The sequence below is a fragment of the Shewanella sp. A22 genome, assembly GCF_053850585.1.
The window spans coordinates 1-56,982 of sequence record NZ_JBSQBN010000013.1 but is presented as its reverse complement, the minus strand read 5'-3'; the positions used below and the strand labels follow the sequence as shown (position 1 = coordinate 56,982).

The 56,982-nt window shown below is 40.6% G+C and carries 59 protein-coding genes (1 of these 59 only partly in view); 30 read left to right on the top strand and 29 right to left on the bottom strand.

Features of this window, described 5'->3' with window-relative positions:
* The 5 genes from ACWXWT_RS04445 to ACWXWT_RS04425 form a co-directional block, all read right to left on the bottom strand.
* Window positions 1–857: the 5' portion of a serine/threonine protein kinase gene (locus ACWXWT_RS04445; RefSeq protein ID WP_456040405.1), read on the bottom strand. The gene continues 277 nt to the left of window position 1, outside the view; 857 of the gene's 1,134 nt are visible here — the first part of the coding sequence; it begins with the start codon at window positions 855–857; its stop codon lies off the left edge, out of view.
* Window positions 854–1,462, bottom strand: coding sequence for a sigma-70 family RNA polymerase sigma factor (locus ACWXWT_RS04440; protein WP_456040404.1), 609 nt, complete (start codon window positions 1,460–1,462; stop codon window positions 854–856). The genes ACWXWT_RS04445 and ACWXWT_RS04440 overlap by 4 nt, the downstream gene beginning before the upstream one ends.
* A 57-nt stretch (window positions 1,463–1,519) precedes the next feature.
* Complete coding sequence (locus ACWXWT_RS04435; RefSeq protein WP_456040403.1) at window positions 1,520–2,197, bottom strand: metallophosphoesterase; 678 nt, start codon at window positions 2,195–2,197, stop codon at window positions 1,520–1,522.
* A gap of 107 nt (window positions 2,198–2,304) precedes the next feature.
* On the bottom strand, window positions 2,305–2,898 hold the full coding sequence (locus ACWXWT_RS04430) for a hypothetical protein (RefSeq protein ID WP_456040402.1): 594 nt from the start codon (window positions 2,896–2,898) through the stop codon (window positions 2,305–2,307).
* Between the two features lie 56 nt (window positions 2,899–2,954).
* Window positions 2,955–3,284, bottom strand: coding sequence for a hypothetical protein (locus ACWXWT_RS04425; RefSeq protein ID WP_456040401.1), 330 nt, complete (start codon window positions 3,282–3,284; stop codon window positions 2,955–2,957).
* 360 nt (window positions 3,285–3,644) lie between these two features.
* Between ACWXWT_RS04425 and ACWXWT_RS04420 the strand changes: the two genes are divergently transcribed.
* Together ACWXWT_RS04420 and ACWXWT_RS04415 are read left to right on the top strand one after the other, a co-directional pair.
* Window positions 3,645–5,192 (top strand): YjjI family glycine radical enzyme, encoded by a 1,548-nt coding sequence (locus tag ACWXWT_RS04420; RefSeq protein ID WP_456040400.1) that lies wholly within the window; start codon window positions 3,645–3,647, stop codon window positions 5,190–5,192.
* Entirely contained in the window at window positions 5,164–6,069 is a 906-nt protein-coding gene (locus ACWXWT_RS04415) for a YjjW family glycine radical enzyme activase (protein ID WP_456040399.1), read from the top strand. Before ACWXWT_RS04420 ends, ACWXWT_RS04415 begins: the two co-directional genes overlap by 29 nt.
* A gap of 12 nt (window positions 6,070–6,081) precedes the next feature.
* Here ACWXWT_RS04415 and ACWXWT_RS04410 read toward each other — a convergent pair whose 3' ends face one another.
* Complete coding sequence (locus tag ACWXWT_RS04410) at window positions 6,082–7,002, bottom strand: LysR family transcriptional regulator (RefSeq protein ID WP_456040398.1); 921 nt, start codon at window positions 7,000–7,002, stop codon at window positions 6,082–6,084.
* 529 nt (window positions 7,003–7,531) lie between these two features.
* Here ACWXWT_RS04410 and ACWXWT_RS04405 point away from each other — a divergent pair.
* The 4 genes from ACWXWT_RS04405 (at window position 7,532) to ACWXWT_RS04390 (ending at window position 10,296) form a co-directional block, all read left to right on the top strand.
* On the top strand, window positions 7,532–8,173 hold the full coding sequence (locus tag ACWXWT_RS04405; protein WP_456040397.1) for a peroxiredoxin: 642 nt from the start codon (window positions 7,532–7,534) through the stop codon (window positions 8,171–8,173).
* 67 nt (window positions 8,174–8,240) lie between these two features.
* Window positions 8,241–9,110: an MBL fold metallo-hydrolase gene (locus ACWXWT_RS04400; protein ID WP_456040396.1), complete on the top strand. Its 870-nt coding sequence runs from the start codon at window positions 8,241–8,243 to the stop codon at window positions 9,108–9,110.
* A 17-nt stretch (window positions 9,111–9,127) separates the two neighbouring features.
* Window positions 9,128–9,877, top strand: a complete 750-nt coding sequence (locus ACWXWT_RS04395; RefSeq protein WP_456040395.1) for a sulfite exporter TauE/SafE family protein — start codon at window positions 9,128–9,130, stop codon at window positions 9,875–9,877.
* A gap of 14 nt (window positions 9,878–9,891) precedes the next feature.
* The gene (locus tag ACWXWT_RS04390) at window positions 9,892–10,296 is read left to right on the top strand and encodes a rhodanese-like domain-containing protein (RefSeq protein WP_456040394.1); all 405 of its coding nucleotides are present in this window, start codon (window positions 9,892–9,894) and stop codon (window positions 10,294–10,296) included.
* Window positions 10,297–10,336: 40 nt separating this feature from the next.
* Here ACWXWT_RS04390 and ACWXWT_RS04385 read toward each other — a convergent pair whose 3' ends face one another.
* Window positions 10,337–11,203, bottom strand: a complete 867-nt coding sequence (locus ACWXWT_RS04385) for an MBL fold metallo-hydrolase (protein ID WP_456040393.1) — start codon at window positions 11,201–11,203, stop codon at window positions 10,337–10,339.
* A 787-nt stretch (window positions 11,204–11,990) separates the two neighbouring features.
* Window positions 11,991–12,452 (bottom strand): YhcH/YjgK/YiaL family protein, encoded by a 462-nt coding sequence (locus ACWXWT_RS04380; protein ID WP_456040392.1) that lies wholly within the window; start codon window positions 12,450–12,452, stop codon window positions 11,991–11,993.
* A 153-nt stretch (window positions 12,453–12,605) separates the two neighbouring features.
* On the opposite strand from ACWXWT_RS04380, the gene ACWXWT_RS04375 reads away from it, so the two are divergent.
* The 3 genes from ACWXWT_RS04375 (at window position 12,606) to ACWXWT_RS04365 (ending at window position 15,509) form a co-directional block, all read left to right on the top strand.
* The gene (locus ACWXWT_RS04375; protein WP_456040391.1) at window positions 12,606–13,661 is read left to right on the top strand and encodes an alpha/beta hydrolase; all 1,056 of its coding nucleotides are present in this window, start codon (window positions 12,606–12,608) and stop codon (window positions 13,659–13,661) included.
* Window positions 13,662–13,873: 212 nt separating this feature from the next.
* Complete coding sequence (locus tag ACWXWT_RS04370; protein ID WP_456040390.1) at window positions 13,874–14,452, top strand: LON peptidase substrate-binding domain-containing protein; 579 nt, start codon at window positions 13,874–13,876, stop codon at window positions 14,450–14,452.
* An 85-nt stretch (window positions 14,453–14,537) separates the two neighbouring features.
* Window positions 14,538–15,509, top strand: a complete 972-nt coding sequence (locus ACWXWT_RS04365) for a pseudouridine synthase (RefSeq protein WP_456040389.1) — start codon at window positions 14,538–14,540, stop codon at window positions 15,507–15,509.
* Window positions 15,510–15,797: 288 nt separating this feature from the next.
* Here ACWXWT_RS04365 and ACWXWT_RS04360 read toward each other — a convergent pair whose 3' ends face one another.
* The 5 genes from ACWXWT_RS04360 to metJ form a co-directional block, all read right to left on the bottom strand.
* Window positions 15,798–17,192, bottom strand: coding sequence for a tetrathionate reductase family octaheme c-type cytochrome (locus ACWXWT_RS04360; protein ID WP_456040388.1), 1,395 nt, complete (start codon window positions 17,190–17,192; stop codon window positions 15,798–15,800).
* A gap of 69 nt (window positions 17,193–17,261) precedes the next feature.
* The gene (locus ACWXWT_RS04355) at window positions 17,262–18,974 is read right to left on the bottom strand and encodes a DUF3373 domain-containing protein (protein ID WP_456040387.1); all 1,713 of its coding nucleotides are present in this window, start codon (window positions 18,972–18,974) and stop codon (window positions 17,262–17,264) included.
* Between the two features lie 147 nt (window positions 18,975–19,121).
* The gene (locus tag ACWXWT_RS04350; RefSeq protein ID WP_456040386.1) at window positions 19,122–19,451 is read right to left on the bottom strand and encodes a c-type cytochrome; all 330 of its coding nucleotides are present in this window, start codon (window positions 19,449–19,451) and stop codon (window positions 19,122–19,124) included.
* A gap of 292 nt (window positions 19,452–19,743) precedes the next feature.
* A complete protein-coding gene (locus ACWXWT_RS04345) occupies window positions 19,744–20,484 on the bottom strand; it encodes a sulfite exporter TauE/SafE family protein (protein WP_456040385.1) in 741 nt (246 codons plus the stop codon).
* 72 nt (window positions 20,485–20,556) lie between these two features.
* Window positions 20,557–20,871 (bottom strand): met regulon transcriptional regulator MetJ, encoded by a 315-nt coding sequence (gene metJ / locus ACWXWT_RS04340; protein ID WP_456040384.1) that lies wholly within the window; start codon window positions 20,869–20,871, stop codon window positions 20,557–20,559.
* Window positions 20,872–21,080: 209 nt separating this feature from the next.
* On the opposite strand from metJ, the gene metB reads away from it, so the two are divergent.
* The 3 genes from metB to ACWXWT_RS04325 all read left to right on the top strand — a co-directional run bounded on the left by metB (window position 21,081) and on the right by ACWXWT_RS04325 (window position 25,687).
* The gene (metB, locus tag ACWXWT_RS04335) at window positions 21,081–22,244 is read left to right on the top strand and encodes a cystathionine gamma-synthase (protein WP_456040383.1); all 1,164 of its coding nucleotides are present in this window, start codon (window positions 21,081–21,083) and stop codon (window positions 22,242–22,244) included.
* Between the two features lie 92 nt (window positions 22,245–22,336).
* Window positions 22,337–24,730 (top strand): bifunctional aspartate kinase/homoserine dehydrogenase II, encoded by a 2,394-nt coding sequence (locus ACWXWT_RS04330; protein ID WP_456040382.1) that lies wholly within the window; start codon window positions 22,337–22,339, stop codon window positions 24,728–24,730.
* Window positions 24,731–25,504: 774 nt separating this feature from the next.
* Window positions 25,505–25,687, top strand: a complete 183-nt coding sequence (locus ACWXWT_RS04325) for a hypothetical protein (protein WP_456040381.1) — start codon at window positions 25,505–25,507, stop codon at window positions 25,685–25,687.
* 222 nt (window positions 25,688–25,909) lie between these two features.
* On the opposite strand, the gene ACWXWT_RS04320 is transcribed toward ACWXWT_RS04325, so the two are convergent.
* Complete coding sequence (locus ACWXWT_RS04320; RefSeq protein WP_456040380.1) at window positions 25,910–26,401, bottom strand: DUF1097 domain-containing protein; 492 nt, start codon at window positions 26,399–26,401, stop codon at window positions 25,910–25,912.
* A 499-nt stretch (window positions 26,402–26,900) separates the two neighbouring features.
* Between ACWXWT_RS04320 and metF the strand changes: the two genes are divergently transcribed.
* The 5 genes from metF (at window position 26,901) to ACWXWT_RS04295 (ending at window position 31,865) form a co-directional block, all read left to right on the top strand.
* Window positions 26,901–27,785 carry a methylenetetrahydrofolate reductase gene (gene metF / locus ACWXWT_RS04315; protein ID WP_456040379.1) on the top strand — a complete coding sequence of 295 codons (885 nt, stop codon included), beginning with the start codon at window positions 26,901–26,903 and terminating at the stop codon, window positions 27,783–27,785.
* 145 nt (window positions 27,786–27,930) lie between these two features.
* The gene (locus tag ACWXWT_RS04310; protein WP_456040408.1) at window positions 27,931–28,569 is read left to right on the top strand and encodes a c-type cytochrome; all 639 of its coding nucleotides are present in this window, start codon (window positions 27,931–27,933) and stop codon (window positions 28,567–28,569) included.
* A gap of 10 nt (window positions 28,570–28,579) precedes the next feature.
* Window positions 28,580–29,683 (top strand): c-type cytochrome, encoded by a 1,104-nt coding sequence (locus tag ACWXWT_RS04305; RefSeq protein ID WP_456040378.1) that lies wholly within the window; start codon window positions 28,580–28,582, stop codon window positions 29,681–29,683.
* Window positions 29,684–29,779: 96 nt separating this feature from the next.
* Window positions 29,780–30,031, top strand: a complete 252-nt coding sequence (locus ACWXWT_RS04300) for a cysteine-rich CWC family protein (protein ID WP_456040377.1) — start codon at window positions 29,780–29,782, stop codon at window positions 30,029–30,031.
* A 469-nt stretch (window positions 30,032–30,500) separates the two neighbouring features.
* Window positions 30,501–31,865, top strand: coding sequence for an alanine/glycine:cation symporter family protein (locus ACWXWT_RS04295; protein ID WP_456040376.1), 1,365 nt, complete (start codon window positions 30,501–30,503; stop codon window positions 31,863–31,865).
* 177 nt (window positions 31,866–32,042) lie between these two features.
* On the opposite strand, the gene ACWXWT_RS04290 is transcribed toward ACWXWT_RS04295, so the two are convergent.
* Window positions 32,043–33,395 carry a flavohemoglobin expression-modulating QEGLA motif protein gene (locus tag ACWXWT_RS04290; protein ID WP_456040375.1) on the bottom strand — a complete coding sequence of 451 codons (1,353 nt, stop codon included), beginning with the start codon at window positions 33,393–33,395 and terminating at the stop codon, window positions 32,043–32,045.
* A 233-nt stretch (window positions 33,396–33,628) separates the two neighbouring features.
* On the opposite strand from ACWXWT_RS04290, the gene ACWXWT_RS04285 reads away from it, so the two are divergent.
* On the top strand, window positions 33,629–34,603 hold the full coding sequence (locus ACWXWT_RS04285) for a PDC sensor domain-containing protein (RefSeq protein WP_456040374.1): 975 nt from the start codon (window positions 33,629–33,631) through the stop codon (window positions 34,601–34,603).
* Window positions 34,604–34,680: 77 nt separating this feature from the next.
* Here ACWXWT_RS04285 and ACWXWT_RS04280 read toward each other — a convergent pair whose 3' ends face one another.
* The 5 genes from ACWXWT_RS04280 to ACWXWT_RS04260 form a co-directional block, all read right to left on the bottom strand.
* Window positions 34,681–34,857 (bottom strand): PA3496 family putative envelope integrity protein, encoded by a 177-nt coding sequence (locus ACWXWT_RS04280; protein WP_456040373.1) that lies wholly within the window; start codon window positions 34,855–34,857, stop codon window positions 34,681–34,683.
* A 305-nt stretch (window positions 34,858–35,162) separates the two neighbouring features.
* Window positions 35,163–35,849 carry a TorF family putative porin gene (locus ACWXWT_RS04275; protein ID WP_456040372.1) on the bottom strand — a complete coding sequence of 229 codons (687 nt, stop codon included), beginning with the start codon at window positions 35,847–35,849 and terminating at the stop codon, window positions 35,163–35,165.
* A 315-nt stretch (window positions 35,850–36,164) separates the two neighbouring features.
* Entirely contained in the window at window positions 36,165–36,437 is a 273-nt protein-coding gene (locus tag ACWXWT_RS04270) for an HU family DNA-binding protein (RefSeq protein ID WP_011638950.1), read from the bottom strand.
* Window positions 36,438–36,592: 155 nt separating this feature from the next.
* A complete protein-coding gene (locus ACWXWT_RS04265) occupies window positions 36,593–37,390 on the bottom strand; it encodes a response regulator (RefSeq protein WP_456040371.1) in 798 nt (265 codons plus the stop codon).
* Between the two features lie 109 nt (window positions 37,391–37,499).
* Window positions 37,500–37,904, bottom strand: a complete 405-nt coding sequence (locus tag ACWXWT_RS04260) for a hypothetical protein (protein ID WP_456040370.1) — start codon at window positions 37,902–37,904, stop codon at window positions 37,500–37,502.
* Window positions 37,905–37,970: 66 nt separating this feature from the next.
* Here ACWXWT_RS04260 and ACWXWT_RS04255 point away from each other — a divergent pair, with 66 nt between their 5' ends.
* Both ACWXWT_RS04255 and ACWXWT_RS04250 read left to right on the top strand, forming a co-directional pair.
* Window positions 37,971–38,480: a DUF4240 domain-containing protein gene (locus ACWXWT_RS04255; RefSeq protein ID WP_456040407.1), complete on the top strand. Its 510-nt coding sequence runs from the start codon at window positions 37,971–37,973 to the stop codon at window positions 38,478–38,480.
* A gap of 199 nt (window positions 38,481–38,679) precedes the next feature.
* Window positions 38,680–39,204: a DUF3016 domain-containing protein gene (locus tag ACWXWT_RS04250; RefSeq protein WP_456040369.1), complete on the top strand. Its 525-nt coding sequence runs from the start codon at window positions 38,680–38,682 to the stop codon at window positions 39,202–39,204.
* A 1-nt stretch (window position 39,205) separates the two neighbouring features.
* On the opposite strand, the gene ACWXWT_RS04245 is transcribed toward ACWXWT_RS04250, so the two are convergent.
* Window positions 39,206–40,948, bottom strand: a complete 1,743-nt coding sequence (locus tag ACWXWT_RS04245) for an EAL domain-containing protein (protein ID WP_456040368.1) — start codon at window positions 40,946–40,948, stop codon at window positions 39,206–39,208.
* A 137-nt stretch (window positions 40,949–41,085) separates the two neighbouring features.
* The gene (locus tag ACWXWT_RS04240) at window positions 41,086–41,394 is read right to left on the bottom strand and encodes a prephenate dehydrogenase (protein WP_456040367.1); all 309 of its coding nucleotides are present in this window, start codon (window positions 41,392–41,394) and stop codon (window positions 41,086–41,088) included.
* Between the two features lie 52 nt (window positions 41,395–41,446).
* Here ACWXWT_RS04240 and ACWXWT_RS04235 point away from each other — a divergent pair, with 52 nt between their 5' ends.
* Window positions 41,447–42,355, top strand: coding sequence for a TraB/GumN family protein (locus ACWXWT_RS04235; protein WP_456040366.1), 909 nt, complete (start codon window positions 41,447–41,449; stop codon window positions 42,353–42,355).
* 1 nt (window position 42,356) lies between these two features.
* Here ACWXWT_RS04235 and ACWXWT_RS04230 read toward each other — a convergent pair whose 3' ends face one another.
* The gene (locus tag ACWXWT_RS04230) at window positions 42,357–43,127 is read right to left on the bottom strand and encodes a methyltransferase domain-containing protein (protein ID WP_456040365.1); all 771 of its coding nucleotides are present in this window, start codon (window positions 43,125–43,127) and stop codon (window positions 42,357–42,359) included.
* A 326-nt stretch (window positions 43,128–43,453) separates the two neighbouring features.
* On the opposite strand from ACWXWT_RS04230, the gene ACWXWT_RS04225 reads away from it, so the two are divergent.
* Window positions 43,454–44,290 (top strand): MaoC family dehydratase, encoded by an 837-nt coding sequence (locus ACWXWT_RS04225; RefSeq protein WP_456040406.1) that lies wholly within the window; start codon window positions 43,454–43,456, stop codon window positions 44,288–44,290.
* A 182-nt stretch (window positions 44,291–44,472) separates the two neighbouring features.
* Here the strand turns inward: ACWXWT_RS04225 and ACWXWT_RS04220 are convergent, their stop codons facing one another.
* Complete coding sequence (locus ACWXWT_RS04220; protein WP_456040364.1) at window positions 44,473–45,363, bottom strand: aldo/keto reductase; 891 nt, start codon at window positions 45,361–45,363, stop codon at window positions 44,473–44,475.
* A 103-nt stretch (window positions 45,364–45,466) separates the two neighbouring features.
* Window positions 45,467–47,110, bottom strand: coding sequence for a mechanosensitive ion channel domain-containing protein (locus ACWXWT_RS04215; protein WP_456040363.1), 1,644 nt, complete (start codon window positions 47,108–47,110; stop codon window positions 45,467–45,469).
* Window positions 47,111–47,233: 123 nt separating this feature from the next.
* Between ACWXWT_RS04215 and ACWXWT_RS04210 the strand changes: the two genes are divergently transcribed.
* A complete protein-coding gene (locus ACWXWT_RS04210) occupies window positions 47,234–47,563 on the top strand; it encodes a hypothetical protein (RefSeq protein ID WP_456040362.1) in 330 nt (109 codons plus the stop codon).
* A gap of 3 nt (window positions 47,564–47,566) precedes the next feature.
* Here the strand turns inward: ACWXWT_RS04210 and ACWXWT_RS04205 are convergent, their stop codons facing one another.
* Window positions 47,567–47,692, bottom strand: a complete 126-nt coding sequence (locus tag ACWXWT_RS04205; RefSeq protein WP_456040361.1) for a hypothetical protein — start codon at window positions 47,690–47,692, stop codon at window positions 47,567–47,569.
* Window positions 47,693–47,910: 218 nt separating this feature from the next.
* Here ACWXWT_RS04205 and ACWXWT_RS04200 point away from each other — a divergent pair, with 218 nt between their 5' ends.
* The 6 genes from ACWXWT_RS04200 (at window position 47,911) to rraB (ending at window position 52,550) form a co-directional block, all read left to right on the top strand.
* Complete coding sequence (locus ACWXWT_RS04200; protein ID WP_456040360.1) at window positions 47,911–48,201, top strand: ABC-type zinc uptake system zinc chaperone; 291 nt, start codon at window positions 47,911–47,913, stop codon at window positions 48,199–48,201.
* An 87-nt stretch (window positions 48,202–48,288) separates the two neighbouring features.
* The gene (locus tag ACWXWT_RS04195; protein WP_456040359.1) at window positions 48,289–49,491 is read left to right on the top strand and encodes a hypothetical protein; all 1,203 of its coding nucleotides are present in this window, start codon (window positions 48,289–48,291) and stop codon (window positions 49,489–49,491) included.
* The gene (locus ACWXWT_RS04190; protein WP_456040358.1) at window positions 49,475–50,380 is read left to right on the top strand and encodes a metal ABC transporter solute-binding protein, Zn/Mn family; all 906 of its coding nucleotides are present in this window, start codon (window positions 49,475–49,477) and stop codon (window positions 50,378–50,380) included. The genes ACWXWT_RS04195 and ACWXWT_RS04190 overlap by 17 nt, the downstream gene beginning before the upstream one ends.
* 4 nt (window positions 50,381–50,384) lie before the next feature.
* Complete coding sequence (locus tag ACWXWT_RS04185) at window positions 50,385–51,170, top strand: metal ABC transporter permease (protein WP_456040357.1); 786 nt, start codon at window positions 50,385–50,387, stop codon at window positions 51,168–51,170.
* A gap of 137 nt (window positions 51,171–51,307) precedes the next feature.
* Window positions 51,308–52,042 carry a 1-acylglycerol-3-phosphate O-acyltransferase gene (locus tag ACWXWT_RS04180; protein ID WP_456040356.1) on the top strand — a complete coding sequence of 245 codons (735 nt, stop codon included), beginning with the start codon at window positions 51,308–51,310 and terminating at the stop codon, window positions 52,040–52,042.
* 100 nt (window positions 52,043–52,142) lie between these two features.
* Window positions 52,143–52,550, top strand: coding sequence for a ribonuclease E inhibitor RraB (gene rraB, locus ACWXWT_RS04175; protein ID WP_456040355.1), 408 nt, complete (start codon window positions 52,143–52,145; stop codon window positions 52,548–52,550).
* 132 nt (window positions 52,551–52,682) lie between these two features.
* Here the strand turns inward: rraB and ACWXWT_RS04170 are convergent, their stop codons facing one another.
* Together ACWXWT_RS04170 and ACWXWT_RS04165 are read right to left on the bottom strand one after the other, a co-directional pair.
* The gene (locus ACWXWT_RS04170) at window positions 52,683–53,639 is read right to left on the bottom strand and encodes a diguanylate cyclase (protein WP_456040354.1); all 957 of its coding nucleotides are present in this window, start codon (window positions 53,637–53,639) and stop codon (window positions 52,683–52,685) included.
* Window positions 53,640–53,655: 16 nt separating this feature from the next.
* Window positions 53,656–54,651: a response regulator gene (locus tag ACWXWT_RS04165; protein ID WP_456040353.1), complete on the bottom strand. Its 996-nt coding sequence runs from the start codon at window positions 54,649–54,651 to the stop codon at window positions 53,656–53,658.
* Window positions 54,652–55,078: 427 nt separating this feature from the next.
* Here ACWXWT_RS04165 and ACWXWT_RS04160 point away from each other — a divergent pair, with 427 nt between their 5' ends.
* Window positions 55,079–55,885 (top strand): crotonase/enoyl-CoA hydratase family protein, encoded by an 807-nt coding sequence (locus ACWXWT_RS04160; protein WP_456040352.1) that lies wholly within the window; start codon window positions 55,079–55,081, stop codon window positions 55,883–55,885.
* A 30-nt stretch (window positions 55,886–55,915) separates the two neighbouring features.
* Here ACWXWT_RS04160 and ACWXWT_RS04155 read toward each other — a convergent pair whose 3' ends face one another.
* Window positions 55,916–56,788 carry a DUF3530 family protein gene (locus ACWXWT_RS04155; protein WP_456040351.1) on the bottom strand — a complete coding sequence of 291 codons (873 nt, stop codon included), beginning with the start codon at window positions 56,786–56,788 and terminating at the stop codon, window positions 55,916–55,918.
* Window positions 56,789–56,982: the final 194 nt, after the last annotated feature.

Below are 56,982 nucleotides of genomic sequence, written 5' to 3'. Positions count from 1 at the left end.
ACACCTGAGAGTAAATAGTGCAGTATTACTCCAAGAGAATAAACATCGGTTTGGGCTGTACACGTATGGCCAGCTATTTGCTCTGGCGCACTCCAATGGCGAGTAAATGCCGGCACAAAATGTTCGCTATTGTCATTGTTATCACAAATTTGTTGCTTGTACTTTCTTGCTAGGCCAAGGTCAATTAATACTAAGTGTCCTTGGTCATTGATAATAATATTTTGTGGCTTAAGGTCACCATGAAAAAAGTGTTGTTGATGAAGGTAGTTCACTGCACCTAGTAATTGTTCGAAAACATTAAGCTTTTGTTTTATATTTATTTTATTGTTGGCGAGCCAAACATCTAACCCTTGCCCATCGATGTAATCCATCACAATACAAGCATGGCCTAACACTTCAGACACGCCGTAAATATTGCACACATTTGGGTGATCCAGTGTCATTAGAATTGAGGCTTCATTATAAAAAATAGCCTTTTGCTGGTGAGACGATAATTTATTGGTTCGCAAAATTTTAATGGCGGCTTTGTGTATTTTTGTATGGCCCTTATCGTAGCTTTCTATACGTTGTTCACCTTGGAAGACTAACCCCATCCCGCCGGATTCAGACACAAGTTGAGTAATGGTAAACCCCATAACTTGCTGACCAATCAATTCATCTTGAGAAATAGGCGCCTGATTTGAATACTGTTGTGATATTAACTGGCTACTTGATAAAGGGGTGTCATCAATGATCAGCATTTTTTCAAGTGCTAATACTTGTTCGGGATAATCTTGCTTTAAAGGCAATAACCGCTGCTGTTGTTCTGTTGTCGTTAAACTCGCCAACTCACTGTATAAGGCAACAATATCTATCATTCAGTTAACTTTGCTCTAAGCCACACAGTGGCAAACTTTAAGTCGTTATCGACTGTTCTTGATGATAACCCCAACATGTCTGCGATTTGTTGATGCGACACCATCGCAAAGTTCTTTAATTCAAATACATCTGCTTGCCTTGGGTGTGACAATTGGAGTAGCTCTAAAGCTGAAGATAGCGCAAGGTTTTCGGTCCAATTTGGTAACATCATCTCTGCATCATTTAATTGCGAATGCAAAAATTTGTGTTTAGCTTGCTGGTGATTCACCACCGATTGATGGGGCTTTCCAAATAACAAATGCCATACCGACACGCGGACATAATCAAAAAAATGTTGCCTGTTTTCAAATGGTTGTTCATCGTTACGCCAACGGTGCAATTTGACCACTGATTCATTGGCTAATTCTGTAACTGAGGCATCGTGTAAAATGGTTTCATTAGGTCGATGTTGGCTGAGATATTTTTCAACAATCGCGCGAATATCTTGGTAAGCATAGGTGAGAAATTCCTCACTTTGGTGCTTATCTCTATTTTGCCAACCCACTAATAATTCAGTGGCATTGGTTAACTCTCTAATTGACACGACAGTCCCTATTTTTGACATCGATTACCCCCTAATTATCATCTACTTCGGTTGCCATTACTAGCTATTAAGTTCGCACTATTGTAAATCATTGAGGCTAATAATGGTCAGTTGTTGCTGTAAAGTAAAAGTGTCTATCCAGTAACGATTGTGATGACAAATAATGCCATCAACCGGGCTGTGTCCGTGAATGACAAAGTCGACATCATTAATGCCTGTACAGCTATCAATACTATGTAAAGGTCTGCTCCATAATACTTGCCATATATCGTCTTCAGTCAACACTCCTTTTTGCATTTTTTGCCAGCTAGATGCGGCAGAGGCATGACTAATACCAATAGACTTACCATTAACGTCTATGGTTCGCGTTAATGGCACTGTAATATCAATGATGGTTTTCCAACGGATTAACAAGTCAAATCGATGCATATGCTGTGTCAACCAGACGCCACCTTTTTGACGTAAAAAGTCCCAATAACGCGAACATTGAAAGCCTAATAAAAATAGTTGTTCATGATTGCCCAACACAGAAAAAAACCATTTTTTTGTGAGCAAGTCTAAGCAATCAATACTTTCGTCACCTTTATTGATCAAATCGCCGGTACAAAAGAGGCGGTCAGTTTGAAAGTTAAATTTAAGTGCCAATAATTGCGCATAAAGTGCGTGTATCTGGCCATGGATATCGCCCACGATATAGTCTTTACCCACTAAATTGGCATTATTGTAAATGTGCTGCTTTCGAGGTTTAAATTGCATATATAACGCCTTATACCAATCCTATTAAATATGTGAACTGACCAGATATTTAATGAGATTGGTATTAAAAGTCGCCAGTTGTTAACTGACGACTTGAACCGAACAAGCTATTTTTGCACTAATTGAGCCCATAATGCATGGTTAGTTTTGTACCCAGGTTTAATGGTTGCCATTACCACCAATACAATGCTTATCAAAAATAGATAAAAACCAACATCGGCGTACTTCAAACCTTCTGCGACGGTTCGCATAATGTGTTTGGTGCTAACACCACCAAACATTTGTGCTGCTTGAAATATATCTGCAAGTTGTTGATATACGGTATAAGCAATCGACAATAATAGCAGCAGTAATAACCCCCTAGAGATGGTTTGTTTTACCCCAAGCAAGTGACTACATAAAGCGATAATGGTTAGTAAATATAGCCAAGTAGGCGTCATATCACTCAGTGGTACACTGCTTCCCATTATGTTGATAACAGGAAAAAATGTGCTCAACAGCATAAACGCTAAACTAAATACGGCAAAAAAGTTCATCAATTTTATGCCTGCTGGGTCTATCGCTAATGCCCGGTCCTTAGTATTCAAAAGGGTCGATTTAGCTTGCTCAAATGCTTGTGTTTGTTGTAAATCGTGAGTTAATTGGCTGGCAGTATTTTTGGCCTCACTGACTGCATCTAAGGCTTTATCTTTTAATGACATTGTTTATCCTTGTTAAGTTTATGCTTATCAAGCGCTTTTATGGTTTTATGTGTACCTTAAAGTTGCAGTATATGGTTAGCTAAAAGTTCTCTATCTAATCCAATGTCATCTTTTTCTGCCAACTCAATAATGTAATCAAGCTCGCACTCATTCAGCATTTCAATTTGTGAATCTGTCATCTGTTTAGTCTTACTTTTTACCCCTGCGACGTTAAAGCACGTGTTTAGCATTTTCATTTTGACTTTATAGTTAATCGAGGTGTTCCAATTTTGGATCCAAGCCAACTGTTCATCTTCTGATGAACTACCACATCCGACTAACATCAAACTACTTAACCCCAAGATTACACCGGCTTTAATGTTGTTTTTAATATTCGATTTCATCATTTTTCCCTTTATTGTGTTTAGATACTCAAGCAATACTCGATTTGGGTTAGCTTAATGAAACGAAATAAAATGATGAGTGACGTAAAAAGTAATTATTTACGCAAAAAAATACAGATAGAAAAATCAATCACTCTTAACAATGTTCAATTACACGTTAATAACCTTAAAATCAGTATCTTAGTGTTTTTGCACGTCTGTGGATTTTTGGGTTTTGTGAATATTTTAAGGTGAGCATTGCTGGATTATGTGATCTTCATTATCGGATTTCGATTATATCAAATGCGACTTCTGTTATTTTCACTGTTGAAACACTTCACCGCTGAGTAGATTAGTTATTAGTCTTAAAAAATGAGTTTCATCATGACATTACAAGAAAAAGTTACGCACATAGTCACGCACCCTTACCTGTCTCCTAAGCAAAAATCAAATTACTTATCTTTAGAGGCCGAAAATAGCCTGCCTTATTTGGTGTTGTCTGAGCAGGTTAATAATGCGCTGGCGCAAGGTGTTATTTGCGATATGTTTGAAGGCCATGCTCCATTTAAGCCACGATACGTGTTACCTGACTATGCTAAATACCTTAAGCAAGGTTCTGAATATTTGGAATTATCACCGGCTGAAGATTTTGATGATGCAATAAATGCGTTACTGATTCTTTATCATCATGTGCCGTCGGTCACAAATCTTCCTGTGTATTTAGGTCAATTAGACGTGCTATTAATGCCATTTGTACAGGAGCTTGAGCCTGATGCCATTTATCGTAAATTAAAGCGCTTTTGGATTTTGCTCGACAGAACCCTACCCGATGCCTTTATGCATGTGAATATTGGCCCAACCGATAACATTATTTGCCGGACCCTATTGCGAATTGATGCCGAGCTACAACAGATTGCACCCAATTTAACCTTTATGCACGACCCAGACATAACCCCTGATGATTTATTGCTAATGGCCACGACCAATATTTGCCAGTGCAGCAAGCCTCACGTTGCCAATTATCCATTACATGCGCAAACTTTTGATGAGCAAGGTTTTGGGATTGTTAGTTGTTATAACGCATTGCCTTTAGCTGGCGGTGCAAATACCTTAGTGCGGCTTAACCTTAAAGAAGTTGCTCAACAAGCCACTAATATCGATCACTTTTTTGACAAAATATTGCCTTACTATTGCCAATTAATGTTTGAGTTAATTGAAGTTCGCTCGGAATTTTTGCACCAAAAGTCACATTTTTTCGACAGCTTTTTGGTTAAAGAACAACTCATTGATGAAAACCGGTTTGCGCCTATGTTTGGCATTTACGGCATGGCTGAAGCGGTTAACATTTTACAAGCGCGTACATTTAGTACTGATATTGCTAGCCCAAACCATGGTTATGGTCATAACCATGATGCCAACCAACTTGGCCTAAAAATATCGGCTACATTAGCCCAAATAGTCACCTCGACGCCTGTTAGTTACGGTTTTAAAGGTCGAGCGTTATTGCATTCTCAAAGTGGTATTAGCGTGGATATAAATGTCACTCCAGGTGTGCGTATCCCTTATGGAACAGAACCCGATCCGATTAGCCATATTCAAGCACTAGCACAGCATCATCAGTACTATACGGCTGGAATTAGCGATATTCTCACTATAGATGAAACCGTTAAGTCTAATCCACAAGCCATGTTTCAACTGTGTAAAGGGGCACTGAGCTTAGGTTTTAGAGAGTTTAGTGCCAATGTTGCCAATAACGATTTAGTTCGCGTTACCGGTTATATGGTGAAACGTTCTGACATAACAGCATTTGCACAATGTGGCTCGCGCAGTAACACCACAGGGTTAGCGGCTGAAGCCGCCGTCAATACCGGCATATTACAGCGCCAAGCTCGGGTTATTGCACATGAACAGGCCCCTTTTGTTTATGCGTAGGCAAGCTGTTATTAGCCAAATTTTACCGTTTTCATGTGTTGATGGACCTGGCAGCAGATTGGTTATTTTCCTTCAAGGCTGCAATTATCAATGCAAGAATTGTCATAACCCACAAACAATCAGTCTGTGTGATGCTTGTGGTGATTGTATAGATCATTGCCCCCAACAAGCATTAACGCTGGTGCAGTCAAGCGCTCGAATAAAAGACAAAGCAAGTATTGTGTGGAACAGCAGCTTGTGCAGCGAATGTGATACTTGCCTAACGGTGTGCTCAACACAATCAACACCCAAAACACGGCATTATACGGTCGAGAAAATGCTTGAGATTATTAACAAACAAAGGCATTTCATTAATGGTATAACCATTAGTGGCGGCGAAGCGAGTTTACAACTGCCCTTTGTTATTGAGCTGTTTGACGCCATAAAATCATCTGAGCATTTATCGCAACTTCATTGCATGATCGACACTAATGGCAGCTTACCGTCATCGGGTTGGCATAAGTTACTGCCCTATTTAGATGGCGCGATGGTCGATTTAAAAGCATGGAACCAACAAACTCACCGGGACATTACCGGCCGCAATAATGATGCGGTATTTCGTTCAATAGCGTTACTTTCCCAGCACAATAAACTGCATGAAGTGAGATTGTTACACATTCCTGGTATCACAGATTATGATGCAGAGATTGACGCCTTAGCGGCTTATTTATTACGACTACCACACGAGACTCGAATTAAGTTAAACGCATTTCACCATCATGGGGTTAACGGCATTGCCTTAACGTGGCCACAATGCACACAAGCTGATATTGAAGGGTTAGCCGCACAACTTGCTAAACGAGGTGTCTGTAATATCATTCTGCCGACGTTATATTAAATGCAAATGCACTTATTGACTGCATTGTAATATTTGTTCATACAGCCAGCGGTGCGCAGGGTCGTTCATACTCTGGCGATGCCAAACAAGGCTGTAAGCAACTTTGCCATAATCAATCGGTAATGATTTAACGACGAGTCCTTGTGCTTGTTTGGCAATGGACGCCCAGCGACGTGAGCAAGTAAACAGTAATTCACTGTGATGACACATTAATGCTGCACTGCCAAAATCAGGAACTGAAATAGGAATGGCACGTTTTTGTGATTGTTGTGCCAGTAAAATATCAAAAAATGGTGTGTTTAAATCAGTGTCGGTGATGCCGATATGGCTGAAGTGTAAATAGTCATCAAGGCTGATCTTTTGCTGCAATGCTAATGGGTGTGATGGGCTCATTAAGCACACCATTTCATCATTGATTAAGGTTTCCCACGTTAATTCATCATCTATATTGGTCGGTTGGCTAAGATCATGGGGTAAGATAATAAAGTCTAATGAGCCCTTAATTAATCCTTCGAAACCAATATTGTCTTTACTGTAAATATCTAAATGGATGTTGGGCGCTAAGCTAAGAATATGGGCACTTAATTTAGCGGCTAATAACTCAAATGTACTTTCACGCATGGCGAGCGAAAAATGCCCTTGATATTCTGTAGGATTAAACACATTTTGGCTCATGATATGGTTCATATCTTTGATCATTTGCTGCACACTTGGGCCAAGTCTTCTTGCTAAAGGTGTGGCAACGAGAGAGTTACCATGTCGATAAAATAACTCATCATTAAGGCTCCCTCTTAACTGACTTAAGGTTTTACTTACCGACGATGGGCTTAAACATAATCGCTCTGCACTGACTGTGACACTAAGAGTCTCTAGCATCACATGTAGAGTGATTAAGTGTTTCATGCTGATACGGGATAGTTTTGCCAAATCCATTAGCGAATAAGCCTTGATTAGTCATATGTTTAATTATCAAAATATAAACTCAAACACCGTTGAGGTATAGGCGACTATGCCGTAATCAAGACCCGCTTCACATCCTCATGCGATAAGTTCAAGTTGCCGAATACGTTACATTGATTTTAGTTTTTCTGGCCACCAACCCCTGACTCCATTTACTGAATTTATTGAACATTTAACGCGCTAACCTCCAACGTTTCACAATATCATTTGTTGAGGTAAATTATCTATAACGCCATTAATGACATTTTAAACTGTCATATTTGTCTTTAGTGATAAATATGGCGCTTATGTTTGATTGTTAAAAATCTATTTTAATCTATGCCGCATTACTCCTCCTCTATCAAAATATATTTAGCTAAATAGAATCATAGCCTTATAGTTATTTTAAACTTTTTTAATATTTATAATGGACATTGGCCTAGCAATTGCTATTACCAAGTAAGTTTGCAATCTGTTTTGCAGATTAAAATTAAATAAGTATGACTATTCTAGGAGCTATAACATGACTGATTCTATTGTTTCGTTTCCACAATTAAATCGCCCCGCACCTGCATTTAATACCAAGACCACGCATGGGATGCGCTCACTCTCAGATTATAAAGGTAAGTGGTTAGTTTTGTTTTCGCATCCTGCTGACTTTACTCCGGTTTGTACAACTGAATTTATGGGGTTTGCTCAGCGTGCAGAAGACTTTGCCCATCTCAACACTGAGTTATTGGGGTTATCCATTGACAGTATTCACTCTCATATTGCTTGGGTTCGTAATATTGAAGAGAACTTTGGTGTTGAAATTACCTTCCCTATTATTTCGGATCTCTCAATGGAAGTGGCAAAAGCTTATGGAATGATCCAACCCGGAGCGAGTGATACAGCCGCTGTTCGTGCCACGTTTATTATTGACCCTGAAGGGATATTGCGTGCAATGGTGTATTACCCAATGAGTAATGGTCGCTCTATTGATGAATTTGTTCGTTTGGTTAAAGCATTACAAACCAGTGATGCAAATGGTGTTGCTACGCCCGAAAACTGGCAACCTGGTGATGACGTGATTGTACCGCCACCAGGGACGACAGCAGATGCCAAAGCTCGTTCAGAACAAGGGTACCAATATACTGATTGGTATTTCAGTAAAAAATCGCTTTAAACCATTATGGCGCAGAGACGCAAATCTCTGTGCCTTATTGTGACAAGGTTAAAATAGGAGGTATGTGATGCATTCAACGTTTAGTGTCCATGAGTTTTTAGATGAAGACAGTGAAACCTTTACTTATGTTGTTGTCGATGATGCAACCTCATATGCAGTGATTATTGATCCTGTACTCGATTTTGATTACAAATCGGGCCGCACTGATACTCAAAGTGCACAACGTGTTTTACATTGGATTGAGCGTCAAAAATTAACGGTTAAATGGATATTAGAAACCCATGCACATGCAGATCATTTATCTGCTGCGAGTTTTATCCGCGAACAAGTGGGGGGGCAAATTGGCATTGGTGAACACATTACTCAGGTGCAACAAACCTTTAAAACGATTTTTAATTTAGAGTCTAATTTTTTGCCCAACGGCAGCCAATTTGATCGGCTGTTTAAACATAACGAACTGCTGCATGTGGGCGACATGACCATTAAGATCATGCATACACCAGGGCATACTCCTGCCGATTTAGCTTATATCGTTAATGATCAAGCAGCCTTTGTTGGCGACACCATTTTTATGCCTGATGTTGGAACCGCTAGATGTGATTTCCCTGGTGGCGATGCCAATACTTTATATGACTCCATTCAGACATTATTTGATCTGCCAGAAACAACTGACATTTACGTGTGTCACGACTATCCGACAGAGGGGCGTGATCATCAATTTAAAACCCAAGTCAGTCAACAGAAGCAACACAATATCCATGTCAATGACAGAATGACAAAGGAAGCCTTTGTGGAGCTTAGGCAACAGCGAGATGCCACCTTACCTATGCCAAGGCTAATATTGCCATCAATACAAATCAATATTCGTGCAGGACAAATGCCAGAAGCTGAAAGTAACGGCACTGTGTATTTAAAAATTCCCATTAATTTACTTTAACGTTAAGAGTTTTCAAGATGATACAAGCCGTTGTTGGTGCATTACTCATTGGTTTAGTACTCAGTGTTTTGGGCTCTGGAGGCTCAATTCTTACGGTTCCTGTGTTGTTATATCTTATTGGGATGCCACCCGAATTAGCGATTGCGTCGTCATTATGCATTGTAGGTGTTATTAGCCTAATCAGTAGCCTTGGCTTTATTAAACAAAAAAAAGTGTCTTGGCCGCATGTGTTCCTGTTTGGTTTACCCGGTATGGCGGGGACATATTTAGGCGCACGCATCAGCACTTTTTTCACCAGCGACACGCAACTCACAGTGTTTGTCATTTTAATGCTAATCGGTGCCGTCATGATGTGGCGTAATCAATCTAGCAAGTGTAAAGCGGGCAAACTCAATATTGTAAAAATACTTATACAAGGGTTAGCGGTGGGTGTTGTTACTGGTTTTGTTGGCGTCGGTGGCGGTTTTCTTATCGTTCCTGCGCTTGTATTACTTGGTGGTATTGAAATGTGGCTGGCCATTGGTACCAGTTTATTAATTATTACCATGAACTCACTGGTTGGGTTTATTAAATATTATTCATTGCTTTCTGATAAGGGGTTTGAATTTGATTGGTCGGTTATTGGCATCATGATTGCCGGCGGTCTTGTGGGCAGCATTGCTGGCCAATGGATAACCCAATACTTACCCAAAGCCCTTTTACAAAAAATCTTTGCCATCTTTTTAGTGTTGATGGCGGTATTTATTTTAATTAAATCGATTATTTAACTCACGAGGTCAACATGAAAACAGCACGACAATATATTAGTGACATCAAAACGAATATTTCAGAAGTGACTACCCATGAGTTACTCACTGCAATGCTTAACCCTGAAATCGTTATTATTGACGTCCGTGAACATGAAGAGTTTATTACGGGGCATGTAGAAGGGGCGGTAAATTTTCCTCGTGGTGTATTAGAGATGAAAATACATGAACATCCTTTAGTGAGTCATCACTGTGAATCGTTAATGGCTCTGGAAGAGTTGGCCACAAAGGAAATATATCTTATTTGCCGTTCTGGCGGACGTTCAGCGCTTGCTGCGGCATCATTACAGAATATGGGATTTACTAAGCCTCTTTCTGTTGCCGGTGGTATGGCACAGTGGCAGCGAGATGGTTTTCCGATAGTGAGTTATAAGCCGTAAAGCGATACAACACGAACTTGTTTATTGTGGTTCGTGTTGCTTATAGCTGATTAAGCGGTATTTTAAGGAAATACTTACCATTACCGTTTATTGGTGGAATGTTGCCTGCTCTAATATTAATTTGTATTGCAGGTAATAATAATTGCGGTATGTCTGAATCAATATGGCGTTGTTGGTGCCGTTTTACAAATTCTGCTAGGCTTACTTTGCCCCCGACAACACGGTTATTACGTTTTTGTGCAATAATTGATGTTTCGACAATATCATTTTTTCGTTTGTGTGTGAGTGGATCGTGCCCGACAAAGACTCGAGTACAATTAGGCAGAGTTAATATGCGTTGAATTGAATGATATAAGGTTGTTGTGCTGCTATTAGGAAAGTCAGCATTAACCGTACCTAATTCTGGCGTAGACAATGCGTCTCCCACAAATACGGCATCTTCAATAAGATAACTGACACAAGCTGGAGTATGCCCTGGCGTATGCATAATGTGCAAATCTAAATGGCCCAGTTTTATCAGTTCTTCGTCGGTGAATAATTGATCAAACTGTTCGCCGTTACATTTAAAACTCTCATCAAGATTAAGTAATCGTTTAAAGGTATGCTGCACCTTCACAATGTGTTCACCAATACCCGTCATCCCGCCGCATTTTTTCTTGATATAACAGGCGGCTGAAACATGGTCATAATGGGCATGAGTTTCTAAAATCCATTCTATTTCATATCCCTGCTTATCGATATGGTCAATGATACTGTCGGCAAAGCAAGTACTTATGGTGCCAGAGGCTATGTCGAAATCTAAAACAGGATCAATGATCGCACTTTGACGAGTCGCAATATCAGTCACCACATAGGTCACTGCATGGCTAGCAGGATGATGAAAAGGATCAATGCGGATTTTACTCATGACAAATTAACTCCCAACAAAATACCCAATGTATTTGTTAGATAAAACCTCAGTTCAAAATAGCAATCTTTACAATATTTTGTTGATACAACTGAGGAGGGTTAATAACTACAACATGATTTTATAATAAAGCATTGCAATAAACTGCGTATTAAGTCGCAACAAACACCGAATTAATACACAGTAGAGCCATTTTCTGTTGTGACATTAGCGAGTAAAAACCTTGATATGCGAATACTAATGACGAGTCGCTTATCAATAATACCAATCCCATTAAATATCTGGTCAGTTCAGCGTCTCTCAGGTTTTTCAATTCAAGGCACATTGATGAAGAAATGGTTGTTGCCTTTTAAATCGATGTAACACAGAAGTGGAATACCTGAGAGACTCCATTCTGGCGGGTTTCAAAGTCCTTTATGCTTCGTTAGATGCTTTCAAAATACGACTGCATGGTCTATTTTTTTCCATAAAAAATAACACATTCCCACCATCCATGGCGGTCAGATACTGGAGGTAGAGTAACGCAGGAGCTTGTTACCGAGGATCACTATTCGCTTCAATCATCTGCCTTGCCTACAGCACGTTGAGCTCCCACTGAAAGATCACATATTTAATAGGATTGGTATGATACATTTAATTGCACTCTTCAATTAACGTATTCAACTAGCCTGAATCGCGTGCTTGAATTAACCCTAGCAGACTTCTACTAAATAGCGATTTTTTACTCATAATAGCCATAAAAGGCAGCGTATCGGCTATTAACAATCGCTATAATGATTATAAGCTGTTATACCCGTACTTTTATTACTACTTTACGAACCTGCTGAGGCTTAGCGCTGGTGCCTGGCATATGAATGTCACCAGGAAAAAACAGGGCAAACATGCCCGCTTTGAGTGGAATAAACGCCGCATCATCTTTATTAGATTCATAGTCGTATTCAGCATAGTCATGCTTGTCAAAATAAGGCTTAGAAGGCGTTTGATTGGCTAATGGTAAATAGCCAAATTCTTCTTCACCGCTGACCACATACTGCACATCAATATATTGTTGATGCACTTCAAACGGCTCTATTTCTTTGGGTTTTGTTTCATAATCGTTGACGATAACAAAAATATCTTTGCCTTCGAGTGGGTAATTTCCCACTTCGAGCTGACTAAAATCTGTGTCTGCAAGATGGGCTAATGCCTTGGCTAATCTCGGACTAAGTTGAGTGTAAAGGTGACGATTTGCTAAAGTATCAACAATCATAAAAATTCCGTAAGATAAAAACGCATAAAACATGATAGCTTGTTAGGGGCTGTGGATATCCCTCAATATCATTTTGAAAGATAAACAGGCCGTTAAACCGATCATACCGTTTTACTGAAATAACAGCATTACAAATATAAGAAGGATTGTACATTGCCTGCATTACGTTTACTTGCTGGACCAACGGCTTACGAACAAATCGAAGCGAATGGCTTAGAACAATCATTATTTACTCAACTTTTTGCCGCATCAGGTGGACCTAAATGGTTGGCGATAGCAGGCCTAGATAAATATTTATTTAGTGAGTTTTTTCAGGGGCGAGAAGATCCCCTTTATACCATGGGAGCATCATCTGGAGCTTGGCGTTTAGCCTGCATGGCGCAACAAGATCCGTTAGCGGCTTATGAAAGATTAACGCATTTTTATATTCATCAGCGCTACGAAAAGAAGCCGACTCGTGAACAAGTGAGCGCTCAAGTTTTACAAATTGTTGATGGTATTTTAGGTGATCAGCAAGGCGAAGATATTATTACTAATCCATTAATTCGCCATCATATGGTGGTTTGTCGTGCTCGTCATTTAAATCGTATTCATGCCAAATTTGGTTTATTAATGGGCTTGTCGGTGGCAGCCGTAAGCAATGTGGTTAACCGTAAAAGCTTAGGTTGGCACTTTGAACGGGTGATATTAAGCCATAAAGATGATGCGTCACCTTTTAGGCGTTTGAAAGATTTGCCGACTAAGCATGTTAAGTTAACTCAAGACAATATCCGACATGGTTTATTAGCCACTGGATCAATTCCGTTACTGCTTGATCCAGTAAAAGATCTGCAAGGATCGCCGCAAGGCCATTATTACGATGGAGGCATTACTGATTATCATTTTGATATGCCATTACCTGCAGCAACAGGTTTGAGTTTGTACCCACATTTTTATCCGTACATGAGCCCAGGTTGGTTTGATAAATCCTTGTTGTGGCGCAAGGCAAAAGCGAATTATCACAATGGATTAATTTTAGCGCCGAGTAAGCAATTTATTGCCAGCTTCCCTTTTGGGAAAATTCCTGACCGTGAAGATGTTAAAAATTTGGATATAGAGAGCCGTATCGCGTATTGGCAACAAAGCGTGCAAAAAAGCCAAGTGCTGGCTGATGAATTTGCCGAAATCGTCGCCTCTGGAACAATTATGGATCGTATTGAGCGTTTATAGCGTGGCGCAATAATGATGTTTTTTGTTCTTTCTGGGGAATACAGTCGTATTGAACAAAGTCTATTGAAATAGCACTTTGTGTAAATAGTGGTGATGTCGTTAGTTTGTATTAATTATACAGACTCAAGTTGTTGAATTATTAACCACTGCTACACTTGTTCTATTGATTTCACTTTGAGTCAGTAACTTCACCTATGCTATAGGGGGCTGTTATGAAAACACAAGAAATGGCGTTATTAATTCAAGATGCCGTGCTATTGCCAGATGGCAGACTGGAAGTTCGTGTCGCGTCACCGTGCGATTTACGTATGATCGCGCAGGTGTTAAAGGGGCATTATAAGCTTGCGTTAGCAGCGTTGAAATCTCATAGCGACCTCCCTTGTTATATAACAGCAACTCACTGTAATATAATTGATTTTCATCTTTTAGAAGACGGCACATTAAGTATCGTTATTGAAGGCGTGCAACGGGTTAGAATTTTGTCTGCAGCACAACAACGCGATGGAAGCTGGATTGCTCGTGCTTTACCTTGCCCAAATTGGAGCCACGAACCTATTGCGGGTGAATTTGAGATTATCAGTGCCGCGCTTGAGCAATTTTATCAAGTGAATCCAAACCTACTTGAGCTTTACTCACAAGTGCATTTAGAAGATGCCACTTGGGTGAGCCAACGTTGGTTAGAGGTTTTACCTATGTATAATCGCGATAAGCTGGTGTTGGTTGAACAACCAAATTGCCATAAAACCATGGACTTTGTATTGCAGTTACTTAAATCACACGTGGATGTATAGGGGAGTATAAAGATACATTTATGGGCCAGCCTGATAAGATAATAAACAATGTCTTTGTTTATTATCTTTTTATAAAACTATTTTTATGCCAAATCTATTTGCAAGCATTCCAAATGACCTCAATTTATCTTCAACTTCTGCTATAGCAGCCCAACCTTCGTATATTGTGTTGCCTCGGGCCAGTGAGCTTGCGGGTAAGCAATATCAAACCGTGGTTGAGTTTATGATCGATCATTTTAAGCAAATCGATCCCAATGTGTGGCTGCAACGCATTGAAGAAGGCAAAGTGCATTGGCAAAATGGTGAGTTAATAACAACAGACAGTGCATACCAAGCTACCGCGCGCGTGTATTATTACCGCGAAGTAGTGGCTGAAACCAAGGTGCCATTTAATGAGAAGATACTGTATCAAGACAGTAATACCATTGTTATTTATAAGCCGCATTTTTTACCCGTAACCCCTGGTGGAAATTATGTTAACGAGTGCTTAGTACATCGATTACGTATTGCGACTCAAATTGATACGGTCGCACCAGCGCACAGGCTGGATAAAGACACCGCAGGGGTGATGTTAATGACGTTGGATCCGCAAACGCGGCATGCATATCATCAGTTGTTTTTAGATGACAAGATCACTAAAGATTATCAAGCTATCGCTAAGTTAACGCCACAATTGATTACAGATTTAGCCGCTAAAACGTGCACATTACCAATACATTGGACTGTTAAAAATCGTATTGTGGCGGCGAACCCAAGCTTTACCATGCAGGTGGTAGAAGGGGAGGCGAATAGTCATTCTGAGATTAGCTTGGTGGCAGTAAAAGATGGCTTCGGTTTATTTGAACTCAGTCCTATCACTGGTAAAACTCACCAATTACGCGTACACATGCAAAGTTTAGGCATGCCAATTTTACATGACCGCTTTTATCCTGTGCTTCAGCCTAAAGGGCCTGAAAAATTTGACAAGCCATTGCAATTGTTAGCTAAACGGTTACGCTTTACCGATCCAATTAGCGGTATTGAACAAGATTTTCAGTGTCAAGGATTAAACTTTTAGACTTTGATTTAACTAGGACCTGTTGATCTTAGCTGGTTAAGTTTTGTTCGAGATAAAAACGTTTTTAGTCGAACCCTTCGGGCAGCGTTTGTTGTCATTTTTACTGCATTATCGACTTTTTATGTAGAATAACTACACCACAAAGTCTCTTCCTTGTACAAATTACCAACAATTCGCTGCAAAAAAACCTTGAAAGATCAACAGGCCCTAATAAAAACCGCCATCCTTAAAGTCGATGGCGGTTTTTTTATTGTTAACTAGCTTTTTATACTAGTTGCTTACAGTCTTTTATTTTGCTTTAGTGTGTTTAACACCTTTGCGGTTTTTCATTGGGTCGCCATCATAACCTAAGGCTTTCCAGTCTAAACGTTGGCCTTTGTTATGACAGTCATTACATTGTAATGCCTTGTCTTTTGGTGACACCATGTGGTTGATGCGCCACCACATTTCGGTTTCAATAAAACCATGCTTACCGCTGTATTTAAGGCCTTTTTCGAGCATGGTTGGATTAGCTTCCATTCCCAATTTTGCAGCTAAGTCCCAGTCAAATTTATCCCAGTAGCCACCTTTACCGTACGTTTTAGCTGTCAGTAATATGTTGAGTTCTGTGTCGTAAATTTGCTTACCCGTATGCACTTTGAAAGGGTAGATTTTGGCTTTAGGATCGTTAATGTCACCGAGTGGGTAGGCAAGCTTAACCACTTTCGTTGGGTCAACTTTATCGCCAGCCATGTAGGCATCTGCGCGACCATTAAACCAAGCATATTGTGGTGGTACGTCTTTTTGCCAAATAAAGCTGCCTTTCTTTTTCAAGAATGTGTGCTTGCCGTATTGGTCTGTGGTTTCAGGAAGATCTTGGCCTGCTTTTGACCAATCCCAACGCATTTTTGTGGGTTCATTTTTTGCAAATGACGGGATATGGCACGTTTGACAGGCCACGGTTGCCGTATGTGTATTGAGTTTTTTATTTTGGTGTGGTGCCGAATCATGGCAGTTTTCACAACCAATTTTGTCTTCGCCCCCGGGAGATACCCCCATTGCATTACCGGTAATTTGATGATTCTCAGTAGTATGGCAAGCTTGGCACTGGAAATCATTACCATCGGTATCCATATGGACATCGGTAGCTTTGTCTGGATAAGACATAGATGAATCTAAGTCACCGTGTTTAACGGCATCACCACCACCGCCGTAGAAATGACAACTACCGCAATTATCACGAACTGGCGCGCCAACATTTTGTGCCACACGGGCTAAATTGACTTTTGCTAATGCTTCGCCTGCACCCGCAGGATCTTTAATATAAGTCCCTGTTGTGTCGTGACACACTAAGCAATCCACTTTGGTCATGTCTTTAAAATCAAAGCTAGAGTCTTTCCAACCATAACCAGCATGGCAACTGGTACAGCGTGGTTCATTGCCGGCTATTGAGACACAAAAATTATTGATACTGTTTTTTTTACCACGCATAACCGTGCGGCCTGGTAATTTTTGCTCTAGTTCCCAAGTCCAGTGGGAAGATTTCATAAAATCTTCTGCGTGTTGTTTATGGCATGTTAAGCATTGAGTCGTCACTTCAGAGCCATTAGCAAAGGGCCCTGTTAGCACCTCTTTGTGATTAAAGGCAGCTTGTGCGCTACTGCTTAATATCAGTAATACAGCCAATGCTGATGATATTTTCATTATATTTGTCCTTACCCCTGAGCTTTCGCTCAGGGGGGCCAAGTTAGTTGTTCAAGTTAAAGGGACTGGTTAGAAGTTAACGGTCAGTGAGGCATTGACGTCATAGGCTGTGTCAACTACTGGCAACATTGAATAGGCGTTACCGGCAATGATATCGTCAATTTTTTGAGGTGCACCCACTGGTGAGCCACTTCCGGTATATTCATAGTCGTAATATAGACCAGCTAACTTGATGAACATTTTTGGATTAATATCAAAGATATAATATGCTTCTGCAACATGACCACGAGTTGCTAACTTACTGCCGATAGGGTCATCTTGTGCTTGGGTGAATGGACTCCAGTATTTAGAACCATAGTTATATTCCAAACCAAACTTTCCGTATGGTGCAGGTATTTGCAAGCCTACATAAACGCCGTAGCCATCTTTAGTGTCGCTATCAACTGTTTCTTTTGGCACCATAATGATTTCGGTGCCCGTGCTATTTAACTCCGCTTCAAATACTGCATCGCTTAACATACCGCCGAATAAACCTGCATTGCCGTTGGGTTCTGCACGAGTCCACCCTAATGAGGCAAACATTTTTAAATCATCATCGGTTTCATAGGCATAACCGAGTCCACCCAAGAACATATCACCAATAACACCACTTGGTTGTACACGAGTGACAAAGTTAAAGTTTTCAAACTTTTGCATATCTTGATACATGGTTGGTGCAAAGATACCCGCTAGTTGAGTTGGGAATGCCATGGTGCCAGTAAAGCCGTCATTAACATCTTTTGCGCCAAATAAGGTGAACTGTAAGAAGTGGTTGCCATCATTGACTACGTCAATATTAAAGCCACCTAAGTGAGTATCTTTGGTGATGATGTCACCAAATAATTCGCCATTGCCGTACTGTGACTCAAAACCTTGTCCATAACAAAAGCGCACTGTTTGACCTTCAATACCAGTGATGTCACTCAAATTATAACCAAGGGTTAGGCCGTCGAAGTTGAAATTGACTAAGTGACCTGATGGAGTGCCGCCTCTGAGTTCATTTTCACGGTAATGACTTGGTGGGCCGTAGGTAGAAGGACGACGGCCGATAGAAAGATAAGTGCCGCTACCGTTGATGTCTTTCCAGTTAAAATAGGCGCGTTCTACTTTGAGCTCATCGCCACTGGTGCTGCCGCTACTGGTGCCGTCCATGGTGAATGAATTCCATGAGTCAAACACTTTAACTCCTGCTGAGTCGCCCCAGCTCTTAAACATGGTTAAACGGCCTGCAAAGCTGACGTTGTCCCAGACTTTTGCATCAATATTTAGGCGTAATCGTGTGGTGTAAAAGATATCGTTATCAATATCTTGTTGGGTTTTTTGGCCTAGCATCATAGGCATAACCCCTTGTAGCATACCGCTTTGAAATGCGCTGGCTAAATCAGGATTTGCCATCATCATTTGGCCTAATGGTGAGCTGGCACTATTAGGGTCGCCAAACGCGCCTGACATGGCCTTTGCGCCAAAATCAGAAAAGTTGACGTTCATGGCTGGGTTCCAAGTAACATTTTGATAATGTAATGAATGTGCCTTGGTTCTAAAGTCACCTGTAATGGATATTCTGTCTAATGCGGTGTGACGTTCGGTTTTATCAACCCGTGAATTTAAGTCGTCTAGCTCGTCGGTAATGCTGGCAAGCTGCTGTTTAAGATCGGCAATTTTTTGTGCATCTGTGTCTGCCGCTAGGCTAGCGCCACTCATAAAGAGCGCGTTAGCAACAAGTATTGATATAAGAGTTCTCATGGCCTTTCTCCCCCGATTCACCAAAAAAGTAGGTTTATTTGGCAAATTTTTACTGTAAGAATCCCTGAGGCTAAGCCCCACTATTTTTCGGTTTGTTGACTGGCTGATGTTTTCGCTTAAGACGAAAAGCGACTCAGCATTGATGATTTAGCCGCAGGTTGCTGGTTGGTCAGAGTCGGCGGCGTGGTCATACAAGAACTGTTGAATGTCTTTCAGATCTTTTTCTGATAAGGCTTCAAAAACGGCAGGTTTTGCTTTGTGTTTATCGCGAGTAAAAAATCGATCCCATTGGCTCATGGTTTTGGTCATTGGGGTAAGTTCAGGGCCTTCACTGCCAGCACTGTGGCAGGCTTTACATTCTTTTTTGTACAAGTGTTTGCCTTTTTTAGGGTTACCACCATCGGCAGCCATAGCTTGGCTTCCGAATGATAATGCTATGGCGACTGCGATACCAACTTTTACGTATGTGTTCATCATTTTATCCTCATAGAGCTTTTATAGGTGGAGCGTTAGCAACTTGTTTTATTCTTTGCTGTGAATAATGTTACCTAAAAGTAGATAGTGTTAATTTGAAGTAGATCATATCCATGAGAAAAATCTAATTGAAAAAAAGTTAATTGAAAAAAATCTAATGAACTAGTGTGATATTGATCGGTTGCATAGCGGTATTTTGTTTGCTAGGGGAGTGAAAGTGCGGCAATCGCTCTATGTTGTGTTGATATCGTGGGAAACAGATAGCAGAATAATAAATGAGTGCCTAGGCGCGATATTAGTTCATCAATGCGTTGGTTGATTTAATGACTAATACCGTGGCACTGATGCTACACAATATTAGGGTGGCGGTGCGGGTTTTGTTTTTATCGACATGGTTAATTAACTGGCCTGATACCAAGTAACCAGCAACGACCGAGGGTAATAGCATTAACGATAACCACAAGTGTTTTACTTCAACTAAGCCGACGATGGCTAGAATGGCTAAAGCAATTAATGAACTAAATACAAAAAAGGCTGACAATGCAGCTCTAAATTGGTTGGCATCTTGTCCGGCAAGTAAAATGGCCATTGGTGGGCCACCAATGGCAGCTATGTTGCCAAAAATACCTGAAAAAATACCCGCGATGAATAAACTAATGCGATTAATTGGCGCCGTGATTCGATAAACACTCAGGATAACGGCAATAAATACAATAGCGGCAATGATGAGTCCTAAAATAGCTTGAGGGGCAAACATTAATAACCCTGCGCCTAAAAAACCACCTGGCACCCGCCCAAGTAAGGCATATTGCAAGCCATTAAATTGCAGGTGGCCGCGCTCTCTAAATAAGGTCATTGCTGAGATGGAAAACCCCATTACAATAATAGGAACAGGTACAAGTTGGGGGTTAACGATATACAATAGAGGGCTTGCAACAACGGCCAACCCAAAACCAATTAAACTTTGGGTTAGCGCGCCAAAAAAAACGATAACTGATGCCAGTATCAACGTTGTTGGATCGATAAATGACAGCATAAGTTCTCTATAAAAACATCACTGCTTCTTAGGGCAGCTTCTATGTCGGTGAGGTAGAAACTAAATTGTGAGTTATTCGAGTTCTTCCCACTCGATACCCATATCATCCATTAGTTTCTTTGCTTCACTCGGAATACTATCAGGTTCATCTTTTGATAAATCACCGTCGTGAGGTAATGGTTGTCCCGTATATGCATGTAAAAAAGCTTCGCATAGCAGTTCACTATTGGTAGCATGGCGCAGATTATTTATCTGGCGACGCGTACGCTCATCTGTGAGTACTTTTAATACTTTTAAAGGGATAGAAACCGTAATTTTTTTTACTTGTTCATTCTTTTTGCCATGTTCGGCATATGGGCTGATATATTCGCCATTCCATTCAGTCATTAACTTACCCTTAACGATAAATACGCTGCAGATTTTAAACCGTTACAATCTCTAGTCAAATTATTGCTGTTATTTTGTCGTGATTGCAAATAGATTTCTTGATGTTTAGACGTCTAAATGGCTATTCTTGTTGACGGATGAAGAACTCTTCGGTAAATTTGGACGTCTAGACATCTCTTTGTGTGTTTGTGACATTTTAGGAATCCATTATGACTAAGCTTCAAAGCGCCACATTGGCCGTTCGCCAAGGTATTGAAACAGACACACAACATGGTGCTGTAGTACCACCGATTTATTTATCGACCAACTATTCTTTTAATGGTCATCAACACCCTAGGGAATTTGACTACAGTCGGTCGGGTAATCCTACACGCTGCATTTTAGGGGAAGCTCTCGCCAAACTTGAGCAAGGTGCTACCGGTGTGGTGACATGCACTGGCATGGCCGCGATTACATTGGTGACTAGCTTGCTTGGCCCAGATGATTTATTGGTTGTGCCGCACGATTGTTATGGTGGCAGTTATCGTTTATTTACTAATTTGGCCAAAAAAGGCCAATTTAAGCTGTTAGTCGTTGACCAAACCGATGTACAAGCATTGAATCAAGCTATTGCGCAAAAACCTAAAATGGTGTGGTTAGAAACACCATCTAACCCTTTACTGCGTGTGGTCGACATTGTTGAAATTAGTCAAGCTTGCCATGCTGTTGGCGCATTAGTCACGGTAGATAACACCTTTTTGTCTCCAATATTACAGCAACCATTGTTGCTGGGTGCCGACATTGTGATCCATTCAACCACTAAATACATAAATGGTCACAGTGATGTAGTGGGTGGTGCTGTTGTGGCTAAAGATCCTGAATTAGGCGAGTTACTGCATTGGTGGTCTAATACTCTGGGTTTAACAGGTTCAGCATTTGACAGCTACTTAACTTTGCGCGGCTTGCGTACGCTTTCGGTACGCATTCGAGAGCATCAACGCAATGCACAAAAAATAGTTGAGTTGCTTAATAGCAGTCATGTTGTTGCCAAGGTTTACTACCCAGGATTAAAAGACCATCCAGGTCACGAAATTGCGGTAAAACAACAACAAGGCTTTGGCGCTATGTTAAGTTTTGAATTAATTGGCGGCGAGGCTGAAGTCGTGGCCTTTTTACAGGGCTTGTCTTTGTTTAGTATTGCTGAAAGTTTAGGCGGAGTGGAAAGTTTAGTAGCCGTTCCGGCCACAATGACCCATAGAGCAATGGCTCCAGAAGCAAGGCAAGAGGCTGGTATTAAAGAGACTTTATTGAGATTATCTGTAGGTATAGAAGATGCAGATGATCTCCTTGCCGATCTCAATGCAGGGTTAGCCGCCGTCGCGGCAATTAAATAAGCTTAATTTCAGTTTATGTTCGCTGTAGTTTAAGCGAAATAAAGTAAAATAGCAGTCGCACAAAAAAGTCGTAGTTGTTTAAGGAGTTAGTAATGGCGCGAGGTCATTTACATAAGTTTGGTGGTTCTAGTTTAGCGGATGCTGATTGTTATCGCCGTGTTGCTCATATTTTACTTACCCATGGCCATAGTGATGATCTTGTTGTGGTGTCTGCTGCAGGTAAAACCACTAACTTCTTATACAAATTACTGAGTCTGCGTGAAAGTGGTCAATTATGGCAAGAAGAGTTGCAGGTACTTGTGAGCTACCAGCAAACCTTAATTGAACAATTATTGTCAAACGAGCAAGCGCGAGATTTGCGTGAACGTTTATCGACCGATAAATCTCAATTAGTTAGTTTGCTGTCTTTAGAGCAACATAACGATTACCAGCTGAACCAAGTTGTGAGTTTTGGTGAGCGTTGGTCTGCACGTTTAATGGCGGCTTTGTTACGAGAAATGGGGGTGGCAGCGACCCATGTCGATGCGTGTTCTATTTTGGTTGCAGACGAAGGCGCAGTGCCAAATATTTTAGTGCAAGAGTCACGCGATAAAGTACAAGCCTTGCTTGCACAGCATCCACAAGAGCGATTAGTGATCACTGGATTTATCTGTGCGAACCGTCATGGGGATACTTTATTACTTGGCCGCAATGGTTCTGATTTTAGTGCCACCTTGATCGCTAGTTTAGCAGACATTGAGCGGGTAACGATTTGGACCGATGTGGAAGGGGTGTTTAACGCCGACCCCAATAAAATCAATGATGCCAAACTCTTAAAGAGCATGTCGTTAGCAGAAGCAGATCGCCTAGCGCGATTAGGTTCCCCTGTATTACATTCACGGACTTTACAACCTTTATTTAATACTGACGTTAGCCTTGCTGTGCGTTCAAGTTACGCCTCGCATACTGACTTTACCCTTATTGCTCCACTTAGCTCATCTGCCAGCGCACCTGTAGTGACTAACTTAAATGAAGTGGTGTTGTTTAGTTTTAAAACGGACATAGCACTCCAGTCATTACTGGACATATTACATAATGCAGGGTTAACGCCATTAGCATACTGGGAGTTAACACAACATAAATTTGAGCTGGCGTTTACTTTAGAAAGTCAAAAGCAATTGCAGGCGTTATTGGTTAAGCATGGCGCAGAAATGTCGATAGACGAGCTGACCATTCAAACTGATTTAGGCTTGGTAGCACTAGTGAGTGCCGATGCGCATCATTTTAGACGCAGCTTCGCGCGTTTATTAAGCCGTGATGCCAAACCTGTTTATCAAGACTCGCTCAGTTTAGTGACTCTAGTGCCACAGGCTCAAGTGAGCTTGTTAACCCAAAAAGTTCATCGCCGTTGTGCAGGCCCAAGGATGCGTATTGGAGTGTTATTGCTGGGTGTCGGTAATATTGGTGAGGCGTGGATAGACTTATTTAAACGTGCAAGGCCATCGTTAGACCGTGAGTTAGAGGCCTCTGTAGAGTTGATTGGTGTCGTTGGATCGCAAAAAGCATTGATTTCAAATAACGGTATTAATCTCGATAACTGGCAACAAGATTATCAAGCCAATGCTACTAAGTGGGATTATAACAAGCTGTTTGAACAACTAGAACAATTGGCTTGTGATGAAATTGTTGCGTTAGATATTAGTGCTAGCGCGACGTTAACCCTACAGTATCCAGCATTGTTTGCTCGGGGGATTCATGTTGTAAGTGCCAATAAACTTGCGGGTTCCGGGCCGTTACCTTTTTACCGTGAGTTAAAGCAGCAACTGAGTAATCGCCGTTTATTTTGGCGTTATAATGCCAGCTGTGGTGCTGGGTTGCCAATTCAGCATGCTTTGAATGACTTACGAAATAGTGGTGACACTATTGAAGCTGTAGGGGGGATTTTTTCTGGCACCTTATGTTGGCTGTTTGAACATTATGATGGAACTAAACCCTTTTCTGAATTAGTACTACAAGCGCGAAGTTTAGGTATTACCGAACCCGATCCTCGTGACGATTTGTCGGGCCGTGATATGCAACGCAAACTACTTATTTTGGCCCGCGAGATAGGCTTGGCTGTTGAATTAGACGATATTAACCTTAATTCGTTAGTGCCTAAAGATTTGGCAGAGTTATCGCTTGATGACTTTTTAAAGCGTATCAATGAGTTAGATGATGATTTATTACAGCAGTATGTTGCTGCAGCCGAACAAGACAAAGTGCTGCGTTATGTCGCTTCTCTTGAAAAGGTAGAAGGTAAGTTACAAGCTGAAGTGAGTTTGCAGTGGGTTGATAATAATCATCCTTATGCCAATTTAACCCCAGGCGATAATGTGTTTGTTATTCGCAGTGCGTTTTACCAAGGTAATCCATTGATTATTCGTGGACCAGGGGCTGGGCGAGAGGTGACGGCAGCGGCTGTACAGTCAGATTTAGTGCAAATTTGTAAAGACCTGTTACAAGAGTAGTTTTGTTGAAAAAGACCATTATTAATGGTCTTTTTTGTAATCTCGGGAATGTTTGTAAGCCGAGCTCGCGTTTTATTGCATTATGGTCTGCGCCACTAACGTTGTGCCGCTTTGCTCACATCAGAGTAAAGGGGTAAAGCGCTTGTCCCCCTTTGTAAACCCTCAGCGTTCTGCATATATGGACCCATCCGGTTTGCAAGATATTTAATATCGACTTTGAGAAGAGTTCATTGCACCCATATATTCGGCCTGTTATTGAGGTGCTCCTTTGGCCCTGATGGATATTTACTTCTACTTTCCTTATCATCCTTAGGGCTTCTTTAGAGCCAATGCAGGGCGAAGGTTTTAAGTAGAACAGTCTGACTGTCTCATCATCAATTCAATTATCTTGGCAACTTGGTGGTTGTAAAACTCATTGTTAGCGCGTTAATGATTACTTTTATGCAGCGATACGATATTCATCTCTCTTGCTGCTATAACCCACGCTATTCGTGCAAGCTTGTTAGCGACGGCAACGCAAGCTCTATTAAAAACATTCTGATTTTAAGGGAGGGTTACATTGAGCCTGAAAGTTGCAATTAGAACAACTGATTAACTAAAGTACGGTATAAAAAAACTACCATAAAAAAACAAATTGCTATAGCATGTTATGGTTAAGAAAATGTTACCAAATAACAGGATGTTGCATTAACCAAATCTAATAAATGATTTATGCTTTCCAAGAGTGCAATGCATAAAGACTAAAGCGTTAGATTGACACAGGAGTATTAATTTATGAATATAATTTCCGTATTGTTTGCGGTCAGTTTGCCCCTTATAGGCATTATTTTAGCTATTATCTTTGTCGCTTCTCTCAAGCGGATTGCTGTGGCTCAAGAAGAAATGGCAAGTGCACATAAAGATATCGCCAAAAAACTTGGAAGTATTTTAATCGAATTAAGACATAACAATACGTAACAATCTAACAGATATTTAACACACTCATTGTTTTGAAGGGCGATTTGGCTGTTTTGCAGTCTATTTAAATTCAATTAACACCTTCATTTATATGCGTCAATCGATTAGCGATAAATCTTTTTGTTATTGCAAAAAAGATCATGCAGACTCATGTCGCATTATACGCTGACGTTAAGCCATGAATAAATTAACCTTAAAATGGCATTATTTACTTGCTAAGGTTTAGATTTCTTTTACCGCGTCATCTTTTAATGATTCAGTGGTTTTATCCGTTAACGTTATTAATAGGCTGGTGAGTAGGCTCATGCTGTAGCCTAGTGCTGCGCCGATAATAAGGGGGGGAATGATGGCTACGAGATCGGCACTTAATGCAAATGTAATACAGCAGCCGATAAAAGTGCCGGGAATAAAGGCAAAGTTTTTATTACTGGCTTGTAAACACATAAATGCGGTGACAATGCCTGTTAATGCATAGCTGATCATTGGCGAACCAAAAACACCGCTGCCTGCAATGATTAACCATCCCCAGAATACGCCTGAAAGATTCGTCATCATCGCCATTAACATGCCTTTAGCGCCCGTTTCTGTTTGAGCGAAAAAAGTACTGCAACCGAGAAAGCCGACCCATGTCACGAGTTGAAATACATCAGCAAGACCAGCCCAAACAGCAGCTAATAAACCTGCAGAAATTGCAATTTGCCAACGATGCGCCATAGTTGCCTCTCAAAAAGATAGAAAATCAGAACGGTGAGTTTTAAATTTAGCACAATAAATGGAGCTTAGGCAGTCGGATTTCGTAAAAGGGGATCCAGTTCGCAAATAATAGCAACTGCTAATAAAACTAAACATCATGGAGCTCAATAAGTGGAGGAGAGAGCCATTGTGGTCTTCAGCATACCCAATTGGACTACGTTCAATAGCCTAAATCCCTCGCTTAGAGCCTTAGTGCTAACATTTCCCCAAACGAGTTACAATATTTGAACAATACCATCTGCATTAATACTTTAACTGACTGATTATAATTGTTTTTATTTATTTTAGTTTAGCGCTTGAGTTAATGTGACTGGTATAAGTTAGCCAATTGATGGTTTTTAGCTTGACTTAGAATACAGTTAAACTAGTATATAGACATATAGACGTCCAAACGGCTAAATAATTAAATTGGTTGCTTGGTATAGACTCCTAAGTTTTACAGAAATTAAAGGAATACATTATGGCTTTTCATCATGCACAACATGCCCAATCGTTAAATCAGAGCTTGTCTGAGCTGAATGATATTAATGTCTCTTTTGAATTTTTCCCGCCATCAACCCCTCAGATGGAAGACATCCTGTGGAATTCTATTCGTCGTCTAGAGCCACTAAACCCTAAATTTGTATCTGTAACCTATGGTGCTAATTCAGGTGTACGTGATCGTACTCATAGCGTGATTGAACGTATCCAAAAAGAAACTAACTTACTTGCTGCGCCACATTTAACCCTCGTTGATGCCAGTGACGAAGAATTAGTTGAACTTGCAAAGCATTATTGGAATTCTGGTATTAGAGATATAGTAGCATTACGTGGCGACTTACCAGACGGCAGCCCTAAGCCCACTCGTTTTGCCAATGACTTAGTGCGTTTACTGCGCTCGGTTGCCGATTTTGATATTTCGGTGGCGGCATACCCTGAAGTGCATCCAGATGCTCGTAATGCTCAGGCCGATTTAATCAATTTAAAGAAAAAGATTGATGCAGGTGCAAATCGTGCCATTACTCAATTCTTTTATGATGTTGAGTCATATTTACGCTTTCGTGATCGTTGTGTTACGGCTGGCATTGATGTTGAAATTATTCCAGGCATCTTACCCGTAACCAATTTTAAGCAAACCAAGCGTTTTGCTGATATGACTAATGTGGCAATTCCACAGTGGCTTCATCGTCAGTTTGATGGTTTGGATGATGACCCTGCAACACGTCAGTTAGTAGGCGCTAACGTTGCTATTGATATGGTGAAAGTATTAGCCCGTGAAGGCGTTAAAGATTTCCATTTTTACACCCTTAACCGTGCAGAGTTAACCTATGCGATTTGCCATACTTTGGGTGTGCGCCCAAAATAAACAAAATTGTTTTTAACACCAAAACCCCGTTAATGGTTTCATTAGCGGGGTTATTGTTTAAATGTTCGACGTTTGCCGTATTCTTTTTTGTATCTTTTAAGCCTATGGTGGTATGACAACATTAAATGATTAAAGAGGTGTAATGATGAAAACATCCTTTCATATGATTAGTGTGTTTCTTGGAATGATAATGTGCCATGTTATTCCTGCCACTGCCGCAGAAAATTCCTCCCAACAATCGTCAAACCCATTGCCGGCCGCTGCGCAATTATGTGTGTCTTGTCATGGGGCTCAAGGCCAAGGCATCGGTATTCTCGGCCCTCGTTTGGCGGGGTTGTCAGCCGAATATATTGCCAAGCAACTTACATTGTTTCACGCTGGTAAACGTCAAAATCCCACTATGTTAGCGATGGCTGCAACGGTACAGGGAGACAATATTGCTGTGGTTTCACAATATTTTAGTCAACAGTCCGTTGCAGATATTCCACTACAATTTCGTGGTGACAAGGTGACCATTAGCGATCCCTTCGAAGCAATAGCACTTCAGGGGGATTGGTCACGAACGATTCCTGCTTGTACTAGCTGTCATGGGCCATCTGGTGTTGGTGGAGGTCAATTTCCTCGTTTAGCTGGTCAAGAAGTCAGTTACCTTAAAACCCAATTATTATCATGGCAAAATGGGACTCGAACCGGTGATGCCGATAACATGATGGGCAATATTGCGGTGAAACTTACCGCTGCCGAAATCGATGGATTATCACTGTTTTTTGCCAATATAAAATAAGGACATGACGATGAAACTATTATCGCTATTGAGCATGGGTGTCCTGTGTTGCTTTTCATTACAGGCCAATGAATTATTAACTGAAATTCCTTCTAATTCCGCTACGGTAAACACGTCTGAATCTTTAACGACATTGCCTGATCGCCAAACAGCATTACCTTCGGTAGAGAAAAAAATAACTGACGAATATTTACAACCTGCACCATTAACCGACATTCCAGCAGGTGCTTTTGGTGATAAAATTCGTTTAGGCTATCAATTGTTTGTTAATACTCAACAACTTCGCAATAAGAACGTTGGCAATGAACTCAATTGTGTCAACTGCCATATGAATGCTGGCATTAAAGCGAATGCCTCGCCTTTGTGGGCGGCATATTTTGCTTATCCAGCTTATCGTAAAAAAAATGACAAAGTTAATTCTTTTCAAGAACGTATTCAGGGGTGTTTCACTTATTCGATGAACGGGAAACCGCCCGCGTCTGATTCAGCAGAGCTAGTAGCAATATCAGCCTATTCATACTGGTTAGGAATGAGTGGGTTAATGGCAAAATATCACGTTACGGGGCCAGTGCCTGAATTATCAGACACGGAGTTAGTTAAAGGGGCTAAGCGGGATGATTTTCCTATGCCAGCCGCAATCACCAAGCATTTGGATATAGCAGCGTTAAGCAAGCTGCCGGGGCGTGGTTATCCAAAAATTAAGCAATCTGAAGTAGCGTATTCAACTGAACGAGGCATGACTGTTTATCAAGCACATTGCCAAGTATGTCATAGCGAGGATGGCCAAGGGCAAGTTATTGCGGGCATTTCGGCTCTGCCACCATTGTGGGGGCCTCAAAGTTACAATTGGGGCGCGGGAATGCACAGGGTGAACACCGCCGCATATTTTATTTATGAAAATATGCCATTAGGGAAAAGTGTGCAGTTAACAACTCAACAAGCTTGGGATGTCGCCGCATACATTAACTCGCAAGATCGCCCTCAAGATCCGCGTTTTAAAGGTAAGGTGGCTGAAACTCAACGTCTTTACCATCAGCATGATGGCTTTTATGGCAAGAAAGTATTAGGCAAAATATTGGGCGCTGATTCGTCTGCTAATTTCCCGATAAAATAAGGTGTTTACATCGACCTATTTGTCATCGTAGGTCGATGTGTGTACTGCTTATGTTAATGTACAATATAGAAATTATTTATTCAGATAGAGGCTAATTTGTCAGTTTCTTCTCAACGTTGCCCTATTTGTCATCAAGGTAATGCTTGTTCAATGGCAAGTGGGCAAGCTATTTCAAGCTGCTGGTGTGTTGAATCAAGGCATAACGCAATTGATCTAATCAAGATGTATTTATCTCAGCATCCTAGTTTGACGATCCGTTCAGATCAATGTGTATGCGAATCATGTTTAGCTAAAATGGATCAGATGGTCGCTACACCGTTTCCTGCAGTGCAGTTATTCAAACCATAATCTGATGGTATGTTAATTATTTGTTGTTAACAACAACTTGATGCGTATACTAAAACGTCAATTAGACTTGGGAATGATTAAAAACTTTTTCGTTGTTGTAGCGGCTATATTTGCACTCACCCTTTGTTATGGTCTTGTTTATTCAAAGGACTATTCAGTTAGCCAAACAATTATGACAGGTAAACCCGTAATTGAGCTTTTTATGATGTTGAACATATAACATTATAACCATTTAGCTGTTTTTCGGGGTGAGTCCGACATAAGACAGATTTGTCATGGTACAACAGTAGGCTTTGTGTCTGCTTGGAACAGTGAAATCTCTGAGTTACGTCTTGCCTTGCCATGGTTAACGTAATCGGGGTAACCTAAAAACAATCATGGCAACGGAGTTGGGCCGTTGAACCATAATAAAAAATATATCTAATAATAATAACTTTCGACATAGTCATTACTCATTATGAGGTTTTACATGGAAGCAGTCACAAATATTATCAGCATGATCAACGGTATTGTATGGGGTGTCCCGATGTTGGTTATGATTTTAGGGGTAGGATTATTCCTGTCAATCGGGCTAAAACTCATGCCTATTTTAAAGTTAGGCAGAGGCTTTAAATTATTATGGTCTGGTCGCCAAGTGACTGACGAAAGTGAAAAAGGCGATGTAAGCCCATTCAATGCATTAATGACCTCATTATCTGCCACGATTGGTACTGGTAATATTGCTGGTGTGGCTACCGCAATTTTTATTGGGGGACCAGGAGCCTTATTTTGGATGTGGTGTACCGCCTTGGTAGGAATGGCGACCAAGTTTTCGGAAGCGGTTCTTGCGGTTAAATTTCGTGAAACTGATGCCAATGGCAACCATGTTGGTGGCCCAATGTACTACATCAAGAATGGTTTAGGCAGTAAGTGGGCATGGTTAGGCACAGCATTTGCTATTTTTGGTTCAATTGCTGGTTTTGGTATTGGCAATACTGTACAAGCTAATTCGGTTGCCGATGCCATGAGCAGTAACTTTGGCGTCCCTAATTGGGTTACTGGTGTTGTGTTGATGCTGTTAGTTGGCGCAGTGTTAATGGGTGGGATTAAGCGTATTGCTGAAGTGGCAGGTAAGCTGGTTCCATTAATGACCGTATTTTATATTACTGCTGGTATTTCAGTGTTAGTCGTATATGCAGACCAAGTACCAGCTGCTTTTATGTTGATTATTGAAAGTGCTTTTAATCCAGTAGCTGCTCAAGGTGGTTTTGCTGGCGCCGCGGTGTGGGCTGCTATTCGCTTTGGTGTAGCAAGAGGCGTGTTTTCAAATGAAGCGGGTTTAGGTAGCGCTCCAATTGCCCATGCGGCTGCACAAACAAACAACCCTGTAAAACAAGGTTTAGTGGCAATGCTTGGTACGTTTATTGACACGTTAATTGTGTGCTCTATTACCGGTTTGGCGATTATTGTTTCTGGAGCTTGGACATCTGGCGAAAACGGTGCGGCATTAACCTCATTTGCGTTTTCGCATGCTTTGCCAATGGGAAATTATATTGTGGCAATTGCATTGGCTGTGTTTGCGTTTACCACGATTTTAGGCTGGAGTTTTTACAGTGAAAAGTGTGTTCAATACCTATTAGGCGATAAAGCGGTAAAGCCATTTCGTCTTATTTGGACCTTAGTGGTTCCATTAGGCGCTGTCAGCTCGTTAGAGTTTATTTGGTTATTGGCTGACACATTAAATGCAATGATGGCGATTCCAAATTTAATTGCATTAGTACTTCTTAGCCCAGTGGTATTTGGTTTAACACGTGAATATTTTATCAAGCAACGTGCTTTAAAGGCTAAAGCTTAGTCTGGGCAAGTTGTTCGGTAATGTTGATAGTAAAGCATGTTCATCGGTATCGATGAGCATGCTTTTTCAATTAGACTTTATCAATTAATAATATCTGTCTATTGAGAGCAATTAATCGTTTTAAGCCGTCATTCTTGTTTGGCACACTTTGGCGTGCTAGCACTAAGTATTAATGGTTTATTCAACGTTATTATCAAACTCGGAATCTTCAAATAAGTCGACCGCCGACGTTGGGGTGACATGTTTAAATTGCCGAGCAAAATGACGTTGTACCCCTTTTAAATCAATGTTGCCAATGCCTGAGGCAAAGCCAAACCAAGCATACAGGCCACTAATATCTTCAAACATAGGGGGGAGGTATTTAGGTTGAGCAATAATGCCTTCTTGGTAGGCTTGGTATAATACTGGAATGTCTTCTATGGCTAACTTTCCTAAAAACAACATTGGGATTAACTCAGGTAATCCTGTGCTGATAGCACTTCTGATAAAGTTTATGTTTTCAACATAGCCGCGTACGTAAGAAATATCCTTGGTAAAAAAGCTGCCACCACCCACCATACCACCTCGAAACACTCGTTGAGTGACACGATAACTGTCTTTAGAGCTGAGATTAAGGTTTCTAAAGTAACGATATACTTCGATAAAGTCGGCACCTTGTTCAGCCATATCGACAGCGGAGACACGATCGCTTATGCGTCGAGCTCGGCCAGGATTTGAGCTTAAAGTGAGCATTTCCATTAATACAGCTAAACCTTCTTGGGATGCTGTGACTCGTGGTGAGCCAACACTAAGCCAAGTTGCATGAGGTTGAGCACGACCATTGAGTGTTGTCCCAATATGGACCCAGCCTTCATGTACTTCATATACATTGAGATCTGACTCACTGAACATAGCGCGGGTGTTGAGTTTAACCGTATCACCACCCACAGCGGCATCTGACACAATACCATCGCTTAGTTTGACGTGAATTTCGTCATTATGAAAATATTTCACTAAGCGTTCACTGAGTACATTTACCGCTTCTGGCGCAGTAACAATCTTAGGGTGGCGTTTGCTCATATGGCGTGCAGCTGGCAATGAGAATATATGGCTTAAACGATCACCTAGTTGGCGCAGGGTATGACGATCACCATGTAATTTATGGCTGGCGCTACCGTATAGTTCTTGGCTGAGCTTGCCAAACATTGGTTTACCACGATGGTGAAGCATATCAATGACGATCCGGTATTGATCGATGTTTGCCAGTAATATGTTGCCTAATTTATCACGTTTACCCAAACCGCGTTCAATAGCACTTTTCAACTCTTGTAAATCTGTTTGTGTTTGAACGGCATTAAATGACAAAGGAATTGATTGATAAAAATCATTGCTAACATTGGGAAGCGCTTTGCTTTGCTTCGCTAAAAAGTCATCTTCAACTTGTCTTGGCCATTTTATTGAGTCTAAAATTTTAATGGGTGCTTGGATACGAATTAATTCATCAGAAAAACGACGAATATCTTGTTGATAACGCAGTAAAGAGTCTGACATTGTCTTTTCCTAATCTAGATAATCTTGTAAGCAACATTTGGGTTTATATTAGCAGATGTTGATCACAAAACAGCAATGAAAAAATTCACCGTAATGAGCACTCTTTTAGTGCATTCTATCTCGTATTCTCACATTATTTAAAAATTTATTTTTTAAGTTACTAAAAGTATTCATTAATTTTTTTGGCATTAAAACTGCTTTATCTAAAGTCGGTATACTTGAAAGGAAAATTTATGGCAGCGATGAGCTATTTAAGTGTGATTGAGCGTTATCATGAATATGAACACTTAGTGCACGAATTATTAGAGTCTATTTTGATTGGTGTGGGAGATATTAATTTATTTGAACAACCCATCTCAGCTAAAATTTTTGAAGAGATGGCGATAAGTTATCCCTTCGTGGAACTCATTTATTTGCTTGATGAGCAAGGCATACAGATTTGCCCCAATATCAGTGTCATTAATCAACAAGTTAAATTGCTGACTTGTGGTCATTATGCCGATCGAAGTCAACGACCTTATTTTACTCAATTGTCAGCCACTAATACTGTTCATATTACTCGACCTTATTTATCTAATGCCGGCGGCGGATTATGTTTGTCGGCATCGCAAATGATTAAGTCGACTACGGGGCAAGTGGTTATTGTTGTCATTGATGTCAACTTAACGCGGTTAATTGAGTTTATGATGGGTGACAGTGCTAGACGTAAAATGTCGCCATTTTTCAAAAGTATTTATGCCGCAATTGTGCTTGGCCTTTTTATATTGGTTAGTGTACTAATGTGGACGGTTATCCGTGATATTTACGCTTTGTTTAACCAAATATCCACAACCCATGATCCGCTACAGCCGTTTGGTATCATTATTTTTCTCACGTTGGCATTAGCCATTTTTGATTTGGGCAAAACCATTTTGGAAGAAGAGGTTTTGATGCATAAAGATATCTTCCGCCACAGTTCGACGCGAAGAACGATTACACGGTTTATTTCAACCATTTTAATTGCTATTTCAATTGAAGCGTTGTTGACTATGTTTAAAGCGTCGTTAGGTGAGAAGCAATATATAGAGCCAGCAATTTTGATGATGTTAGCGGTTGTTGGCTTGCTAGTGGGCTTAGGAATATATGTATACTTAGGCGCGAAAGCGGAATTACTACTCACACAGGCGCAAGCTGGTAAGCATGCGCGTCGGGAGCAGGTAAAAAATTAATGCTAGATTTAGCCTAGCCGCCGCTTACAACAGCTAAACAGACAGGGATAAACGCGATAACCGTTTATCCCTATTTTTTAGAAAAAGTCGTCGTCACCAATTGCTTTACGTAATTGTGCTTGTTCGAGAAAATCTTCTAACCTTCGCTTTACTTGGCGTCTATGTTGTAGCGTCTCGGCGGATTTAACGTTTCTAGGCGTTGTCATCGCGTCAATTTCTGTGTCATCCGGCACTCTTTCTGTAAGATTAGCCATAACGAAACCCTCATGTAGAATAAAACGTGGATTGATTCAATGAGCATTTTCTAACTAAAAATTGATAAATAGGAAAGCAAAATATTTTGCCTGAACTGGACAGCATTTTTTGCCTTTCTATTTTGAGCTTAGCAGTAAATGTATTTCTTGCTAGTAAAACATAATGGCTATTATTGAGAGTGTGTGAGAGGTCAAATTTATGGATATTTTGACGTATAATTCCTCTCTATATGGATGAAAAAACGCCACCTTTCAATAAGGTGGCGTAGTTTATATTTAAAAATTAATTAGCGTTAAAGTCATCGCTATAGGCTAAAGCCATAAGAGTAACCTAAAACAATTTTTGCATCGCTGTCAGGTAAATCAGTGTCAGAAGCCATAAATGATACTGTTCCTAGATCCGTTTCAGCACTTAATGTGACGTTATAATCAGCATAAGTATCACCAAACAAATCTTCAACAACATCGCCTTGTGAGTAACCGTAATGTAATGCAAGGCTGAGTTTTTCTGTTAGAGGAAAACTGGCGTTCGCTTGTATGTAGCTCCAGTCTTTTTCATCTGCGGCACCAGATACGTCTGAGTCGGCATTGATGACTTTAGCGTAACCAACATCTAACCATTTCCATCCAAGTACTAAGGCAACCTCACCAAAATCAATGCTGCCACCCGCATCAGGGTAGGCATAGTAAAGGTAGCTGATGTCGTAGGTTAAGTCTTCAGTAAAGTTACCACCATAACCGCCATAAAGGTCTAATTCATAGCTTGTTTCATCACCAAAATCGACATTAGATGCCCAAGTACCAGCATAAAAGCCAGATTCATGAGCATAATCAATTCCACCTTGAATGGCTGCTTCATTGCTGGTTTGTGTTGTCCCGCGCCATAAATAATTTGATGTAGCACCAATATTGCCAGTGACTTCAGCAAGGGCTGAACTGCTCAATAATAAGCCTGTTGATAATGCAATTGCTTGATATAGTGATTTTTTCATCTTCATCCCTTAATATTTTATTATCATTGAGGCAGGTGTTTTTAATCAGATGCGCTCAATGTTGGTTTGTCTGATGATCAATTAGCGAATCGCATGCCAACTATTTTTTTCCTTTAAAGTTAATTGGTTATGGTTTTATTTGTGGCGTTGTTATAACTTTGTTGCAGCTTAATGATGCAGGCGTGCCCTTTTTTTGTGCAGTCCACTTGCGTTAAGGATAATGCTGCGAAGCATAGAAACTTGGGATAACAATGCGCTGGACATAAAAAAACCTCCACAGAGGAGGTTTCTCTCAAAAAAAGATGGTGCTAATAATTAGTTAACGCTATCTTTTAGTGTTTTTCCTGCTTTAAACTTAGGTACTGTAGCTGCAGCAATTTGAATTTCTTTGCCAGTTTGTGGGTTACGGCCGGTACGTGCGGCACGTTGAGTGGTTTCAAAAGAACCAAAGCCAACAATAGAAATTTTATCACCATTTTTCATGGCTTCAGTTACCGCTTCTTCGAAAGATTTTAGTGCGCGGCCTGCTTCAGCTTTCGTTAATTCCGCATTTTCAGCGATTTTTGCAATTAGTTCACTTTTGTTCATATTGATATTCTCTGCTTTCCATAGAAGTGTTTTTTAAAACATGATTAACATGCCACAAGCCATGCTGGTTTAAAAGCACTTTATCCCATAAATTCAGTATCTGTAATGGTTTTAAAGCAAAAACACTACAAATAATGCTCTCATTCGTCCTTTCATTACTCTTCTAATAGTTGGTAAAGAATTTTCTTTACTAACTGTGGTTCAAACGGCTTATCACATAAGGCGTTGACTCCGGCGCTAAATACATTACTTAGATGAGTATCGTTAGCTTCTGAAGATACCATTAAAATGGGGATGTGTGATTGTTGGCTGTGGTTACGAATATATTGTGTTAATGCCAGCCCATCGACAGAAGGCATGTTGTAATCTGTAATTACTAGATCATACATGTTGTCTTTCATGAGGTTGATAGCTTGTTCACCATCAACGGCTTCGGTAATCAGTTGCATGCCTAAGTTGCCAATAGTGCGTTTAATGACATTACGCGCCATACGGCTATCGTCAACTACGAGAACTCTAATGTTGTGTACGTCAAAGTGTCTTAAATCTAGTTCGTCATTACTCAGTAAATCAATGGTTGAATTGAGCGCTGTTGCTAAATGTTCTGCATTAAATGGTTTAGGTAAAATAGCGACTACACCAGACTGCCTAAATATTTCGAGCTGCTCACGGCGGCACTCACTCGACACTAACATAAATTGAATGTCATCTAATGCGGGCGTGCTTTTGATGTGCTGCAGTAAATCGGTTGCTTCACCATCGGAAAAATGCAGTGCACTGGCGATCAAATCAGGTTTATGGCGTTGAATAATCGCCTTTGCTTCAGTAATTGTTGCGGCAGTTTGAATGCTGCTCACCCCTTCTTGCTGAAGACGAGTAATAATAATTTTACGTTGAGTCTCAGAAGGCTCAAGCAATAGGATTGATAATTCACTCGGGGACAAACTAGTCATAATTTACATTCCACAGATAGCTGTACGATTTTGTTATTTTAATGTTGTTGGTACAGACAAACTATACACTAAAAAGTTTGGTAGAAGACAGACTACCTAGGAATAGCACTTATGTTTGTTTTTTAGCAAGATAGTTGCGTGTCACGTTCGAGAGCCCAACCCACCATTGAAACACCACTAAACTTACTGACATTAACCACAGAGGAAGCAATGGAATATTATAGCCTTGAAAAACAAGTTTGACGTCTTCAGGGGTGATTTGATAAGCAATCACCGCGGTGGTTGTTACTGCTGCTAATCCGAGGCTTTGTAAGCCGACATAGCTTAGAAGCAGCACTTTTGTCCATGTTGCACGTTTGAGTAAACCAATCGCAACCGGTATTACCCCTAATGTTAATAAATCAAATGCTTGGAAAGCTGTTGCTCGCCAAAGCGCAATAATGGCGAGTACAACATACAATGTAATCAGTAGTATGACTCTCATGGGCATCTGTGACACTGTTTTTTGGTTCATATTGGTCATCGCGCTAGAAAATTTGAGGTAGAATATCTCAAAAAATGGAGTGATGGGTATATTGTGATGACAGAAACACAGTTTTGGGCGCTAGTGACCCGTGATCAACCTGAGCAGTCTTCTGCCGATCTTGCACAGCGTTTACGGCAACAATTGCAAACCTTGGATGATGAAGCACTTAAAGCATTTGATAAAATGATGGGGCAACAATTGCGCCGCAGTTATTTATGGTCCATTTGGGGGGCTGCTTATATTATAACGGGGTGCGATTCTGATTATGCTTTTGCTGAATTTAGGTGTTTTTTGCTGTCGCTTGGCCAACAATGGTATGACAATATTATTGCTGATCCTGACTGCTTAGGAGAACTAGAGCAATGGCCATTAGTGGACGATTATGCTTACCCCTTTGTGGAAGACTTTGATTTGATCGCTGGACAAATCTATGAAGACCGTGTTGAACATGAGCTGCCGTTTGTCCCCGCAGGGGTAAACTCACCTGTGGGGAAAAAGTTCAGCACTAAGCCCAAAATGATGCGGCAACAGTATCCATTGCTGAGCGCTCGGTTTCCTTTTTAGGTGTGTTGAGTATGGATGACTAAGTCTGTTAAGTCTCGGTTCAGCTTAAGTGGATTATAGTGATTACATCGCAATGAGTGCTGACAATGAGCATTCAGCTTAGTGGCATTGCAATATGACTTGATAGTTTAAATAATCATTAAGTGTGATCGTTTTAGATGACTGTATTATATGCTTTTTATGCTTTTGGAGGTCGATTATGAACATAACATATTTACTGCTTGCTGTGGCAATAGTGTGCCCAGTAGCCATGGCCGAAGAGGCGCCAGAACCGAATCCTGTTACAGAGGTTGGGGTGGTTAAAATAGAATGGCAAAGCCCAAAAAATTTCCGTGATATTAAAAACTCAAATGAGATCCAGTCTCGCTTTGAAAAACGTTTATTTGAAACCTTAACAAAAAATATCAATAAGAAAGCGGAAAAAATCCTTAAGCCAGGACAAACATTGCAAATGCAAGTCACTAACCTTGATTTAGCTGGCGATATGCGGCCAACATTTGGTGCCATGCCAAATGATTTGCGTATTGTAAAAGATTTATACCCACCCAAAGCCACATTTAGTTACAGTGTAAATCAGGGGGATAAGGTGATTATTGCGGGTGATGAAAAACTCACCGATATGAATTTTATGTACAACTCGCGTCGTTTTAATGACAAACCATTTCAATATGAAACAAGTATGTTTGACGATTGGTTGCAAAAAAGCATCGCGCCTAAATTATAACTTAGGCTGATTCGGTGCGTCGCTCTTCAAGCAGGTAGAAACCATTTAGCGCGAGTTTTGCCTGCTTTTTTGCTTGGGCACTTAAGGTTGATAATTGATATTCAGTTGCCTGTTGTGTCACGTTTGGCGATAAAATTCCTATGGATAACGATACCAAGGGGTACTGGCATTGCTGTCCTTGCCTATCTTGAGCGCACATTGTTTGTGCCTGCCAGTGGGCTTCATTGTAAAAGCTGATTTTCAGCTGTTCAAACTGTTCAATAATAAGTTGGCAATTGGCTTTGGTGTCATCTTGCATGCTTATCATAACAAAATCATCGCCACCAATATGACCGACAAAACAATGTTCACTTTCATACGGTAAGACTAAGTTAGCCACCAATTGAATCACTTCATCCCCACGATAAAAGCCATAAATATCATTGTAAGGTTTAAAGTGGCTTAAATCTAAATAGGCTAAATAGTAAGATTTTTTCTGTAACCTTAAACGCTTAAGCTCTTCCTGTATGGGAACGTTACCAGGCAGGCTGGTGAGCGGATTTGCATGCCGAGCCATTTTTATTCGATGTTCGGTAATTCGTTGCAGTAAATCTTTGGTATGACCGATGCCGATAAGTTGTTGATGTCGTAAAATGATAAATTGTTGAGCGACTATATTAACGGAATCAGAGGTAAGCAATTGACTGACATTGGTGAGTGGTTCATTGGCATCTATGTGTAATACCTTGGTATCCATTGCGTGACGAGCTGGGTGGTTTTCATGTAATGCTCGGCCATATGGGGTGCTAAATAATTCCAGCAGCGTGCTGCGATTAACAATACCCAGCGGACGATGGTTCTCGATGATCACTATGGCTTGTAATGCAGGTTGCTCAGTAAATGTTTGGCTGAGCGTTTTAAGTTGTGTATTGGGAGACACCGTTATGGCATTAGTACATAAGCTTTCTGCGGTTTCACAATACCGAGTACTGGGTTGAGTAATGCTAATGTTCTGATCGCTGCTAAAAGAGGTATTGGGATGTAAGGCTGGGCGTCCTAAAAAATATCCTTGGCAATAGGTAATACCCAATTGTTTAAGCGTTGTGAGCTCTTCATTGGTTTCTATCCCTTCCGCTATTACTTTACAGGTTAAGTTTTGGCACAAATCAACAATAGAACGAACAAATTCCTGTTTTACTGCTGTGGTATCAATTTGATGAATAAAATGGCGGTCAATTTTCACGTAGTCTGGTGCTAGTTCAGACCACAAACGTAGCCCTGAATAGCCAGCGCCTAAATCATCAATAGCAGTTAAAAAACCTTGATTACGATAATGATTTAAACAGGATTTTAATAAATCAATATCGTCAGCTGGATATTGTTCAGACAACTCGATGACGACATCTGAAGGGCTAATACCCAATTGTCGAATGAGCTGTAATGTCATGCCTTTTGGATGGCTTGGATCAAGTAGAGCTTTAGGTGAAATATTAATAAAGAGCTTGCCATTAAGTTGGCGGGTATGAAAAGCATGCACCGAAATACTGCGGCATAAAGTTTCAAGTTCACTTAACAAGCCTTGCTTTTCTGCCGTGTCAAAAAGTGCAAATGGCGTGTGCAACGGACTATGTAGAGGGCCACGACTGAGTGCTTCTACGCCGTGTAATTGATTGGTTAAGACATTAAAAATTGGCTGAAATACAGCTTCGATAGCCTGTTGTTCAATGATATTGTCAAGTTCGCTCGCGAGTTGTAAAACCGTCATGTCTTGTTCTCGTTAAATAAATTACCCAACAACATGATGTTCGGTATTGTTACGATATAGAGACAAGTCTATGGCGAAATAATGACAAGATTATGTCAAAGCCCTTAACTTTAAATGGTTAAAGGGCTAGTGGGTTGTTATTTAGCAAGTTTAAATATTTGCAATGTTTGCAGCAAAGTGGCCATTTTTTTAATAAAAGCTTCGAGTGTTTCTGGCGCAACATGAGTACTGTTTTGCATTTCATCAAATTCTGCCACTAGCTCCTGAACATAAGGTAAAAAGCGGTTACTCTGTTGCGTGAAGCCTTGCTCCTCAGTAAAAATGGCAACAAATTTTCCGTGACCGGCTTTTCTGAGTTCGTCTAAGCGCGCGTCAGAATCAATGGCTTGCCTATAGGCGATTTGCAGATTTTCTTTTATTTGTAGAAAAACATTGGTGTACGGCATAATTGCCTCATAGTGCATATATAAAGAATAATGCTAATTATAAGGAGCTGCTATGCAGGCAACAAGGAAAAGTCCGCTTATTTTCAATATCAGTTTGATTTATCGCCGTTTACAACGTGATTATTGCGGGCTAATAGCACTGGTATTGTGTTTTGTCTCTGCACCTGTTGTTGCCAAAGATGCTCCAGTATTTTATAAGATTGAGTATCAACAACAGCATGGGTATTTATTGGGGTCGCTTCACATCGGCCGCTCAGATTTCTATCCATTACCTCAAGTCATCGAAAAGGCATTTTTACAGTCTGATGCCTTGGTTGTTGAAGCTGATATCAGTAACGTAGATACGGTGAGTTTATTAAATGAATTTGGCGGATTGAAAAGCGATATCGCTCATGACGTCAATCAGCGACGTTATGAATATTGCCTGAGTCATACTGTGCTATGTCAAGGTTTAGCACCTTACGCTCCTTGGTTACAATCGGCACAAATTAGCATGAGCCGTTATGTGGATTTAGGCTATAGCGCTGAATTAGGTGTTGATGCTTATTTTATGGCCAATCTGGGGGCAAAGGCGTTATTAGAGTTAGAAAGTATGCAGTTTCAATTTGAATTGATTTCATCATTTTCGACTGAGACGCAATTGCAAATGTTAGACGATGCCATAAACGTAAGTGATGTTGAAATGTTGGCGTTAGTTAACGCATGGCGCCATGGTAATGCACAACAACTTGCGGATATTATGGAAGATCAAGCGGGCGATTCTGATGAGTTATTAACAAAGTTACTTTGGCAACGTAATCATACTATGTCGATGAAAGTGATAGAGTTACTAAAAAACAAACAGTATAAACAGTTGTTTGTTGTTGTGGGTGCTGGGCATATAGTGGGCCAGCAATCTATCCCTTTTTTGCTGATGCAACAAGGGGTAAAAGTCACTCGTTGTGGTGTAGCAGAATGTTAATTTAGGGCGTTAAACGACCTAAAAAGTGAACATAACGCCCTAGTGATAGATAAGGTTCTCGCTGCGAGTAGGCTAATTCCATTTCAATGAGTTGGTTTTTATCAAAATCAGGTGGTAAATGATTTTTTAAGTAGTCATTAATCACTCTTACACCAGATTGACTCACCATAGACATCCCCCATTGGCTAAACCAATTGCGGACATCTTCAATATAAAGCGGGTGGGTTGGTGTTAACCCTACTTTCTTTTTGACGTTAAAATCACGTTTAACATAGTCGAAATTACCTGAAATTAAACTGTGAAAACGTAATGCTTCTTTGTTATAAAACATCAATGAAAATAATCCATTAGGCTTTAATAGTGTGAGTAAACCTTGCAGTGTGCTGTGTGCATCAATTAACCATTCAGCTACCGCATGACAGAGAACAACGTCAAATTGACCATACTCTACTGCTGTTAATGCTTGTATTGGGCTGTGGACTAATTGTATTGATAGTGGGGTGTTTGATTCTGCAATCTGTTGTTTTGCTTGCGCAAGCATTTGGGCTGAAATATCACAAAGTACAACATCATGACCTAATGCGGCCAGCTTTTGACTAAGAAAGCCAAAACCGCCACCTGCATCAAGAATACGTAAACGTTGTTGACCTAATTCTGCCAGCGCAGGGATTAAATCACGCCATAGCACTGCTGCACGAATTTCACCTTTGGTTGTGCCATAGATGTTTTGAGCAAATTTTTGACTGAGTTTATCGAAGTTTTTATCTTGCACTGTATTGGTACACTAACGGTAATGGATCTTAACTGGATGACTGTAATTGTCGCATTGTGTGCTGAATAAGGTAAAGGTAATAATACTATGGTTCATTATTTTTGCGGTGTTCTGTGTAGGTTAATCGTTTAGTTGCTTTATCGTGATTAATGGGCTCACGGAGGTAATGTGAGCGAAGGTTAATGCAAGGTAACATAAAATATCGGCTTAGCAACCTTGATAGTCTAGGGTATAATGCTGCATTAACCGTTTTTTGCAGTGCTTAATTGGCTGCCATTGTAAGGTATTTCATTGTGAGTCATGACTACGCTATCGAATTAAAAACGATGCCTTCTCTTTTATCTTTATATCGAAAAATTTTATTTGGACGTAAGCCCGGCTGGGATCAGCAACCATTAGCGAATATTTATGTGCAGGCATCGAATGTGGCTTTGTCTCAAGATAAAGTTCATCAGTATGCGAAGGTATGTGGTTTTGAATATGATGGAAAAATATTACCGCCTACTTATTTATATGTCTTGGCGTTTCGCCTTCATGCGATGATTTTTACCCATGAAGCGGTGACTTTTCCATTACTTGGAATGATCCACTTAAAAAATAGCATTCGAGTTTTACGACCTGTTACCGCTGATGAAGTGTTATCGGTGCAATGTGAGTTAACCTCTAGCGCTACTACCGATGCAGGGCTAGAGTTCGAGTTAACTTCAAAAGTGTATGTGGGTGATGAGCTTGTATGGCAAGCATTGTCGACTTATCTCTATCGTATTGAGTCTGCTGGTCGTCGTGCCCGTCCGCCTAGAGCGTCAGACATGGCCTGGGAAAATGTACAGCAATGGCATTTAACAGATGACTTAGGTCGTCGTTATGCTAAAGCTTCTGGCGACTATAACTTAATTCATTTACACCCTTTATTGTCAAAACGCTTTGGTTTTGAGCGTGTGTTGGCGCATGGGATGTGGTCTAAAGCGCGTGCTTTATCTCAGTTAATGCCCTTTATTGGTGAGCGACCTTTTCAGGTTGATGTTGAGTTTAAATTACCAGTATTTATGCCGTCTGAAGTGACGTTTGCATTTGAAAGTATGGATAATGGTAAACGTTTTGAAATGCGTGATATCAAAGGGCGTCGACCACATTTACAAGGTCAAATGAGTTATTTAGACTAACCTTTCATGGGCTTAGAAAAGCTCAAGGTTATTCACTTGAGCTTTCTATGATATCCATACTCGGTCCGCTGTACAGTATTATCTCCATTAGCATTAAACGTAGGGATAAGCCTGTCATTATCACAACGTTTGAGCTATTTGGTAATCGCTAATTTCCCTATTTGAGATAATTATTGGCATAATTACGGAACGCAATGCCCCATCGAAGCCTGCCAAATACTAAACCATTGCTGGCGGTCTAGTACAATATTGGCTGAATTTACCGCACTGGTTATACGCTGTAAATTGCCGCTACCAATAATGGGTACTGGGCGACTTGGGTGCATACGAACCCAAGCATATATCACTTGACTAATATCTTGTGCGCCAACTTGATGAGCTATATCGAGCAAGGTATTGCGAATGCGTTGTGCCTGTTGAGTGTTCGCTGAAAATAATTCCCCACCTCCCAAACAAGACCATGCCATTGGCGTGATCCGATACTGTTGACACTGGTCAAGCACTCCATCATGGATGCTTTGCAAGGTTAACGGGGATATTTCAACTTGATTGGTGACCAAAGGTGCACTGAGTCGGGATTGCAATAAATTAAATTGGCTGGTGGTAAAGTTAGATACGCCAAAATGGTTAACTTTACCTTGGACGCGAAGTTGTTCAAACGTCGTTGCTATTTCGTCTGCATCCATCAATGGATCTGGGCGATGAATTAATAATACATCTAGGTGATCCGTTTTTAATTCAGTAAGTGAATTTTCAACACTTTGAATAATATGAGCTTTACTAGTATCGTAGTGATTAACATAACGACCATCATAGCCATCAAATTCTGGTTTAATGCCACACTTACTGATGAGTTGCATTTGTTGACGTAATTGCGGCTTTAATGTCAAGGCTTCACCAAATAAGGTCTCACATTGGTAAACACCGTATATATCGGCATGGTCCATGCTGGTTACACCGAGCTCAAGATAATGTTCAATTAAAGCAAGACGCTGTTGTGGTGACATGTTCCAAGAGTCAACACGCCAAAATCCGCCAATAAAATCGGAAAAATGGAACGCAGGTGATGTCATCGTTAATTACTTATTATGTGAGGTAATGCTACTGTAGCAGATAGGAATAGCTAAGCCAGATAATATACGAATGTATCTGGCTTAACGGGATAAACGCTTGAATTTATTTTTGGTAAATATGCACATCACGCTGTGGGAATGGAATACTAATACCTTCAGCGTCAAAACGGACTTTGACTGCGCGAGTAATGTCCCAATAGACTTCCCAATAATCATCAGGGGTTACCCAAGGCCTTACGACAAAGTCGACTGACGATTCGCCCAAGGTGTGCAGTTTTACAATGGGTTCTGGGTGTGCTTGGACTTTTGGGTGTTGCTCAACAATATTTCTTAAAATAGTTTCAGCGTGTTCAATATCATCGCTGTAACCTATGCCAAAAGTCATATCAACTCGACGTTGATGTTCTGCGGTGATGTTATTAATGGTATCGCCCCAAATTTTATTGTTTGGCACAATTAAGCGTTGATTATCCAGTGTTTTGATGGTGGTAGACACTAAACTCATGTGGCTAACTCTACCCGTCACGCCCGCAGCATTAATCAAATTACCCACATCAAATGGACGATAGACTAAGATCATCATTCCTGATGCAAAGTTTGACAGCGTATCTTGTAGCGCAAAACCAATAATGACACCTGCAATACCAAAGCCAGCAAGTAGCGGGCCGAGCTCAAAACCAAGCTGCGACAGAGCTATTAACAAACCTACAGCAAAGACAACTTTAGCGGATAGTGAGATAAAGAACTCTTGCAGTAATTGGCTGAACTGTAATTTAGATGCTCGTACGGTTTTGGCAATAATTTGGGTGATAATTTTGGCAACTAAACTGGTAATAAATAGAATGAATAGAAACACCAGTATTTTAAACGTTAGGCTCGGTCCATTGTTGATGGTTTGATCTTTAAGTACTTTTGCCCAGCCTTGTAGCAAGTTAGAAGCCACACTGAAATTTAATACATCTTGTGTAATATCACCTGAGACGCTAAACAATGTTTGTTGAAATTGCGTGACGTCTTGCCCTTGTGCTTCTAGTATTCCTGCTGAAGCGGCTAATGTAGAGCTGCTTTGTTCTAAGCGTTCTTTTAACGCCACAATGTTAGCTTTTTGCTCGCTGGTGATATCGGCTCCAGCGCTTTCTGCTTCCGCAACCGCTTTTTGTAATTCATCTTGAGTATAATGTACTAAACTGTCGAATTGGTCGGCTCGTTTGAGCATAAACGCTATCAGTTGTTGCTTTGGGGCGCTTACATCCATCTCTAACGTTTCTGCCCATTGCAGTGTGGAAAACTGAGCCTTGAGGTAATGATCGCGTTCAAATTCACGTTCTGAGATGGCTAAAATTACCTTATTGCTATCCTCTTGGCTGACTTCAAGGCGCATAGCCATCACTTGCAGGTCCAAGTAATCACTCATTTTGTTTAAGAAATTCATTTGGCTTTGCACTAGATTAATAAGGTATTGTTGGTCTGTATCTGGCAAGGTCATTAATTGAGCAATTTTGTCGCGTAGTTCAGATGACTTGTTTTTAATGCGATATTCAGTAAATGTACGCAGTTCACCTCTTTCCTTAAAGAGCAATAGGGTTTCTTGCTCAATCGTTTCTTTCAGGCGAGTAATTTGCTTTTGCGTTTCTGTTAATTGATTATTGGCAACCGTTGGCGGCTGCGTATTTTGTTCAGTTCTAGCCGATGGCGACATAAATACCGCCGCGCTAAATAACATTAATGTAAATAAAATCCGTAGCATGTAAAGTCGTCCTTTTATCTTTAATTGCGCATATGATAGTGGATAAGGCCAGCTGGCAACAAGTACAGTAATTTAGAGGGGAATTTGTTACACTGCCGCCATTATTACATCAAGGAAATCACTATGTCGCTGCAATGCGCCCATTGCTATAAGTCTTTTTCAATTGCAAAAGTGACAGAAAGTCGTGGCAAAGGTTTGTCGGTTGAAGTGAAATGTCCTCATTGCAGTGCTTGGCTTGGGCATAACAAATCACTGTCAGTGACTAAAATAGTCGGCTTTTATGGTGGCGTTGCCGCTGCCGTAGTAGGGTATTTTGTTGAGAGTGTTGCAGCTATTACTACGCCAGTGATTATTTTGGCGGTGATTGTTGTAGGGCTGTCGCACATTATGGATCACTTGCAGCTGATTGAAGCACCCGAAAATGATCCTAATGCTGAGTCTAACATGAAGTAATTTTTATTTTACTTCAATCACTTGGCTTTCTAATGATGCTTCAACGTAATAAATCCCGCCTAGCACGACAACTGCAACAATGAGCATTACTAAAATAATACCGATGTTTTCACGAATAAATTGTGGCATGGATTAAGTCCTGTACTGGTTTACACTGATACGGTTATAGTATGGATGGCAGCTTAAGCCTAGCTTAAAAATGGCGATAGTTATGTGTTAAGTCAGCTTGGTTATTAATTGATTAAGAATTAATTAACGTATTCATGAATTGTCACAATCTAACTATTGCATTTCTAGAGTGGTATTTTACACTTATGCTACTTTTTTAACTTGGTGGAGTTGTGCTGGTGAGTTCCCGCATCAAAATAAGACAAACTATCGCAATCTGGCTAAGTGCCATTTTGATTGTGTTGTCTGTTGCTGCGTCTGCACACTCAGTTAAACATCTCGATGACGGAGTACAAAATCATTGTACCTTGTGTTTTCATCAGCACCAGCTTAATAAAACACTTCACTCATCCCATTTAGTTTTCGCCGTTTCTAAGCAAACGTTTGAACGCCAACAATATACGCTGCCTTTGTTACTTAGCGTATTCCAAGCCTACTACCAAAGCCGTGCTCCACCTGCATCTCGTTAGTTCAACATTGTAATGATTTATTTTCCGTTATCTGTCGGTTTTTTCTAAACCCAGATTGGCGGCTACTTGTTGTATTTTGGAGATATTATGTCTGCGTTAAAAACACGTGTTTCGTTATTAGCACTGGCTTGTGCTGTGAGTTCGTATTCTGCAATGGCAGAAGATTCTAGTTTAACTAATCCTAGCATTAGTGCGGTGCTCGATGGTTATTATCAAACGGGCGATCGTCCATTGGCTGAACGTGATGAAGGTTTTGGTTTAGGTGAAACTGAGTTGGCATTAAGTGCCAATATTGATGATAACTTTTACGGTAAAGTGACTGCCGTTATTGAGTCAGCTGATGGCGAAACTGAATTGAATTTGGAAGAAGCCTTTATTCAAACGCTGGCACTACCAAGTGGACTTTCTGCACGCGCCGGCCGTTTTTTATCTGATATTGGTTATTTAAATAATCAACATAAGCATACAGATTCGTTCACTGAGCGACCAGCAGTATACCGTGCATTTTTAGGTAACCATTATTTTGATGATGGTATCCGCTTAAGCTACGTTGCGCCAACAGATCTATACTGGACAATGGGTGTTGAAGGCTTTTCTGGCGATAGCTTGCGTGCTGCAGATGAACATGGCGACCGCGATTTCGACGATGTCGGTGTATTTACTGCACTAACCAAAATTGGTGGTGATATCGGGGTTGAGAGCTCATGGCAGCTAGGCTTAAGTTATTTACGTAATGAAAATGGCTTAGCGTATGCCGAAGAGCATGAAGGCGAAGAAGAGGAAGCAGAAGAAGAGCATGAGCATAGCCACAGCGCGTCTTACACTGGTGAGAATACTTACATCGCAGACTTTGTCTATAAGTGGGCCCCTAATGGTAACTACAAATATCAGAACTTAACCGTTAGTGGTGAATACTTCAGAGTGACAGATATTTTTGGTGAAGAACCAGGGCATGTTGATGATATCGATGACATGGATGATCATGAAATTAGTGATGACGATTATCATGAAGGTTGGTATTTAAGCAGCGTTTATCAGTTCTCCCCAAGCTGGTCTGCTGGTGTACGTTATGGACAAGTCGAAACTTATGAAATTCATGAAGATCACCTTGACCCACAAAAACTAAAAGAAACTGAAGTTAGTCTTGCTTGGCATAGCAGCCATTTCACAGCAGTTCGTTTTCAGTTTACTCATCAAGATGGAACTAACTTTGATGGGGTTGAAGATGATAATATCTTCACTTTACAATATGTTATGACACTAGGAGCTCACGGTGCGCATCAATTCTAAATTGCTTTTAGCAGTGGCTGCAATGCCACTGTTGTTTACCGCGACAGCAAAAGCGGAACTGAATGTATTTGCTTGTGAAGCTGAATATGCTGCATTAGCGCAAGTTTTAGCACCAGATGCGAGAGTGTATTCGGCAACCACAGCGATGCAAGATCCACATCAAGTACAGGCGCGTCCAAGCTTAATTGCTAAAATGCGTCAAGCTGATTTAGTGGTATGTGCGGGTGCCGATTTAGAAATTGGCTGGCTACCTATGCTGCAAATGAAAGCATCTAACCCTAAGGTTAAATCTACTGATAAAGGGTTGTTTTTTGCGGCGGAACAAGTCGAGACTTTGGATAAACTGGCGAGTGTTGACCGTTCAATGGGTGATGTACATGCTAAAGGGAACCCCCATTTACACCTAGATCCAGAGCGTATGCTTATCATTGCTAAAGCACTTAGTGCAAAGATGATTGAACTCGACCCGCAAAACAGCAGCGAGTATCAACAATCTTTAGCTGATTTTAGTCAACGTTGGCAGGCTAAAATCCCCCAGTGGAAAGCTGAAGCAAAAGGCTTAGCAGGTAAAAAAGTCATCGCTTATCATTCTAGTTTCCGTTATTTATTTAATTGGATCGGAATGGAGCAAGTGGCTGATCTTGAACCCAAGCCTGGTTTGGCACCAACCAGTAGCCATTTAGCTTCTTTACTTACACGCGCTGAAAAAGGCGATGTAATGGCGGTAATTGTGGCCTCATATCAAGACGAACGTGGTGCTAAATGGTTAGGTGAACGTGCAAATCTGCCGGTGTTGGTGTTACCGATGTCGGTGGGTGGTAATGACGAGAGTAAAGATTTATTCAGCCTGTATGATAGTTTGTTGACGCTATTGAATGGAGTGAAATAACACTATGTTTAATGTCGAGCTACTGTCTATTTTGTTGCCTGCGTTAGCTGCTGGGTTGTTAGTGCTATCAACACATGTATTACTAGGTCAGCAAGTGCTTAAGCGAGGTATTATCTTTATCGATTTGGCCATTGCTCAAGTTGCTGCGTTAGGCGCGATAGTGTCGCACATTGATCATAGAGTAGACGCTTTGCCTTTTGCTCATGTGTGGATGCCTGCGTTGTTTGCGTTAGCTGGGGCAGGCGTTATCGCTTGGATGGCAAAACGATTAGTCGGTGAGCTTGAGGCATTTATTGGTTGTTTTTATGTGCTCAGTGCCGTGATGGCAATGTTGTTGTTAGCTAATGATCCTCATGGTGCTGAGCTATTAAAGCAATTGATTTCTGGTCAAATACTGTGGGTTAGCTGGTCTCAATTGGTATTACCTGCAGTGGTTTCTGCTGCTATTCTTGGGGTGATTATTGTAAAACCCCAAGTGTTAGAGGGAGCTGGGTTTTACTTTTTATTTGCATTAGTCATTACCTTGTCAGTGGAGCTGGTGGGGGTCTATTTAGTGTTCAGTACGCTTATTTTGCCGGCTTTAGCCTTAAATAAATATCATGGTAAAACTAAGCTTGCTTGGGCTTATGGTGTTGGAGTTGTCGGGTATATTGCAGGGTTAGTGTTGTCTGCTAACTATGATTTACCCAGTGGTGCAGCCATAGTTGCAACATTAGCCTTAAGTGCATTGCTGTTTAGAATAATATTGAAATTACGCTCATCTGCTTCAGTTCATCAACGGGCTAAATAACTCGCCTGTCATATAAACCATATTATTCTGCCTCTTATCACAGAGGCAGAATATTTCAGCGTACATATGTAAACAAAACGTTGAGTCCCTAGACTGGCATCGTTATACTGTGGCCAATTTTATTGCAGGAGTATGCTGTGCTGCTTATCGCTCGTTCAATTATTCTCGCCGTGCTGTTATTTTTACTCTTTGTGTTCTCGATAGTTTTTTGCCTTATACGGCCAATGCATCGCGATAACGTACATTTGATTGCCAATATTTTCGGTTCGGTTTCACCGTTGTTAGGGATCAAGGTGATTAAGCGTGTGCGTTCAGTCAGTGCATCTGCGCAGCCTTGTATTTATTTAGCCAATCATCAAAATAATTTTGATTTGTTTACTCATACCTCTGTCGTGCCTAAAGGAACGGTTAGTTTAGGTAAAAAAAGCTTGGCTTGGATGCCATTATTTGGACAAATTTACTGGTTATCTGGCAATATCTTGATTGATCGTAAAAATCGTCATAGTGCATTTGACACAATGGCAAAAACGGTTGAAAAAATGAAATCTAAACTATTATCAGTGTGGATTTTTCCTGAGGGAACTCGCTCTCGTGGCCGAGGTTTACTGCCATTTAAAGTTGGTGCATTTCATACTGCAGTTGCCGCGCAAGCGCCGATAGTGCCTGTATTAGCGTCTTGTCAGAATCACATAAACCTTAACCGTTGGAACAATGGTGTGGTGATTGTGGAGATGATGGAACCGATACCAACCGAAGGTTTAGATAAAAGTGATGTTAAAGCACTCAGTGCGAAGGTACATCAGCTGATGTCTGCACGTTTGGTTGAATTAAATAAAGAAGCGGAAGCGTTAACGAAAAAAGCACGTGCATAGGTATTGGTTATCGTCATCAAATAAGCGTTGCATGCTCGCAACTTTTAATAGTTTGGGTATAATTAAATTCATTTTGTGAGTCCTATTTACGGAGTAATCCATGTCTGTTGAGCGTCAGTTAAAAGAACAATTTGCTGAGAATCTTGAAATTGTTGATGCCTTACTTGCTGATGGTTCAGAGCCTGATGCGGAATATACGATTGAACATCATTTTTCGGCAACAAATTTTGATCGTTTAGAAAAAGCCGCTGTTGATGCATTTAAGCTCGGTTTTGAAGTTAACGATGCAGAAGAAATGGAACTGGAAGATGGTTCGGTTATTTTTTGTTTTGATGCCATTGCCCAGCATAAACTCGAAACCGCATTACTTGATAAGGCTTGTGAACAGCTGATCTTGCTCGCTGCCAAGCAAAAAGTAGACTATGACGGTTGGGGGACTTATTTTGTTGGCGATGAGATTGAAGATGACGAAGATGATGAAGATGAATTGGACGATAAGTTTCACTAGTTAATCTGAGTGTTAATCGCATAAAAACGCCCACCAATGAATGGTGGGCGTTTTTTATGCGTGGCATATATCGTTTATACCAATCCTTATTAGAATTTTTGCTAAAAGAGCAAATTCTAATTCGGATTGGTATTATCTATGAATAACGCTTTTATTGCGGCCAGTTTGCTTGGCTTCATATAAGGCTTTATCTGCACCAGATAACCAGATTGAACTATTGTCTATTTCTGAATCTAAATCATTAATTCCTAGGCTTACCGTGGCTTTTATAAGGCGATTTTCGAATGATACTTCAGATGCTTCAATTCGTTGCCTTAAGCGTTCGGTAAAGCTCAGTGCGTCTTCTGCTGTCGTGTTTGATAAGATTACAGCAAACTCTTCTCCACCATAACGACCCGCACAGTCTGTTTCACGCAAGGCTTGTTTTAACAGATAGGCAATATGCTGGATCACCTTATCACCGGCGGGATGCCCATACTCATCATTAATGCGTTTGAAATTATCGATGTCTATCATTACCAATGATGCTGTATCACCATAGCGAGAATAGCGTTCGAATTCTTTTTCCATGCAAGTTTGCCAATGACGACGATTATGTAACAAGGTTAAACCATCGGTTTGGCTTAGCTGCTCGAGTTGTTGATTGGCTGATTTAAGTTGCAGCTTGTTGACGGCAATATCTGTTACATCATAGATAATAATACTGATATGGGTGATTTGGCCGGTTAATGAGGCGAGCGGCAACAAGGTGATATTTTGAAACATAAAATCAGCGCGGCCGGTAACAGGTCTATAATTTTTAAATTGGAATACATATGGCCGCTGCTCCCAACTAATAAACGTGCGGTTTTTAAGCATAAAAACCGACTCCATTTTTTGTTTTAGCCAACCGCTGGGTAGGTCAGGAAACTTTTCAAATAGATTGCTACCTTTAATGGAATTAGGTGATACACCACTATGGTTTTCCATAAAACCGTTCCAAAGTTGGATATTATAATCGCGATCGAGCACAACTAACCCTACTTCAATGGTTTGTACCATATCAATTAGCCAGTGAAGTTCGTTCATTGCACTTTGGTCATTAGACATAATAAATTATCCAGCGTTAGTCGAGTAAGTAGCCGAGTTTGAAATTAAGTGTTGGGATTGAGTCTTCAGTAAACAGTAATAGAAGGTCACATTGAATATTATAATCTTCTATTCGATAGTTAATTTCCATCGCCAGCGTGCGCTGCCATTTCTCTGAATTGTCGTGGATAAGTTCATTTACACTACAGTGTCTACCCAGTACAACAGGATGGGCCTGACTAAATTTCATATCGAGTTGTTCTGAAATTCCATTTAAAAAAGCTCCAATGAGCACGTTGCCAGTGTCCATCATCACTTCTATTTCTGTATTAATATCTTCAGGATTTTCTAACCCCATAAGCTTTGCCATATCTTCAAAGCTAGAGTCATGGAACAGTAATAATGCCTCACCTGCGATTCCAGCACCAATAAAGCCTTGGCAAAGCCCTGAAACGGTTGAATTGCGTTCAGTTGCTTTTAAGGCCATGGTTAGCTCGCTAACTTCAAGCACATTAACATTTGGGATCGGCAGTAATACAAACACATCCAGAAGTTTAGCCAGTAAGTCTGCGGCTCTGCCCATTGCCACGTTGGCGATCTCTTGACATGCATCGCGCATATCAACTTTCATCATCGGCGTGTCGTCAGCTATGTTGTGCTGAGTTAAGGTTAAAATGCCATATTCTTGCAGAATATTACTGATGGCATCTGCACTAACGGGTTTTTGAATAAAGTCGAGGGCGCCTAACGCTTTAACACGTTCATGTGCTTTAATTTGAATATCACCAGAGACAACAATAATTAGTGCCGGCAAATCTTGTTGCTGTACAGCCTGTAGTACTTCATAGCCATCCATAACAGGCATATTGAGATCAAGAAAGACAATCTCACCTTTGCCTGCGCGAATGACATCAAGCCCTTCAGCCCCATTGGTTGCGTAGCTAATTTCTACATCCCAATCTTTGGGAAGCGTTCTGGCCATTTGCTTTCTGGCGAGCGCGGAGTCGTCGCATATTAATATTGGAATGGTCATTATTGCTGGTATTCCTTATTTCGCCTTTATGAAAAAACACTCATTAATGCAACCGCGAGTGGTACTAGGCGGATAGTAATTATAAGACTTTTTACAGCGGTTTTTTGTTCGTTAATAATAGTATAGGTATTTGCTTACAATATTGATAACTTAGTTTTAACATTTAAGTTTTTTATAAACTTTCCGCAGTTGAGCTTACCGTCTCAAGGGCGTCACATAACGTTGCAATTAATTATGTGTTGGCCTATCAAGGCTAGCAAGTAATGTCCATATTGATAATATATAAGGCTAACACTCAATGACAATTAGTTCAAAACAGTATGGCAATATTTTGACTGATGACAGTTTATTGCCATGTTAATACTATTCGACAGAGAGTCTATATATGTTAGTCTAAAAACTGGACTGACCAGTATAGGGGTGTTTCATGGAAAGAGAGTTAATTAAGTTCACAGTAGACAAGGGTATTGCACATGTTTGTTTGAATCGGCCCAGTAAGATAAACGCGCTTAATGTTGATATGTTTAAAGCAATCGATAATGTTATTAAACAAATCCGTCAAAATAAGCATATTAACGCGGTTATTTTATCCGGTGCAGATGGTAACTTTTGTTCTGGTTTAGATGTGAAGAGTGTGGCTAGTTCACCTATTAGCGCCCTAAAATTATTATTCAAGTGGTTGCCTGGCAATGCAAATTTAGCACAAAGAGTGTCTTTGGGGTGGCAGCGTTTACCTATTCCTGTGATCGCCGTGTTAGAAGGTTGCTGCTATGGCGGTGGAACCCAAATTGCTTTGGGTGCTGATATCCGTATTGCGACACCAAGTTGTCAGTTATCAATAATGGAAGCAAAGTGGGGGTTGGTGCCTGATATGGCCGGTTTGGTGGCATTAAGACAAATTATGCCAAAAGATCAAGCATTAAAGTTGACGTATACTGCAGATATTTTAACCGCAGAACAAGCGCTTGAGTTGGGTTTGGTTACTCAAGTGGTTGATAATGCTTATGAGTGTGCCACTTTGTTAGCCCAAAAGATTATTTGTACTTCACCCGATGCCAATGCGGCAATTAAGCGCAGTATCAATCAAAATTGGACCGCTTCGGTACGTAGTTTATTAGCTCGAGAGTCATTTAGCCAAGTTCGCTTATTATTGGGTAAAAACCGCGTAATCGCGGCAATAAGACAAACTAAAAATCCAGATAAAGCTTATCATTCTCGTCAACCTTGGTGGTAACGTTCTCGATAATCGCTTTAGCTCAATATCCTACCTTCCTATTACGGTTCTGGAAAAGCCTTCGATTTGGTCGAGGGCTTCTTCCCATCCACTAGGATTGTTTAAATCTAAACTCATCTTATATTGGCGATAATATCGAGCAGGTTTAACTTGATTATAATGTAGTCGAGTGGGAGCTTGTTCTATTGAATTGGGGTGTGCGTCAAAGGATTGGATATCCAGGATAGGGATCGACATAGTGACTAATTGTTCGGCAATTGATTTGCGCTGACTTTGCGGATCGATTAAATATTCATACTCACGATAAGGATTGACTACAATTAACACATCTGGCGTGGGCACTTTTTTGTCATAAAGCAGGTTAGTGATCATACCTGCGCTGTCATCGATGACGACTAGAATTTTTCCACCAGGAAATAAACTGCTGGTCGAGGGGAGTTGATTCAACGCCTCACCTAGGCTGCTTTGTTGAAAATTCCTTAACTCAAGCAATTGAGATGAATCATATTTGGGCGTGGTTTTGTGACTACTTAATTGCAGTTGTTCTGTACCCGCTTTAGCGACATCTTCAGGCTTAGTTGCATAGTTGGGACGATATAACCCTCTGGCAGGGGTTAGGCTAATACTGGCCCAGCCTCGGTCGTTTATGTTTGTTCGTAGGTAGCTTGCAAAACCCGCAGCATCAGCATCTGTGTCTGAAGCGGCAATAATTGTCATAGAACCAAAATGTTTTTTACTCTGCCAAGATCGAACGAGCACTTCACTTTGTTTACCGTCAATGGTGATAAATTTAATTTCATCTGCAGGTAAGTGGGCGTATTGTTGTTGCGCCTTAACATTTGGTGTTACAAACAATATGCTTATCGTTACGAGTAATAATTGACTAATGCGCCCTAGCTGCACGATAACCTCAACGTAAATACCATTATAATATCGATAGCTTAATGTATAACGGTATTATAACCAATCTCATTAAATATCTGGTCAGTTCAGAGTCTCTCAGGTTTTTCAATTCAAGGCACATTGATGTAGAAATGGTTGTTCCCTTTTAAATCGATGTAACACAGAAGTGGAATACCTGAGAGACTCCATTCTGG

Coding starts and splice junctions, on each gene's coding strand:
- ACWXWT_RS04440 (WP_456040404.1), bottom strand. CDS start 1,462: ATGTCAAAAATAGGGACTGTCGTGTCAATTAGAGAGTTAACCAATGCC.
- ACWXWT_RS04435 (WP_456040403.1), bottom strand. CDS start 2,197: ATGCAATTTAAACCTCGAAAGCAGCACATTTACAATAATGCCAATTTA.
- ACWXWT_RS04430 (WP_456040402.1), bottom strand. CDS start 2,898: ATGTCATTAAAAGATAAAGCCTTAGATGCAGTCAGTGAGGCCAAAAAT.
- ACWXWT_RS04425 (WP_456040401.1), bottom strand. CDS start 3,284: ATGATGAAATCGAATATTAAAAACAACATTAAAGCCGGTGTAATCTTG.
- ACWXWT_RS04420 (WP_456040400.1), top strand. CDS start 3,645: ATGACATTACAAGAAAAAGTTACGCACATAGTCACGCACCCTTACCTG.
- ACWXWT_RS04415 (WP_456040399.1), top strand. CDS start 5,164: ATGAACAGGCCCCTTTTGTTTATGCGTAGGCAAGCTGTTATTAGCCAA.
- ACWXWT_RS04410 (WP_456040398.1), bottom strand. CDS start 7,002: ATGGATTTGGCAAAACTATCCCGTATCAGCATGAAACACTTAATCACT.
- ACWXWT_RS04405 (WP_456040397.1), top strand. CDS start 7,532: ATGACTGATTCTATTGTTTCGTTTCCACAATTAAATCGCCCCGCACCT.
- ACWXWT_RS04400 (WP_456040396.1), top strand. CDS start 8,241: ATGCATTCAACGTTTAGTGTCCATGAGTTTTTAGATGAAGACAGTGAA.
- ACWXWT_RS04395 (WP_456040395.1), top strand. CDS start 9,128: ATGATACAAGCCGTTGTTGGTGCATTACTCATTGGTTTAGTACTCAGT.
- ACWXWT_RS04390 (WP_456040394.1), top strand. CDS start 9,892: ATGAAAACAGCACGACAATATATTAGTGACATCAAAACGAATATTTCA.
- ACWXWT_RS04385 (WP_456040393.1), bottom strand. CDS start 11,203: ATGAGTAAAATCCGCATTGATCCTTTTCATCATCCTGCTAGCCATGCA.
- ACWXWT_RS04380 (WP_456040392.1), bottom strand. CDS start 12,452: ATGATTGTTGATACTTTAGCAAATCGTCACCTTTACACTCAACTTAGT.
- ACWXWT_RS04370 (WP_456040390.1), top strand. CDS start 13,874: ATGAAAACACAAGAAATGGCGTTATTAATTCAAGATGCCGTGCTATTG.
- ACWXWT_RS04365 (WP_456040389.1), top strand. CDS start 14,538: ATGCCAAATCTATTTGCAAGCATTCCAAATGACCTCAATTTATCTTCA.
- ACWXWT_RS04360 (WP_456040388.1), bottom strand. CDS start 17,192: ATGAAAATATCATCAGCATTGGCTGTATTACTGATATTAAGCAGTAGC.
- ACWXWT_RS04355 (WP_456040387.1), bottom strand. CDS start 18,974: ATGAGAACTCTTATATCAATACTTGTTGCTAACGCGCTCTTTATGAGT.
- ACWXWT_RS04350 (WP_456040386.1), bottom strand. CDS start 19,451: ATGATGAACACATACGTAAAAGTTGGTATCGCAGTCGCCATAGCATTA.
- ACWXWT_RS04345 (WP_456040385.1), bottom strand. CDS start 20,484: ATGCTGTCATTTATCGATCCAACAACGTTGATACTGGCATCAGTTATC.
- metJ (WP_456040384.1), bottom strand. CDS start 20,871: ATGACTGAATGGAATGGCGAATATATCAGCCCATATGCCGAACATGGC.
- metB (WP_456040383.1), top strand. CDS start 21,081: ATGACTAAGCTTCAAAGCGCCACATTGGCCGTTCGCCAAGGTATTGAA.
- ACWXWT_RS04330 (WP_456040382.1), top strand. CDS start 22,337: ATGGCGCGAGGTCATTTACATAAGTTTGGTGGTTCTAGTTTAGCGGAT.
- ACWXWT_RS04325 (WP_456040381.1), top strand. CDS start 25,505: ATGAATATAATTTCCGTATTGTTTGCGGTCAGTTTGCCCCTTATAGGC.
- ACWXWT_RS04320 (WP_456040380.1), bottom strand. CDS start 26,401: ATGGCGCATCGTTGGCAAATTGCAATTTCTGCAGGTTTATTAGCTGCT.
- metF (WP_456040379.1), top strand. CDS start 26,901: ATGGCTTTTCATCATGCACAACATGCCCAATCGTTAAATCAGAGCTTG.
- ACWXWT_RS04310 (WP_456040408.1), top strand. CDS start 27,931: ATGAAAACATCCTTTCATATGATTAGTGTGTTTCTTGGAATGATAATG.
- ACWXWT_RS04305 (WP_456040378.1), top strand. CDS start 28,580: ATGAAACTATTATCGCTATTGAGCATGGGTGTCCTGTGTTGCTTTTCA.
- ACWXWT_RS04295 (WP_456040376.1), top strand. CDS start 30,501: ATGGAAGCAGTCACAAATATTATCAGCATGATCAACGGTATTGTATGG.
- ACWXWT_RS04290 (WP_456040375.1), bottom strand. CDS start 33,395: ATGTCAGACTCTTTACTGCGTTATCAACAAGATATTCGTCGTTTTTCT.
- ACWXWT_RS04285 (WP_456040374.1), top strand. CDS start 33,629: ATGGCAGCGATGAGCTATTTAAGTGTGATTGAGCGTTATCATGAATAT.
- ACWXWT_RS04280 (WP_456040373.1), bottom strand. CDS start 34,857: ATGGCTAATCTTACAGAAAGAGTGCCGGATGACACAGAAATTGACGCG.
- ACWXWT_RS04275 (WP_456040372.1), bottom strand. CDS start 35,849: ATGAAAAAATCACTATATCAAGCAATTGCATTATCAACAGGCTTATTA.
- ACWXWT_RS04270 (WP_011638950.1), bottom strand. CDS start 36,437: ATGAACAAAAGTGAACTAATTGCAAAAATCGCTGAAAATGCGGAATTA.
- ACWXWT_RS04265 (WP_456040371.1), bottom strand. CDS start 37,390: ATGACTAGTTTGTCCCCGAGTGAATTATCAATCCTATTGCTTGAGCCT.
- ACWXWT_RS04260 (WP_456040370.1), bottom strand. CDS start 37,904: ATGAACCAAAAAACAGTGTCACAGATGCCCATGAGAGTCATACTACTG.
- ACWXWT_RS04255 (WP_456040407.1), top strand. CDS start 37,971: ATGACAGAAACACAGTTTTGGGCGCTAGTGACCCGTGATCAACCTGAG.
- ACWXWT_RS04250 (WP_456040369.1), top strand. CDS start 38,680: ATGAACATAACATATTTACTGCTTGCTGTGGCAATAGTGTGCCCAGTA.
- ACWXWT_RS04245 (WP_456040368.1), bottom strand. CDS start 40,948: ATGACGGTTTTACAACTCGCGAGCGAACTTGACAATATCATTGAACAA.
- ACWXWT_RS04240 (WP_456040367.1), bottom strand. CDS start 41,394: ATGCCGTACACCAATGTTTTTCTACAAATAAAAGAAAATCTGCAAATC.
- ACWXWT_RS04235 (WP_456040366.1), top strand. CDS start 41,447: ATGCAGGCAACAAGGAAAAGTCCGCTTATTTTCAATATCAGTTTGATT.
- ACWXWT_RS04225 (WP_456040406.1), top strand. CDS start 43,454: ATGCCTTCTCTTTTATCTTTATATCGAAAAATTTTATTTGGACGTAAG.
- ACWXWT_RS04220 (WP_456040364.1), bottom strand. CDS start 45,363: ATGACATCACCTGCGTTCCATTTTTCCGATTTTATTGGCGGATTTTGG.
- ACWXWT_RS04215 (WP_456040363.1), bottom strand. CDS start 47,110: ATGCTACGGATTTTATTTACATTAATGTTATTTAGCGCGGCGGTATTT.
- ACWXWT_RS04210 (WP_456040362.1), top strand. CDS start 47,234: ATGTCGCTGCAATGCGCCCATTGCTATAAGTCTTTTTCAATTGCAAAA.
- ACWXWT_RS04205 (WP_456040361.1), bottom strand. CDS start 47,692: ATGCCACAATTTATTCGTGAAAACATCGGTATTATTTTAGTAATGCTC.
- ACWXWT_RS04195 (WP_456040359.1), top strand. CDS start 48,289: ATGTCTGCGTTAAAAACACGTGTTTCGTTATTAGCACTGGCTTGTGCT.
- ACWXWT_RS04185 (WP_456040357.1), top strand. CDS start 50,385: ATGTTTAATGTCGAGCTACTGTCTATTTTGTTGCCTGCGTTAGCTGCT.
- rraB (WP_456040355.1), top strand. CDS start 52,143: ATGTCTGTTGAGCGTCAGTTAAAAGAACAATTTGCTGAGAATCTTGAA.
- ACWXWT_RS04170 (WP_456040354.1), bottom strand. CDS start 53,639: ATGTCTAATGACCAAAGTGCAATGAACGAACTTCACTGGCTAATTGAT.
- ACWXWT_RS04165 (WP_456040353.1), bottom strand. CDS start 54,651: ATGACCATTCCAATATTAATATGCGACGACTCCGCGCTCGCCAGAAAG.
- ACWXWT_RS04160 (WP_456040352.1), top strand. CDS start 55,079: ATGGAAAGAGAGTTAATTAAGTTCACAGTAGACAAGGGTATTGCACAT.